The sequence below is a fragment of the Nocardioides sp. R-C-SC26 genome, from assembly GCF_021246465.1.
Classification (GTDB): Bacteria; Actinomycetota; Actinomycetes; order Propionibacteriales; family Nocardioidaceae; genus Nocardioides.
This window is the reverse complement of sequence record NZ_JAHRHK010000017.1, coordinates 1-57,071: the sequence shown is the minus strand read 5'-3', so window position 1 is coordinate 57,071 and position 57,071 is coordinate 1. Positions and strand designations below refer to the sequence as shown.

General features: G+C 69.8%; 55 protein-coding genes (1 of these 55 running past the window's edge). 10 read left to right on the top strand and 45 right to left on the bottom strand.

Annotated elements, in window-relative coordinates:
- A protein-coding gene (locus KSO97_RS14800) for a glycosyltransferase family 4 protein (protein WP_232680197.1) crosses the window boundary here: on the bottom strand, positions 1–59 show its 5' portion. 1,213 nt of this gene lie to the left of the window's left edge; 59 of the gene's 1,272 nt are visible here — the first part of the coding sequence; it begins with the start codon at positions 57–59; its stop codon lies beyond the left edge, outside the window.
- A 245-nt stretch (positions 60–304) separates the two neighbouring features.
- On the opposite strand from KSO97_RS14800, the gene KSO97_RS14795 reads away from it, so the two are divergent.
- On the top strand, positions 305–931 hold the full coding sequence (locus KSO97_RS14795) for a TetR family transcriptional regulator (RefSeq protein WP_232680196.1): 627 nt from the start codon (positions 305–307) through the stop codon (positions 929–931).
- A gap of 237 nt (positions 932–1,168) precedes the next feature.
- On the opposite strand, the gene KSO97_RS14790 is transcribed toward KSO97_RS14795, so the two are convergent.
- Genes KSO97_RS14790 through KSO97_RS14770 form a run of 5 tightly spaced genes read right to left on the bottom strand, consistent with a single transcriptional unit; the run spans position 1,169 to position 4,605 of the window.
- Positions 1,169–1,669 carry a pyridoxamine 5'-phosphate oxidase family protein gene (locus KSO97_RS14790; protein WP_232680195.1) on the bottom strand — a complete coding sequence of 167 codons (501 nt, stop codon included), beginning with the start codon at positions 1,667–1,669 and terminating at the stop codon, positions 1,169–1,171.
- Position 1,670: 1 nt separating this feature from the next.
- On the bottom strand, positions 1,671–2,426 hold the full coding sequence (locus KSO97_RS14785; protein ID WP_232680194.1) for a glucose 1-dehydrogenase: 756 nt from the start codon (positions 2,424–2,426) through the stop codon (positions 1,671–1,673).
- A 13-nt stretch (positions 2,427–2,439) separates the two neighbouring features.
- Positions 2,440–3,339 carry a 3-oxoacyl-ACP reductase gene (locus KSO97_RS14780; protein WP_232680193.1) on the bottom strand — a complete coding sequence of 300 codons (900 nt, stop codon included), beginning with the start codon at positions 3,337–3,339 and terminating at the stop codon, positions 2,440–2,442.
- Positions 3,340–3,345: 6 nt separating this feature from the next.
- Entirely contained in the window at positions 3,346–3,537 is a 192-nt protein-coding gene (locus KSO97_RS14775) for a ferredoxin (RefSeq protein WP_232680192.1), read from the bottom strand.
- 9 nt (positions 3,538–3,546) lie between these two features.
- Positions 3,547–4,605, bottom strand: a complete 1,059-nt coding sequence (locus KSO97_RS14770; RefSeq protein WP_232680191.1) for an NAD(P)/FAD-dependent oxidoreductase — start codon at positions 4,603–4,605, stop codon at positions 3,547–3,549.
- 172 nt (positions 4,606–4,777) lie between these two features.
- Here KSO97_RS14770 and KSO97_RS14765 point away from each other — a divergent pair, with 172 nt between their 5' ends.
- Positions 4,778–5,503 (top strand): potassium channel family protein, encoded by a 726-nt coding sequence (locus KSO97_RS14765; protein ID WP_232680190.1) that lies wholly within the window; start codon positions 4,778–4,780, stop codon positions 5,501–5,503.
- A 31-nt stretch (positions 5,504–5,534) separates the two neighbouring features.
- Here KSO97_RS14765 and KSO97_RS14760 read toward each other — a convergent pair whose 3' ends face one another.
- The 16 genes from KSO97_RS14760 to KSO97_RS14685 form a co-directional block, all read right to left on the bottom strand.
- On the bottom strand, positions 5,535–6,806 hold the full coding sequence (locus tag KSO97_RS14760) for a nitrate/nitrite transporter (RefSeq protein ID WP_232680231.1): 1,272 nt from the start codon (positions 6,804–6,806) through the stop codon (positions 5,535–5,537).
- Between the two features lie 115 nt (positions 6,807–6,921).
- Positions 6,922–9,048 (bottom strand): excinuclease ABC subunit UvrB, encoded by a 2,127-nt coding sequence (uvrB, locus tag KSO97_RS14755; protein WP_232680189.1) that lies wholly within the window; start codon positions 9,046–9,048, stop codon positions 6,922–6,924.
- 82 nt (positions 9,049–9,130) lie between these two features.
- On the bottom strand, positions 9,131–10,507 hold the full coding sequence (locus KSO97_RS14750) for an aldehyde dehydrogenase family protein (protein ID WP_232680188.1): 1,377 nt from the start codon (positions 10,505–10,507) through the stop codon (positions 9,131–9,133).
- A gap of 4 nt (positions 10,508–10,511) precedes the next feature.
- On the bottom strand, positions 10,512–11,114 hold the full coding sequence (locus KSO97_RS14745) for a carboxymuconolactone decarboxylase family protein (RefSeq protein WP_232680187.1): 603 nt from the start codon (positions 11,112–11,114) through the stop codon (positions 10,512–10,514).
- Complete coding sequence (locus KSO97_RS14740; protein WP_232680186.1) at positions 11,111–12,028, bottom strand: SDR family oxidoreductase; 918 nt, start codon at positions 12,026–12,028, stop codon at positions 11,111–11,113. The genes KSO97_RS14745 and KSO97_RS14740 overlap by 4 nt, the downstream gene beginning before the upstream one ends.
- A gap of 45 nt (positions 12,029–12,073) precedes the next feature.
- Positions 12,074–13,339 (bottom strand): phospholipase D-like domain-containing protein, encoded by a 1,266-nt coding sequence (locus tag KSO97_RS14735; RefSeq protein WP_232680185.1) that lies wholly within the window; start codon positions 13,337–13,339, stop codon positions 12,074–12,076.
- A gap of 322 nt (positions 13,340–13,661) precedes the next feature.
- Entirely contained in the window at positions 13,662–14,195 is a 534-nt protein-coding gene (locus KSO97_RS14730; protein ID WP_232680183.1) for a hypothetical protein, read from the bottom strand.
- Entirely contained in the window at positions 14,192–15,292 is a 1,101-nt protein-coding gene (locus KSO97_RS14725) for an MlaD family protein (RefSeq protein WP_232680181.1), read from the bottom strand. Before KSO97_RS14725 ends, KSO97_RS14730 begins: the two co-directional genes overlap by 4 nt.
- Entirely contained in the window at positions 15,289–16,476 is a 1,188-nt protein-coding gene (locus tag KSO97_RS14720; RefSeq protein ID WP_232680179.1) for an MCE family protein, read from the bottom strand. The genes KSO97_RS14725 and KSO97_RS14720 overlap by 4 nt, the downstream gene beginning before the upstream one ends.
- Positions 16,473–17,537, bottom strand: coding sequence for an MCE family protein (locus KSO97_RS14715; protein ID WP_232680230.1), 1,065 nt, complete (start codon positions 17,535–17,537; stop codon positions 16,473–16,475). The genes KSO97_RS14720 and KSO97_RS14715 overlap by 4 nt, the downstream gene beginning before the upstream one ends.
- Positions 17,537–18,520 carry an MCE family protein gene (locus KSO97_RS14710; protein WP_232680177.1) on the bottom strand — a complete coding sequence of 328 codons (984 nt, stop codon included), beginning with the start codon at positions 18,518–18,520 and terminating at the stop codon, positions 17,537–17,539. Before KSO97_RS14710 ends, KSO97_RS14715 begins: the two co-directional genes overlap by 1 nt.
- Positions 18,520–19,527: an MCE family protein gene (locus KSO97_RS14705; protein WP_232680175.1), complete on the bottom strand. Its 1,008-nt coding sequence runs from the start codon at positions 19,525–19,527 to the stop codon at positions 18,520–18,522. Before KSO97_RS14705 ends, KSO97_RS14710 begins: the two co-directional genes overlap by 1 nt.
- Positions 19,524–20,612, bottom strand: coding sequence for an MCE family protein (locus KSO97_RS14700; RefSeq protein WP_232680173.1), 1,089 nt, complete (start codon positions 20,610–20,612; stop codon positions 19,524–19,526). The genes KSO97_RS14705 and KSO97_RS14700 overlap by 4 nt, the downstream gene beginning before the upstream one ends.
- Positions 20,613–20,622: 10 nt before the next feature.
- Complete coding sequence (locus KSO97_RS14695) at positions 20,623–21,462, bottom strand: ABC transporter permease (protein WP_232680171.1); 840 nt, start codon at positions 21,460–21,462, stop codon at positions 20,623–20,625.
- A 205-nt stretch (positions 21,463–21,667) separates the two neighbouring features.
- Entirely contained in the window at positions 21,668–22,495 is an 828-nt protein-coding gene (locus KSO97_RS14690) for an ABC transporter permease (protein ID WP_232680169.1), read from the bottom strand.
- Positions 22,496–22,653: 158 nt separating this feature from the next.
- Positions 22,654–23,664, bottom strand: coding sequence for a DNA-3-methyladenine glycosylase (locus tag KSO97_RS14685; RefSeq protein WP_232680168.1), 1,011 nt, complete (start codon positions 23,662–23,664; stop codon positions 22,654–22,656).
- Between the two features lie 138 nt (positions 23,665–23,802).
- Between KSO97_RS14685 and KSO97_RS14680 the strand changes: the two genes are divergently transcribed.
- Together KSO97_RS14680 and KSO97_RS14675 are read left to right on the top strand one after the other, a co-directional pair.
- Positions 23,803–24,588: an enoyl-CoA hydratase/isomerase family protein gene (locus tag KSO97_RS14680; RefSeq protein WP_232680166.1), complete on the top strand. Its 786-nt coding sequence runs from the start codon at positions 23,803–23,805 to the stop codon at positions 24,586–24,588.
- 113 nt (positions 24,589–24,701) lie between these two features.
- Entirely contained in the window at positions 24,702–25,295 is a 594-nt protein-coding gene (locus tag KSO97_RS14675; protein ID WP_232680164.1) for a TetR/AcrR family transcriptional regulator, read from the top strand.
- 13 nt (positions 25,296–25,308) lie between these two features.
- Here KSO97_RS14675 and KSO97_RS14670 read toward each other — a convergent pair whose 3' ends face one another.
- Positions 25,309–28,569, bottom strand: a complete 3,261-nt coding sequence (locus KSO97_RS14670; RefSeq protein ID WP_232680162.1) for a M36 family metallopeptidase — start codon at positions 28,567–28,569, stop codon at positions 25,309–25,311.
- Between the two features lie 116 nt (positions 28,570–28,685).
- Between KSO97_RS14670 and KSO97_RS14665 the strand changes: the two genes are divergently transcribed.
- Together KSO97_RS14665 and KSO97_RS14660 are read left to right on the top strand one after the other, a co-directional pair.
- Entirely contained in the window at positions 28,686–30,230 is a 1,545-nt protein-coding gene (locus KSO97_RS14665; protein ID WP_308188316.1) for an ATP-dependent DNA ligase, read from the top strand.
- A gap of 66 nt (positions 30,231–30,296) precedes the next feature.
- Positions 30,297–31,007 carry a TetR/AcrR family transcriptional regulator gene (locus KSO97_RS14660; RefSeq protein WP_232680160.1) on the top strand — a complete coding sequence of 237 codons (711 nt, stop codon included), beginning with the start codon at positions 30,297–30,299 and terminating at the stop codon, positions 31,005–31,007.
- Between the two features lie 52 nt (positions 31,008–31,059).
- Here KSO97_RS14660 and fabI read toward each other — a convergent pair whose 3' ends face one another.
- From fabI to KSO97_RS14645, 3 genes are all read right to left on the bottom strand, one after another.
- Complete coding sequence (gene fabI, locus KSO97_RS14655; RefSeq protein ID WP_232680158.1) at positions 31,060–31,833, bottom strand: enoyl-ACP reductase FabI; 774 nt, start codon at positions 31,831–31,833, stop codon at positions 31,060–31,062.
- Positions 31,834–31,860: 27 nt separating this feature from the next.
- Positions 31,861–32,601, bottom strand: a complete 741-nt coding sequence (gene fabG, locus KSO97_RS14650) for a 3-oxoacyl-ACP reductase FabG (protein ID WP_232680155.1) — start codon at positions 32,599–32,601, stop codon at positions 31,861–31,863.
- Between the two features lie 81 nt (positions 32,602–32,682).
- Positions 32,683–32,898, bottom strand: a complete 216-nt coding sequence (locus KSO97_RS14645) for a dodecin (protein WP_232680153.1) — start codon at positions 32,896–32,898, stop codon at positions 32,683–32,685.
- 31 nt (positions 32,899–32,929) lie between these two features.
- Here KSO97_RS14645 and KSO97_RS14640 point away from each other — a divergent pair, with 31 nt between their 5' ends.
- Positions 32,930–33,274: a DUF3099 domain-containing protein gene (locus KSO97_RS14640; protein ID WP_232680152.1), complete on the top strand. Its 345-nt coding sequence runs from the start codon at positions 32,930–32,932 to the stop codon at positions 33,272–33,274.
- Positions 33,271–33,486 carry an acetone carboxylase gene (locus KSO97_RS14635; RefSeq protein ID WP_232680150.1) on the top strand — a complete coding sequence of 72 codons (216 nt, stop codon included), beginning with the start codon at positions 33,271–33,273 and terminating at the stop codon, positions 33,484–33,486. The genes KSO97_RS14640 and KSO97_RS14635 overlap by 4 nt, the downstream gene beginning before the upstream one ends.
- Positions 33,487–33,528: 42 nt before the next feature.
- Here the strand turns inward: KSO97_RS14635 and moaA are convergent, their stop codons facing one another.
- Positions 33,529–34,527, bottom strand: a complete 999-nt coding sequence (gene moaA, locus KSO97_RS14630) for a GTP 3',8-cyclase MoaA (protein WP_232680148.1) — start codon at positions 34,525–34,527, stop codon at positions 33,529–33,531.
- Between the two features lie 64 nt (positions 34,528–34,591).
- On the opposite strand from moaA, the gene KSO97_RS14625 reads away from it, so the two are divergent.
- The gene (locus KSO97_RS14625; protein WP_232680146.1) at positions 34,592–35,467 is read left to right on the top strand and encodes an SURF1 family protein; all 876 of its coding nucleotides are present in this window, start codon (positions 34,592–34,594) and stop codon (positions 35,465–35,467) included.
- 51 nt (positions 35,468–35,518) lie between these two features.
- Here KSO97_RS14625 and KSO97_RS14620 read toward each other — a convergent pair whose 3' ends face one another.
- From KSO97_RS14620 to KSO97_RS14570, 11 genes are all read right to left on the bottom strand, one after another.
- Complete coding sequence (locus KSO97_RS14620) at positions 35,519–36,274, bottom strand: SDR family oxidoreductase (protein WP_232680144.1); 756 nt, start codon at positions 36,272–36,274, stop codon at positions 35,519–35,521.
- Between the two features lie 84 nt (positions 36,275–36,358).
- Positions 36,359–38,953 carry an RNA helicase gene (locus KSO97_RS14615; RefSeq protein WP_232680143.1) on the bottom strand — a complete coding sequence of 865 codons (2,595 nt, stop codon included), beginning with the start codon at positions 38,951–38,953 and terminating at the stop codon, positions 36,359–36,361.
- Entirely contained in the window at positions 38,946–39,911 is a 966-nt protein-coding gene (gene xerD, locus KSO97_RS14610; protein WP_232680141.1) for a site-specific tyrosine recombinase XerD, read from the bottom strand. Before xerD ends, KSO97_RS14615 begins: the two co-directional genes overlap by 8 nt.
- Before the next feature lie 66 nt (positions 39,912–39,977).
- Positions 39,978–41,096 (bottom strand): alanine dehydrogenase, encoded by a 1,119-nt coding sequence (gene ald, locus KSO97_RS14605; protein ID WP_232680139.1) that lies wholly within the window; start codon positions 41,094–41,096, stop codon positions 39,978–39,980.
- Between the two features lie 9 nt (positions 41,097–41,105).
- Positions 41,106–41,720 carry an NUDIX domain-containing protein gene (locus tag KSO97_RS14600; protein ID WP_232680137.1) on the bottom strand — a complete coding sequence of 205 codons (615 nt, stop codon included), beginning with the start codon at positions 41,718–41,720 and terminating at the stop codon, positions 41,106–41,108.
- Between the two features lie 36 nt (positions 41,721–41,756).
- The gene (locus tag KSO97_RS14595) at positions 41,757–43,451 is read right to left on the bottom strand and encodes a CTP synthase (RefSeq protein WP_232680134.1); all 1,695 of its coding nucleotides are present in this window, start codon (positions 43,449–43,451) and stop codon (positions 41,757–41,759) included.
- 26 nt (positions 43,452–43,477) lie between these two features.
- Positions 43,478–45,172, bottom strand: coding sequence for a DNA repair protein RecN (gene recN, locus KSO97_RS14590; protein ID WP_232680133.1), 1,695 nt, complete (start codon positions 45,170–45,172; stop codon positions 43,478–43,480).
- The gene (locus KSO97_RS14585) at positions 45,169–46,134 is read right to left on the bottom strand and encodes an NAD kinase (protein ID WP_232680131.1); all 966 of its coding nucleotides are present in this window, start codon (positions 46,132–46,134) and stop codon (positions 45,169–45,171) included. The genes recN and KSO97_RS14585 overlap by 4 nt, the downstream gene beginning before the upstream one ends.
- Positions 46,131–46,964, bottom strand: coding sequence for a TlyA family RNA methyltransferase (locus KSO97_RS14580; RefSeq protein WP_232680129.1), 834 nt, complete (start codon positions 46,962–46,964; stop codon positions 46,131–46,133). Before KSO97_RS14580 ends, KSO97_RS14585 begins: the two co-directional genes overlap by 4 nt.
- A 5-nt stretch (positions 46,965–46,969) precedes the next feature.
- Positions 46,970–47,209: a hypothetical protein gene (locus tag KSO97_RS14575; RefSeq protein WP_232680127.1), complete on the bottom strand. Its 240-nt coding sequence runs from the start codon at positions 47,207–47,209 to the stop codon at positions 46,970–46,972.
- 11 nt (positions 47,210–47,220) lie between these two features.
- Complete coding sequence (locus KSO97_RS14570) at positions 47,221–48,249, bottom strand: HAD-IIA family hydrolase (protein ID WP_232680125.1); 1,029 nt, start codon at positions 48,247–48,249, stop codon at positions 47,221–47,223.
- Positions 48,250–48,349: 100 nt separating this feature from the next.
- Here KSO97_RS14570 and KSO97_RS14565 point away from each other — a divergent pair, with 100 nt between their 5' ends.
- A complete protein-coding gene (locus KSO97_RS14565) occupies positions 48,350–49,486 on the top strand; it encodes a DUF1015 family protein (protein ID WP_232680123.1) in 1,137 nt (378 codons plus the stop codon).
- Here KSO97_RS14565 and KSO97_RS14560 read toward each other — a convergent pair.
- From KSO97_RS14560 to KSO97_RS14530, 7 genes are all read right to left on the bottom strand, one after another.
- Entirely contained in the window at positions 49,446–49,859 is a 414-nt protein-coding gene (locus tag KSO97_RS14560) for a single-stranded DNA-binding protein (RefSeq protein ID WP_232680121.1), read from the bottom strand. The two genes, KSO97_RS14565 and KSO97_RS14560, sit on opposite strands and share 41 nt — an antisense overlap.
- 186 nt (positions 49,860–50,045) lie before the next feature.
- Complete coding sequence (locus KSO97_RS14555) at positions 50,046–51,326, bottom strand: ABC transporter substrate-binding protein (RefSeq protein ID WP_232680120.1); 1,281 nt, start codon at positions 51,324–51,326, stop codon at positions 50,046–50,048.
- A gap of 25 nt (positions 51,327–51,351) precedes the next feature.
- Positions 51,352–52,407 (bottom strand): branched-chain amino acid ABC transporter permease, encoded by a 1,056-nt coding sequence (locus tag KSO97_RS14550; protein ID WP_232680118.1) that lies wholly within the window; start codon positions 52,405–52,407, stop codon positions 51,352–51,354.
- A gap of 116 nt (positions 52,408–52,523) precedes the next feature.
- Positions 52,524–53,411 (bottom strand): branched-chain amino acid ABC transporter permease, encoded by an 888-nt coding sequence (locus tag KSO97_RS14545; RefSeq protein ID WP_232680116.1) that lies wholly within the window; start codon positions 53,409–53,411, stop codon positions 52,524–52,526.
- Positions 53,408–55,249, bottom strand: a complete 1,842-nt coding sequence (locus tag KSO97_RS14540) for a long-chain fatty acid--CoA ligase (RefSeq protein ID WP_232680114.1) — start codon at positions 55,247–55,249, stop codon at positions 53,408–53,410. The genes KSO97_RS14545 and KSO97_RS14540 overlap by 4 nt, the downstream gene beginning before the upstream one ends.
- Positions 55,246–56,046, bottom strand: coding sequence for an ABC transporter ATP-binding protein (locus tag KSO97_RS14535; protein WP_232680112.1), 801 nt, complete (start codon positions 56,044–56,046; stop codon positions 55,246–55,248). The genes KSO97_RS14540 and KSO97_RS14535 overlap by 4 nt, the downstream gene beginning before the upstream one ends.
- Positions 56,043–56,831, bottom strand: coding sequence for an ABC transporter ATP-binding protein (locus KSO97_RS14530; protein WP_374198510.1), 789 nt, complete (start codon positions 56,829–56,831; stop codon positions 56,043–56,045). The genes KSO97_RS14535 and KSO97_RS14530 overlap by 4 nt, the downstream gene beginning before the upstream one ends.
- Positions 56,832–57,071: the final 240 nt, after the last annotated feature.

Below are 57,071 nucleotides of genomic sequence, written 5' to 3'. Positions count from 1 at the left end.
TAGATGCCCTGCCCGCCGCAGTGCGGCTTGCTGCGGTAGGACAACATCGCGATACGCATGCGGCGAGTACTCCTCGTGGTTCGAATCGGTCTGTGCTGAGACCGCTGGGCTCGTGACGAGTCCAGATGCATCGACATCGACGCCGCACAAACTGGAACGTGTTCCTATTATGGCCCACGCGTTGCTAGCCTAGCGACAAAGCATTCAACAGCTCGGTCTCCCCGGCGCATTCCACCGACGTAGCGCGCCCGATCCGGAAGCCCGCGCGTCCACCGTCTTCCGGCACCATGGGGGTGACCAGACCTTGAGTTCGGCGAGCACGATCACCACCAGCAATGCCACCGCATCGACGTCGGAGGAGGCCGGTTCGGCCGCCCAGCGCGACCGTCGCAAGCGCATCCTCGATGCCACCTTCGCGCTGGCGACCGAGGGCGGATTCGACGCCGTGCAGATGCGGGCGGTCGCGGAGAAGGCGGACGTCGCCCTGGGCACCCTGTACCGCTACTTCCCGTCGAAGGTGCACCTGCTGGTCTCCGCTCTGGCACGCGTGCTGGAGCGCACCGAGACCAACACCCGGGCGCACGAGGTCCCCGGGGACACGTCCGCCGATCGCGTCATCTTCGTCATGAAGCGGATCACGCGCGGCATGCAGGGCGATCCGCGGCTGACCGAGGCACTGACGCGGGCATTCATGTTCGCCGACGCCTCCGTGGCTCAGGAGATCCACGTCGTGGGCACGCACCTGACCTCGATCCTCACCCACGCGATCCGTCCCGACGCCGACGAGGCCACCCCCGAGGACGTCGTCATCGCGCGGGTCATCGGCGACGTCTGGCTCTCCGCACTGGTCGCCTGGGTCACCGGCCGCTCCACCGCCGCCCAGACCGGCTCTCACCTCGAGACGGCGATCGCCCTGCTGCTGCGCGACTGAGCGCACGTCACCCGTCACCCGCCACCGGCACCCGGTGGTCGAGGTCGCCGGTGGTTGAGGAGCGAGCGCCAGCGAGCGTCTCGAAACCCCCGACGGCCAAGGCAGCACCCGGACTCACCGGGTCTCGTGACGGTCGCAGAGCGACCTCCTCGACCACCACCCCGCGGTGGTCGAGCCTGTCGAGACCCAGCGCTCGACCAGCTCGACGACCGGGCTCGGCCCCGGCGACCGGAGCGCTCAGCCGCCGACCGACGGTGCGGTCGTGCCGCCGAGCGGGATCGGGTCGAGCCCGAGCTTGCGGTGGTCCCAGGAGCGCACGCGCTCGACGTCCAGCCGGACGACGACACGGTTCTTCGCCATGATCTCGACGATCGGGCGCAGTTCCTCGGTGTAGGGCGCGTTGTAGCGCTCGAAGATGCGCACGCACACGTCCCACACGACGTCGGGGTCCTCGACGATCGCGGCCGTTCCCTCGAGGGAGACGCCGCGCAGCTCGTCGTAGGTGTGGCCCGCTTCGACCAGCACGCTCATCCGCGGGTCGCGGCGCAGGTTCTGCACCTTCTGCGACTTGCCCTTGGTCTCCAGCCAGATATGGCCGTCGTGCCACGCGTACCACATCGCCACGAGGTGGATCTGGCCCGATGGCCCCGTGCTGGCGCATGTGGAGGAGCGCTGCTCGGTGAGGAACGCATCGACCTCGGCGTCGCTCATCACGATCTGCCCACGCTGGTTGGCCATCTCAGCCTCCGAAGGCGTGGGTCGCGGTGACGCCACCGTCGACGGCCAGCTCCGCGCCGGTCATGTAGCCGGACTCGTCGCTGGCGAGGAAGACGTAGACGGGCGCGATGTCGGAGGGGTGGCCCACCCGCCTGAGCGGCACCTTGGAGGCGCCGAACTCCATCGCGGCGTCACCGCCGTGGACGCGCGTCATCGGGGTGTCGATCATGCCCGGGTGCACCGAGTTGACCCGGATGCCATGACGGCCGAGTTCCATCGCCGCGCACTTGGTCATGCCGCGGATCGCCCACTTGGTCGCCGCATAGGCGGTGCAGCTCGCCATGCCGGCCAGGCCCTCGACCGAGGAGGCGTTGATGATCGAGCCGCCACCGTTCTTTCGCATCCCGCGCGTGACGGCCTGCATCCCGAGGAACGTGCCCATCTGGTTGACCCGCCACAGCAGCTCGACCTCGCTGGGCTCCTGACGCTCGATGTCGCCGAACCTCAGGATCCCGGCGTTGTTGACCAGCACGTTGACCGGCCCGAAGCGCCCGGTGGCGTCCTCGACGACACTCGCCCACGACGCCGCGTCGCTGACGTCGTGCTGGGCGAAGTGGGCTGCGTCACCGAGCTCGTCGGCCAGCGCCTGGCCCTGCTCCTTGGCGACGTCGGCCACCACGACCCGAGCACCCTCGGCGACGAAGGCTCGCGCGATCTCAGCGCCCTGCCCCATCGCACCGCCGGTGACGATCGCGACCTTGTTCTCCAGCCGTCCCATGTCGGCTCCCCCCTCAGACCGTGAGCTTCATGATGGAGTCGGCGGCGAAGCCCTCCGACGGGTCGCGGTCGGCGAACCAAGCGCCGAGTTGCGCGTCGAGGTCCGACGCCGTCCAGACGTCGCCCGCCTTGTCGAAGCGCGGCGCCACGCCGGGGGCGGCGACGGCGGCGATCATGCCGCCGTAGACGACGAAGACCTGCCCGGTGATGGCATCGGCGGCCGGGGCGGCGAGGTAGGCCACCAGCGGCGCGACGTGCTCGGGCGAGTACGGGTCGATCGTCATGCCGGAGGTGTCCTCGCCGAAGACCGCAGCCGTCATCGCCGTGCGGGCGCGCGGGCAGATCGCGTTCGCGCGCACGCCGATCTTGCCCAGGCCACGCGCCGTGGAGAGCGTCAGGGCGGCGATACCGGCCTTGGCCGCGGCGTAGTTCGCCTGGCCCGGGGAGCCCCCGAGGAACGCCTCCGAGGCGGTGTTGACCACGCGACCGTAGATCGGCGCGTCGGCCTCCTTGGACTTCTGTCGCCAGTACGACGCGGCGTTGCGCGAGAGCAGGAAGTGACCACGCAGGTGCACGCGGATGACGGCGTCCCACTCGTCGTCGCTCATGTTGAAGATCATCCGGTCGCGCGTCATGCCGGCGTTGTTCACCACGATGTCGAGGGACCCGAAGCCGTCGACGGCGGCCGCGACCATGGCGTCGGCGGTGCTGCGCTCGGCGACGTCACCCTCGACGATCGCGACCTCTCCCCCGCGGTTCTTGATCTCCTCGGCCGCCTCGTCGGCGGCACCAGGCAGGTCGTTCAGGACGACGCGCGCACCGGCGTCGGCCAGAGCGAGCGCCTCGGCGCGCCCGAGACCGGCACCCGCGCCGGTGACGACGGCGACCTTGCCGTCCAGAGAGGTCGTGCTCACAGGTTCTCAGTCCTCCAGGGTGATGGCGGCTCGCGGGCAGGCCGCGACCGCTCGCTTGACGTCGGCGATGTTCTCCGGCGTGGTCTCCTCGGTCTTGACCACGAGGTAGTCGTCGTCGTCGAGCTCGAACACCTCGGGGGCCATCGCCTCGCAGAGGGCGTTCGACTCGCACAGGTCGAAGTCGACCTTGATCTTCATCGCTGCTCCTTATCCTTCGCTGGAATGGCCGGGGAAGACCTTGGCGCTCGGGTCGATCGCGACCGTCGCGTTGTTGACGGCGGTCGCCGCCTCGCCGAATCCGACGGCAATGAGGCGCACCTTGCCGGGGTACTCGGTGATGTCGCCCGCCGCGAACACGCGCGGCAGGCTGGTCTGCATCGCCGTGTCGACCACGATGTGGCGCTTGTGGACCTCCAGGCCCCACTGCTGGAGAGGGCCGAGGTCGGCGATGAACCCGAGCGCGGCGACCATCGCCTGGCACGGCAGCGTGGTGGTCTCGCCGTCGACGACGACGTCGACCGACTCGAGCACGGGGTCGCCGGCGAGCGACGCGATCTCGGCCTTGGTGATGATCCGAACCGAGGAGTCGCGCACCTGCTGGATGGTGCGCTCGTGAGCACGGAAGGCGTCGCGACGGTGCACGAGCGTGACCGAGGCAGCGACGGGCTCCAGGTGCAGCGCCCAGTCGAAGGCGCTGTCGCCCCCGCCGACGATGACGACATCCTTGCCGGCGTACGGCTGGAAGCTCGGCACGAAGAACTCCAGCCCGCGGCCCTGCCACCCGTCGCCGGCCGGCAGCGGGCGCGGGCTGAACTTGCCGATGCCGGCGGTGATCAGCACCGCTCCGGCGCGCACGACGGTGCCGTCGTCGAGGCCGACCGTGACGCCGTCGTCGTCGCTGGTCAGGGTCGTCGCGGTGCGGTCCAGGAGATAGGTCGGCTTGGCGGTGTTGGCCTGCTCGACGAGGCCGGCGACGAGATCGCGGCCCTTCACCTGCGGGAAGCCGGCGACGTCGAAGATCGCCTTCTCCGGGTACATCGCCGTGATCTGGCCGCCGAGCTCGGGCAGCGAATCCACCACGCCGACCCGATGGCCGCGGAAACCGGCGTAGTAGGCCGCGAAGAGCCCGGTGGGGCCGGCGCCGATGATCAGGACGTCGACCTCGACGTGGCGGCCGGGCGTCGGCGCGGCTGCTGAGCCGGCCGGCGACGGGCTCGACGACTCGGTGGACGACGGGGCGGATGGGCTGGATGGCGGGGTGCTCACGCGCGCGATCCTCCCCGTCTGACGAGCCGTGTCAATGGTCAGCGCGGCGCGGCGTGCGATTCACGCCGGCTCCACCGGGCCGAACGAACTGGAACGTGTTCTAGTTTCGCACGAATGGGTCGGCGGCCACAACGGGCATCGCCGTCCGGTGAGACACCGCTACCGTGAGCCGGTGACGCACGTTCAGGGCCACGCCCAGCCCGATCAGCCGCGCGAGCGACAGGACGACGAGTCGCTGGAATCCGTCGTTCGAGCGGTGCGCAGCCATCCCTCGGCCGTCCTGCTCGCGATCCAGCTGGTGGCCGTACTGGGATACCCGTTCCTCGACGACAGCGTCGTGGGCCGCGCAGGCCTGGGCGTCGTGCAGATGGCGGCGGTGTTCGTAGGCGCCTGGGCCGTCCGACGCACTCCGGCGCTGCCGTGGGTCGCGGTCCTCCTGGGTGCTCCCGCGATGGTCTTCACCATCGCCGAGGCGGTCTTCGACGACACCGGCTGGGTCATCGGTGTCTCGGCTCTCTTCCACGCTCCGTTCTACTTCTTCGTCTCCTATGCGTTGATCCGCTATCTGTTCCACGACGACAAGGTGACCCGCGACGAACTGTTCGCCACCGGCGCCGCGTTCACCGTCGTCGCGTGGGGCTTCGCCTATGTCTACGCGGGCGCTCAGGTGCTCTGGCCCGGCTCGTTCATCGCCGCGAGCGAAGGCACCGTCCGCGACTGGTTCGAGCTGCTCTACCTGTCCTTCACCACCCTGACGAGCGTCGGCCTCTCCGACGTCGTGCCGGTCGAGGGTCACGCCCGTTCGCTGGTGATGGTCGAGCAGGTGGCCGGGGTCTTCTACGTCGCGCTCGTGATCGCTCGCCTCGTCGCGCTCACCGCGCGACGTCCGCAGCGCTGAGCGCGCGAGGGATCGTCCGGGTAGCCGGGCCCTAGCCGCGGATGCCCTCGAGCTCTGCGCGGTCGATGACCGCACGGGCGCGGCGGCGATAGCGCCAGATCTGGGTCAGGCCCAGCGCCCACAACGGATAGTGCACCGCCATCGCCCAGCGGAACGCGTCCGGCTCGTACGAGGTCTGCCCGGTCGGGGTACGCCAGTCGAGCACCACCCCGATCCCGATGACGAGCAGCAGACTGGCCACGAAGCCGGCCTGGTTGATGATGCCGCTCGCGCTCGCCAGGCGCGCGTTGGGATTGGACGTGCGACCGACGTCGAAGCCGATCACCGACGCCGGACCACCGATGCCCACCACGATCACGAGCACGACCAGCAGCGGGAGCGGTGCCCGGCCGGGCCAGAGCAGGACGACCGTCCACGTGACCACGATCGACCAGACGATCACGAGCACCACCGAGGAGCGGTGCCACGGATGCAGTCCGACCAGCCACCCCAGCGCCGGGCCGGCGGCCATCACGGCGATCACCATCAACGTGAGCAGCGCACCCGCCGTGCCAGAACTCAGCCCCTGCCCCTCCACGAAGTAGGGGTAGCCCCAGAGCAGCCCGAGCGTGGTGGCGCTGAACTGGGAGGAGAAGTGGATCCAGAACCCGAGCCGGGTGCCGGGGTGCTGCCAGGAGGCGCCGAGCGTCGAGCGCACCGCCGCGAGGTCGAGGCGGGCACCGCGGATGGTGCGTTCTGCTGGCGAGTCCCGCAGCACGAGCAGGATCGCGACGGCGAGCGCCAGCCCGAGCGACGCCGTCAGCAGGTAGGAACGTGTCCACCCCAGGTGGTGCAGCGACCAGGTCATCGGCAGCGCAGCGATCACCGCGCCCAGTTGCCCCAGCGTGCCCGTCAACTGGGTCATCAGCGGGATCCGACGGCCGGGGAACCACGTCGTCACCAGGCGGAGCACGCAGATGAAGGTCATCGAGTCGCCGATGCCGACGAGCACCCGCGCGGCCAGTGCGGCCGGGTAGGTCTCGGCGAGCGCGAAGCATGCCTGCGCCCCGGCCAGGAACACCGTGCCCACCAGTAGCACGCCGCGCGAACCGAAACGGTCGACCAGCAGCCCGACGGGGATCTGCATCCCGGCATAGACCGCCAGCTGCAGCATCGTGAAGGTCGCCAGTTGGGCCGCGCTGACGCCGAACCGATCGGTCGCCTCGAGCCCGGCGACCGCCAGTGACGACCGGTGGAACACCGCCACCAGGTAGACCGAGAGGCCGACGGCCCAGATCGGCCACGGTGAGCGCCGACCCTCCATCACCCCCCCGAGGCTACGCCTGCCGCGGCCGGCTCCCGTCGGTGGTCGAGGCCGACGGGCGCCATCGCCCACCCGGTGGTCGAGGAGGTCGCTCTGCGACCGTCACGAGACCTCGCTACTTGGTCGCCTCCATCATCGAGCGCAGCTCCTTCTTCAGGTCGCCGATCTCGTCGCGCAGTCGGGCCGCGAGCTCGAACTGCAGCTCGGCGGCGGCCGCCTTCATCTGGTCGGTGAGGTCCTGGATCAGCTGGGCGAGCTCGGCGCTCGGCATGCCGGCGATGCCCGCGGGAAGCTGGCCGGCCGCCTTCTCCCCCAGCGCCGGTGTCGGCGACTTCTTCTTCACCCCACCTGCGCGCCCCTTCGCCTCGGTGCCGGCCCAGGTCTCGAGCAGTGCCTGGGTCGACTCGTCCTCGCGGGCCAGCATCTCGGTGATGTCGGCGATCTTCTTGCGCAGCGGCTGGGGGTCGATGCCGTGCTCGGTGTTGTAGGCGACCTGCGCCTCGCGACGTCGGGTGGTCTCCTCGATCGCGGAGGCCATCGACGGCGTGATCTTGTCCGCGTACATGTGCACCTGGCCCGACACGTTGCGCGCCGCGCGACCGATGGTCTGGATGAGCGACTTGTCCGAGCGGAGGAAGCCCTCCTTGTCGGCGTCCAGGATCGAGACGAGCGAGACCTCCGGGAGGTCGAGACCCTCGCGGAGCAGGTTGATGCCGACCAGGACGTCGTAGAGGCCCAGCCGCAGGTCGCGCAGCAGCTCGATGCGCTTGAGGGTGTCGACCTCGGAGTGCAGGTAGCGGGTGCGGATGCCGGCGTCGAGGAGGTAGTCGGTGAGGTCCTCCGACATCTTCTTGGTCAGCGTGGTGACCAGGACGCGCTCATCGCGCTCGGCCCGTGCTCGGATCTCGTGGATCAGGTCGTCGATCTGCCCCTTGGTCGGCTTCACGACGACCTCAGGGTCGACCAGTCCGGTCGGACGGATGATCTGTTCGACGACGTCGCCGCCGACCTTGTCGAGCTCGTAGTCGCCCGGCGTGGCGGAGAGGTAGATCGTCTGCCCGATCCGCTCGAGGAACTCCTCCCAGCGCAACGGTCGGTTGTCCATCGCACTGGGCAGTCGGAACCCGTGCTCGACCAGGTTGCGCTTGCGCGACATGTCGCCCTCGTACATGCCGCCGATCTGCGGCACGGCGACGTGCGACTCGTCGACGACGAGCACGAAGTCCTCGGGGAAGTAGTCGAGCAGGCAGTTCGGTGCCGAGCCGCGCTCGCGACCGTCGATGTGCATCGAGTAGTTCTCGATGCCGGCGCAGGAGCCGACCTGCCGCATCATCTCGACGTCGTACTCGGTGCGCATCCGCAGCCGTTGCGCCTCCAGCAGCTTGCCCTGCCGCTCGAAGGTGGAGACCTGCTCGATCAGCTCGGCCTCGATGCCGCGGATCGCACGCTCCATCCGCTCGTGGCCGGCGACGTAGTGGCTCGCCGGAAAGATGTAGAGCTCCTCGTCCTCGGTGAGCACCTCGCCGGTGACGGCGTGCAACGTCATCATCCGCTCGATCTCGTCGCCGAAGAACTCGATCCTGACGGCGTGCTCCTCATAGACCGGGAACACCTCGAGGGTGTCGCCGCGCACCCGGAACGTCCCCCGGGTGAAGGACATGTCGTTGCGGGCGTACTGGATCTCTACGAGCCGGCGCAGGATGGAGTCGCGATCGTGCTCCTCCCCCACGCGCAGCCGGATCATCCGGTCGACGTACTCCTGCGGGGTGCCGAGGCCGTAGATGCACGAGACGGTCGCGACGACGATCACATCGCGTCGGGTGAGCAGCGAGTTGGTGGCGGAGTGACGCAGCCGCTCGACCTCCTCGTTGATCGAGGAGTCCTTCTCGATGTAGGTGTCGGTCTGGGGGACGTAGGCCTCGGGCTGGTAGTAGTCGTAGTAGGAGACGAAGTACTCCACTGCGTTCTTGGGGTAGAGCTGCCGCAGCTCGTTGGCGAACTGGGCCGCGAGCGTCTTGTTCGGCTGCAGCACCAGCAGCGGGCGCTGGAGCTGCTCGGCCACCCACGCGACCGTCGCCGTCTTGCCGGTGCCGGTCGCACCGAGCAGCACGACGTCCTGGACGCCGTCCTGGATCCGCCGGGTGATCTCCTTGATCGCCGCAGGCTGGTCCCCGGACGGCGAGTAGTCGGACTCGACGTGGAACGGCGCGACGCGGCGCTCGAGATCGGTGACGGGGCGCATGCCTTCAGCCTAGGTCGGCCCACCGACAGTCCGGTGGCGCCGTGGTCGCAGGGCATCACGGCCGCCGACGGATCGGTTCGGCTCAGTCCAGCGAATGCCGCAGATGCATCGCGAGCCGCGCCGCGAGCCGGCCGCCGGGCGTCGCGAGGAGGAGGTCGACCGGACGCGTCGGCACCGGCAGTCGGCGGCGTGCGGTCGTCGTCCGGGCACGGGCGAAGGTACGCAGACCGTCGTCGCCGGCGAACGGACCGTAGCCGCGGACGCCGATCGCGGCGCGAGGCAGGGCACCGTCGCGAGCCGGCAGCCCGGGGTTGACCGAGACGTCGGCAGCCGACAGCAGCTCGGCGAGTCGGTCACCGTGCCGACGCGACCACACCACGACCTCGGCACCGGGATGGGCCCGCACCCGGTCGACGACGGCGTCGAACGCGGGCGCGCTCTGGACCACCACACCGGGCGTCGCCGACGGGGTAGTGCCCTGGCTCGACGGCACGCCGTGCGCCTCTCCAGGAGCGGCGCCGAGTGCCGGAGTACGAGGGGTGCGACCGCGTGACAGGGCTCGGGCCCAGCGCCCGCGGGCCTGCTCGTCGTGCTGAGCGGCGCCGGTGAGCACCGCCTCGAACTCCTCCCGGACGACGGGCGCGACGAAGACCTCCTGCTCACCGTCTCCGGCGCCGACGAGCACCGACCGTGCCGCCGCCTCGACGTCGCCGTCGGGAGCGATCAGCGTGATCGGCGGCAGTACCGCGACCGTCGTCACCGGCACCATCGCGCGCGCGGCCGCGGTGGCGTACTTCACCGCGCCGACGGGCGGGCCGAGATAGCAGAGCCGATCGAGCGTGGACCCGGCCAGATCGACTCCGGAGAGCTCGTCTCCGGTCGACAGCTGAAGCACCCCTTCGACCCCGGGGCGAACGAACGCCTCCACGACCGCCGAGGCCGTGGCCGTGAGACGTCGCCCGGGATTCAGCACGACGGCGTTGCCTGCGGCGAGTGCACAGGTCACGGCACTGAACGTCGCGTACAGCGACGGTCGTCCGTCGACCACGATGCCGACCACGCCCTCGGCGGCGTAGCCGACCGTGCTAGACACATCCGGGCTCAGCAGCCCACCGCGACGGTGGGTGTCCCCCAGCACGCGCGCGGCGTCGGACTCGACCCACTTGAGATGCTCGACCACACGGACGACGTCGAGCATCGCGTCGTCCAGCTCCACGCCGGTCTCGCGATGGAGCAGACCGGCGATGTCGGCCGAGGCACGCCACAGCCGACCACGCCAGGCGCGCAGCGCCTTCAGCCGAGCACGCGAGTCCGCCGCCGACCAGACCTGGGCCACCTCGTGGCCGATCTCCACCACCGCGCGCACGGCGTCGGCATCGTGCACCTCGAAGTGACCGAGGACGTCGCCGTCGGCCGCCACCGCGTCGAAGTGGCGCGCGCGTCCGGCGGAGATGCTCACGTTCCTACGGTGCCACAGCCGACGACGCGTCGCCGGCACCGGCAGCGCCAGGACGCGCGCGGTCCACCGGCACCCGCAGGGCCCGCAGGGCCGTCGCGAGCATCCGGTAGTGGCCGACCAGGAGCACGATCTCGACGCACCGAGGTTCGTCGAACTCGGCGCGAAGCGCCTGCCAGCCGGCGTCCGAGAGGTCCTCGGTGGCCAAGAGCTCCTCGGCAGCGGTGAGCAGCACCTGATCCCGGCGCGACCACTGCTCCGCCGTCGACCATCGCCCGTCGCGCGGTCCGGTCGCGAGCTCGTCGACCTGGCCGGCGCTCAACCCGGCGCGCCGTCCGAGCCGCGCGTGCTGGGCCCACTCGTACTCAGACTGTGCCAACGCGGCAACACGCAGGATCACGGCCTCGGTCTCGCGGCGGGTCAGTTTGCCGCCGGGCATCATCGAACCGGCGAAGGCCAACCACGTCCAGAAGAGCCGCTGGTTGCGGCCCAAGGTGAGGAAGACCCCGGGCGGCTCGGTCCCCGTCACCCGGCCCGCCAGGCCGGCGAAACCCCGCACCAGCGGCGCACGCCCTGGAGCGACGCGAGCCCCGCGCTCCGCGTCCGTCATCGGACCGCGTTCGACCGCGAGTCAGCCGCGGGCGCGTCCGCCCGCCGCGCGCGCTCCACCTCGGGCAGCACCCGGTTCGCCCCCGTGCTCATGGCACGCATGGCGAGGGTGTAGCCCCACGGCACGTAGCGCTGCAGGAGATGGATCAGCCTGATGTCCGGTGAGGTGTAGACCCAGTACCGGTTGCGCTTCACGCCGTCCCAGATCGAGGAGGCGGCCTGCTCCGGCGTCACGGCGCGCTTGCGGAAGCCGGCTTGCGCCCGCAGGAAGGACCTACTGGCCTTGTCGATGCCGGCGATGTGCACGGTCTCGGTGAGCGGTGTCGCGACGCCGCCGGGGCACACCAGGCTCACCCCGATGCGATAGCGGCGCAGGTCGAACCGGAGCACCTCCGAGACCCCGCGCAGGCCGAACTTGGAGGCGCTGTAGGCGGCGTGCCACGGCATGCCGATGATCCCGGCCGCCGACGACACATTGACCAGGTGCCCTCCCCGTCCGGCCTCGACCATCGGCGGCAGGAAGCACTCGATCACGTGGATCGGCCCCATCAGGTTGACGTCGACCAGTCGCCGCCAGTGCTCGTGCTCGAGGCTGGACACCGTGCCCCAGAAGGCGATGCCCGCGACATTGAGCACGACGTCCATCGCGCCGTGCTCGGCGGTGATGCGCTGCGCGAGGTCGTGCACCGCCTCGTAGTCGGAGAGATCGCACGCGTCGGCCGACGCGACGACGGCTCCGGCGGCGCGCAACCGATCGGCTACCTCGGCCAGGAGCTCGGCCTGGATGTCGGTCAGATGGACGATCGCGCCCTCTGCCGCTGCCTGCTCGGCCACGGCCCGGCCGATCCCACTGGCGGCACCGGTGACCAGCACGCGCTGGCCGCGCAGCTCTCGGATACGACGCACACGGGCCATGGGATCTCCTCGGTGAGAGTGGGGGTGGGAGCAGGGAGCTCGTGGTCAGAGCAGGTGGCGCAGCGGTTTGAGGAAGGCTTCGGTGAACCGTCGATGCAGGTCGCGTGCCTCCCACTCGTGCCGCGTGAGCGGCGAGCAGTTGGACTCGTCGACGGCGAAGATCCGTTCGAGGTTCAGCGCCAGGTCGGGGTCGATCACCTCGACGTTGATCTCGTAGTTCCCGGTCAGGCTCAGGCGGTCGATGTTGGCGGTGCCGACCGTCGACCAGGTGCCGTCGACGGTGGCGGTCTTGGCGTGCACCATCGCCCCCTTGAACCGCAGCACCGAGACGCCCGCGTCGAGCAGCTGGGAGTAGTAGCCACGCGAGATCCAGTCGGCCACGATGTGATTCGACTTCAGAGGCACCAGTAACCGGACGTCGACACCGCGCAGCGCCGCTGCCTTCAAGGCGTCGACGAAGTCCTGGTCGGGGATGAAGTAGGCGGTCGTCATCCAGACGTTGTGGCTGGCCCGGTTGATCGCCTCGATGTACATCGTCCGGATCGGGAACATCCACAGTCGCGGCACGTTGCGCTGGAAGCGGATCTTCGGCTCCCAGGTCGAGTCCGACTCCAACGGCAGCGGGCCTGCGCTCGACCGGAAGAAGCGACGGCGGTTGAGGTTCCAGAAGTCGGAGAAGGCCCGCTTGAGGTCCCACACACCCGGGCCTGTGATCCGCACGTGGGTATCGCGCCACTCGGTCTCGTAGGCGGATCCGATGTTGTACCCGCCGACGAACCCCACCTCGTCGTCGACCACGAGGATCTTGCGGTGGTCGCGGCCGTACCGACGCAGGTCGAAGAAGCGCCACCCGGCCGCATAGACCGGGTAGCGCAGCACCTTCATCGAGGTCGGGAAGCGCTTGAACCGGGGTGAGACGACGAGATTGGCGAAGCCGTCGTAGATGCAGTAGACCTCGACGCCGCGATCGGCCGCGTCGGCCAAGGCGCGCTTGAAGCGCTCCCCCGCCGCGTCGCCCTTCCAGATGTAGGTCTCGAAGAGGATCTGGTGCTGTGCGCCCTCGATCGCCGCGAGCATGTCGGCGTACAGGTCTCGCCCGAACGTGTAGGTGGTGACGGTGCCGTCGCCTACGACGACCGTCGCGGGCGGGGTCGTTGGGAAGGGCTTGGGCTTCTTGCCACGGCGCCGGTAGGAGTCCACCACCGACATCGAGATCGCCAGGACGAACTGCAGACCGACGACGGTCAGCAGAACCCGCCGGAGGACGTTGAGGATCCGTCCAAACTCGCGTGTGGCATGCCGGCGTCTCACGGCGTCAACCTAGCCAATGGCACGCCGAGCACGCGGCGGTGGCATCGTCGAGCCCACCGCGCCGAATCGTCGGGCCGACGACCAAGGCATGCGGAAAGACCCGCTCGAGGCACTACTCCCCAGAAGTGCCGAGCGGGTCCTTCCAACATCGAACTCGGAGCGGTCCGCGATCCCCCCAGATCCGCGGCGTCGTCTCGATCCGATGAGACAACGCTAGGCCGGGGCCCGCCACGCTCGGGCCACGCACGATCCACAATGAGGTAACAGTCCAGGACCTGGTTCACCAGGACGGTGAGGGGTGCGGAATCCACCGTGCTCCGGCTCACGAGAGCAGATCGTTGACGACGACGTCGTCGACGAGCCAACGACCGCCCTCCAGCACCATCTGCACGGTGACGCGCGGCTGGTCGATGCGCGGCTCGTCGTCGTCGGGGGTGGTGACCTCCTGATCCAGGAAGAGCAGCACCTTGACGTGTTCGGCGTCGTCCGCCGTCGCTGCAGAGTCGACCACCGTGCCGGTGGCCGACGCCTGCAGCGTCGTGATCACCTTCTTCGAGTCCACGCTCGCCGCCGCGAAGTTGCGCTGGAAGCTCTCGGTCGCGTCCTCGAAGACCCATCCGAAGTCCTTCTCGACGCTGCGGTGGTCATAGGTCGTCATCGCGACCGCCGCCTCCTGCGCGGCCTGCTCGGCCGCGGCCTCGGCGTCGATCAGGTCGACGGCGGACGAGGCGTCGCCGCCGGATCCGCTGGTCTCATCCGAGCACCCGGACAACAGCGCCATGCCGATCACTGCGACGAGTCCGGCCAGCAGCGAACTCGTCGCGCCGATCCGACGCGTCGTCGGCGTCCGCCTCACCGGGTGACCGGGCCCGGTGCGTGTGCGGCACCTCGCTGCAGGGTGGAGAACGACGCCGGGCAGTGACCCTCGGAGTAGAAGGGGAACTTCTTCGCCACCCGCGGATCCCGACGCACGTCCCGATAGCTGCACCGCGGGTCCTTGTCGAGGATCAGGCTCAGCTGGATGTGACCGTCCTTCACGTGTCGGGCCAGCGTGCCGAGGCCGAGTTCGTAGGACTGCAGGAGTGCGCGCACGTGCGGGTCGTGGAGAGCGAAGATGTCGGTCACGCTGACGCCGGTGCTCAAGAAGTCGGGCAGAACCTCGCGCACGTCGTCGACGAGCGACTGGAGCTCGCTGATCTGACCTGGCGCCCGCTGGAGGAACCGGTCGAGCTCGGGATCGTAGGAGCGCAGGAAGGAGGCGAACTCCCGGGCGTTTCCGGCGAGGGACCGCAGGTCGTCGCCCTGATCCACGGCGATGTCGAGCACCGGGGCAGCATCCTCGAGCAGCGCCTCGGTCTCGGGCCACACACCGTCGAGCTCCTCGAGCAGCAGCCGCCCGTCGTCGACCAGCTGGCCCAGGTCCTTGCCGCTGCCGTCGAGCGCGGTGCTGAGCTCGACGAGCAGCGAGCGCAGCTTGGTGTCGTCGATCTGGCGCAGCACGTCGTTCACGGCGATGACCGTGGAGGCGAGGCTGCGCGGGATGTCGGTGGAGGACGCCTCGACGACGTCGCCGTCGTCGAGGTAGGGGCCCTCCTCCGAGTCGGGCTGGAAGTCCAGGTACTGCTCACCGACCGGCGAGAGGCTGCGCACCACGGCACGGGAGTTCGACGGGATGTCGAGACCACTGGTGAGCTCGGCCACCGCCTCGACTCCGGTCGAACTCAGCCGGATCTCGGAGATCCGACCGGCCTTCACTCCCCGATAGGTCACCGAGGAGCCCTCGAACAGCCCACCGGCACCCGTCAGTTCGACCGTGACCTTGTCGGGGCGCTCGAGCAACGGGCGGTCCAGGACGCCGCTGATGATGTAGGCGATGCAGAGCACCAGCACGAGACCGACCCCGACCGCGCTGAGGATCAGCTTCGAGCGCAGTGCGCCCAGGATCCGTGTCATCGCCGACCTCCCAGGATTCCTGACAGGGCTGAGCCCAGCCGGTCACCGAGCCATCCTCCGGACCCGTCCTTGCGCTGCCTGTCCGCGCCGCGGGAATCCGACGTGTCGTTCTGGGACGCCGCACGGCCACCCGGAAGGCCAGGAAGAGGCGGCAGATCCGGGATCGGGATCGGGATGCCGAGGTTGGCCAGGATGTCGCCCAGGCTCGGCAGCGTGGAGCCCTCGAGCCTGTTGGCGATGGTGATGGCGGCGTAGTCGTTGGGCACGAAGCTCTCCGCGATCGGCCCCAGCGCCGCCAGCTTCTCCAGCGACTCCGGGTACGAACGGCGCTGCTTGCTGAACTCGTCCAGGACCGGGACGGCCTGGTCGAGCACGCGGATCGTGTCATCGCGGATCGCCGCCACGAAGTCGCCGGCGGTGGCCGAGAAGGTCTCCAGCTCACCGAGCAGCTCGGTCAGCTCGGGGGTGTTCTCCCTCAGCACACGAGCCGCCGGAGTGATCTCGCGGACCGCCCGGTCGATGACGTCCTGGCGTTCCCGCAGGGTGCCCGAGACCGATGCGAGCGATCGCAGCGCACGATCGATGTCGGCGCTGGACTCGTTGGCCTCGGTCAGCACGCGGTCCAGACGCTCCAACAGCGACCGGGCGACGTCCTCGCGGCCGCCGAGTGCGGTGTTGAGCTCCTCCGAGATGGTCTGCAGCTGGTCGAGGCCGCCGCCGTTGACGAGCAGCGACGCCTGGGAGAGCGAGTCCTCGACCGTGGGGGCCGTCGAGGTGTCGTCCAACTCGATCACGTCGCCGTCGGCCAAGGGGGCGCCCGCGTCGGGATTCGTCATGTCGACGAACAGCTCCCCCAGCGGGGTGTCGTAGCGCAACCGCGCGGTCACGCCGTCGCGGAGTCCGGCGTCGGACTCGACGACCAGCTCGGCGACTGCGTGGAAGTCCTCTGCCCGCACCGAGCGGACCTTCCCCGAAGCTACGCCGTTCACCTTGACGGTCGCCCCCTGGGCCAGGTTCAGCGCGTCGACGAACTCGGCCTCAACGCTGACGGTGTCGCCACGGACCGTCGTCCCCGGGAGCGGCAGATCTCCCAACGTGGTGCTGCACGCCGAGAGCGCGATCGCCAGAACCGACACCCCGACTCCTGCGCCCGCGACACGGCGATACCTGCTCGGGACCGTCATCGTCGGCCTCCTCGGTCACCGGAGATGTCGCCCGGCTCGGTACCGGACAGCAGCCTGCACAGGTTCAACGGCAGCTGCTCGCACAGCGCGGCGATCTGGTCGCCGCCAGGCAGCAGCACCGAGGGCCATACCCGCACGGGGATCCGCTCTCCGGCACCCGCGAGCGCCAGGTTCTGCAGTGCGAGCGGGAACACCCGGAGGATCTCGGTGAGTCGCTCCTCCTTGTCCAGCATCGTGTCGAGCACGGCGGTGCTGGAGTCGATGACCTCATCGATGTCCCGGCGGTGGTTCAACGCGAACTCCGCGACCGTCTGCACAGCCTTCTCGAGCCCGCGCAGAGCGGCCCGGAAGTTCTCACGCTCGTCGGCGAGCAGGTCGCTGGCCGAGCTGACCTGGCGGACGAACTCGCTCACGGTGTCGCGGTTCTGGGCCAACACGCCGACCAGATCGCCCACCGCGACGATCGTGCCGCTGATCTCCTCGCGGTTGTCCGACACGTCGCCGACAGCGCCGGCCAGATCGGTGATCGCGTCGTGCGCGAGTTGCCCCCGCCCGGCCAGGGCGCCCTCACCTGCGTCGATGATCCGGCGGATGGCGTCGGTGGTCTCCTGCGAGCCGGCGACGCCCGTCGCAAAGGTGTTGATGGCGGCGAGGACCTCGTCGAAGTCCACGGGCGTGCGCGTGCGCTCGACCGGGATCACCGCGTCGTCACCGAGCTCGGGGCCTGACTCGTAGGCCGGTGTGAGCTCGACGTAGCGGTCGGTGGCGACCGATCGAGCGACCACGACGGCGCCGACGTCCTCGGGCAGCGGCTGATCGTCGTCGAGGCGAAGAGTCACCTTGACCTGGGCGCCCTCGGGCTCGATCGCGGTCACGGCACCGATCGGGACGCCGAGCACGCCGACGTCGTTGCCGACGAAGAGGCCCGCGCTGTCGGAGAAGTAGACGGTGACCGTGCGGTCGTCGCCGCCTGGGATGCACGCGGTCGTGAGGGCCACCAGCCCGCTGAGGGAGGCGGCGAGGCCGAGCACGGCCCTGCGACGGGGGGTGCGTTCGCGCATCACGGGCAGTTCCCCAATCGGCAGAGCATGTCGTCGGTCGGGATCACGGGGCCCTTCGCATAGAGGTCGACCCACGGTCCGCTTCCGGTCGCGTTCGCCACATAGCGCACCGCGGGCGCGATGGTGTCGAGTGCGTAGCGCAGGGTGCGGTCCTGGTTGCGCAGGGCCGTCAACGCGCGGTCGATGTCACGCAGAGCGGGACCCATCGCGCGGTCCGCGTCACCGATGAGGCCGTCGACGTTCGCGGTCAGACGCCGGGTCTCGGTGAGCAGGAGGTTGATCGCCTGCCTGCGAGCGGTGATCTCGGCGACGACGAGGTTGGTCGATCGCATCAGACCGACGATGTCGTCGCTGCTCGAGGAGAGCTGGTCGGCGACGTCGCGGGCCGCCTGCAGCAGCTTCGCCGTCTGCTCGGACCGCGCACTCACCAGTTGCGACAGCGAGGCCACGCCTTCCAGGGCGGGACCGACCTCGTCGCCGGCGGCATCGAGGGTGTCGGCGACCTCGGCCAGCGCCTCGGCGAGGGTCTCGGCATCGAGATCCGTCAGCGCGCCGGTGCCGGCCTCGAGAGCGTCCTGGAGGTTGTAGGGCACCGAGGTGCGCTCCACCGGGATGCGGGAGTCGGCGAGTTCGCCGGATCCCTCCGGTTCGACCTGGAGGTAGTGGGTGCCCAGCAAGGTGGCGACCTTCACCTCGGCGCTCGACTCCGAGCCGAGGTCGATGTCGGAGTCGAGGTCGAACGTCACGACCACCGAGCGACCCGAGAGCTCGATGCCGGTGACCTTCCCCTTCGACACCCCGTGCACCTGGACGTCCTCACCGACCCGCAGGCCGGCGGTGTGCTCGAGCTCCGCGGTGTAGGACTTCGCGCCGAAGGAGGCCACCGAGACGAGCACCACTGCGACGCCCAGCAGGAACACGATCCCGAGCGCGACCAACCCGACCTTGAAGGGATCGCGGGCGCTCAACGGCTTGCGGGCCATCAGCTGCACACCTCCGAGTACCGCGGGTTCCCTGCCGGATTGACGATTCGACTGCCGAGGACGAGCAGGAACGAGCAGGGATAGACGTTCAACGCGCTCTCGTAGGAACCGGACCGCCCCAAGGCCTCGAAGACCTGGCCGAAGCCGCGGAGCGCCTGGTTGAGCCGCTGTCGGGAGTCGGAGGCGATCGCCGCCACCTCGCGCAGCTCCCCGAGCGTGGCGACGGTCGGGCGGCGAACCTCGGCCAGGAAGTCCGAGGTCGCCCCGACGAGCTGGCTGACGCCGTCGATCGAATCGCCGATCGACTGTCGATCGCGCGCCAGTCCGTCCATCAGAGCACGCAGTTCCTGGACGGTGGAGGTGATCTCGCCGTCCTGGTCGGAGAGGTTGTCGAGCACCGGGACCAGGTTGTCGATGACGTCGCCGAAGAGGTCGTCTCGCTCGGCCAGGAAGGTGGTCAGCTGGGTCGTCTCCTGCAGGAGCGACTCGACCGTGCCGCCCTCACCCTGGAGGACCTGGACGATTGACGTGGCCAACCGGTTCACGTCGTCGGGCTGGAGCACCTCGAACAGCGGCCGGAACCCGTTGAGGAGCACCGTGAGGTCGAAGCCCGCGTCCGTGCGCTCTGTCGGCAGCGTGGCGCCGGCCTCGAGCTCCGCGCCACGGTCCTCGCCCTGGACGAGCGAGAGGTACCGCTGGCCGAGGAGGTTCTGGTAGCGCATGACCAGGCGCGTGGAGTCCAGCAGGGGCTGCTGGTCGGCGAGCTCGAACGCGACGTCCGCGCCCTCCTCGGTGACCTCGATCCCGGTCACCCTGCCGACGCGCACGCCGGCGACCTTGACGTCGTCGCCGACCCGGAGCCCGCTGACATCGGTGAACTCAGCGCGGAACTCCCGCCCGGAGTCGGGCAGTCCGTTGCGCATGGTGTTCAGCAGCAGCATCGCCAGCAGGAGGCTCACCAGCGCGAAGAGCGCGAACTTGACGGCGATCGAACGCAGCCCGGTCATCGGCGGCTCTCCTGTCGCGCGTAGCCGCGCAGCGTCGCCTGCACGAGCGGGGACGGCGGTCCGTAGTCGGGTCGTTCGGCCTCGGTGTAGAACGGCGGCACGTTGCCCATGAAGTTGGAGTCCGAGCGCAGGAATCCGCGGATGGCGGTGGGCAGCTTGGTCCCGACCGCGATGTTGGTCCGGATGCCCGAGGCCAACCGGTCGCGGTTGTCGTAGAGGATGTCGAGGAGGATCGCGCCGTTGCGCAGGAAGCGCACGACCTTCTGCTCGTTGGCCGAGAGCAGGTCGTCGGTGTCGCGCAGCAGTGTCGTGCTGCCGGTGATCAGCGCCGTGATCGAGGCACGCTGCGCCACGATCGTCTGCATCGTCACCAGCACGTCGTCGGTCGCCGTGAGCAGGTCGGGGGCGATCTCGTCGACGACCTCCAGGTTGTCGGCCAGCGCTCTGAGGTCGCTGCGAACCAGCGGCAGCTCCGGCTCGAGTCGTCCGAGGTAGGTGTCGGCGGTCTCGAGCATCTCACCGAGCGCCCTCCCCCGACCCTCGACGGCGGTCGCGAGCGCGGACACGGCGCGATTCAACTCCGCGGGCCCGAGGGCCGTCACGAGGCGGTCGAGGTCGTCGAGCGCCTGCTGCAGCTCCAGGGTCCCTTGGCTCTGGTCCGCCGGGATCTGCGCGCCGTCCTTCAACGACGTGGTCGAGGCGGTGCCGTTGACGACCAGGTCGACGAACGTCGTTCCGAAGACCGTGGCCGGCAGGATCCGGGCCTCCACGTTGCCGGGGATGCTCTCCAGGTCCTCCGGAGCGATCCTCAGATCCAGACGGACGCCGTTGTCGCCGCCGCGCTGGATGCCGCCCACGCGGCCCACGATGACGCCGGCCACCTTGACGTCCGAGCCGACCCGCAAGGCGCCGCCGGCGTTGCGGACGTCCGCGGTGACCTCGGGGTCGCCGCCGAAGGCGCCGCCGCTGCGCAGGAAGACCAGGGTCAGCAGGACCGCGATCACCACGATGCCCGCGAGTCCTCGGCGGGCCAGGTCGATGCGACGCAACTCCTTGCGCGGCGCGGATCGTCGTCGATTCGCCATCACACCCACCTCAGCCCGAGACCCGGAAGCCTGGATCGCCGCCCCAGAACAGGAGCGTCAGGATCATGTTGAGCACGACGACCGCCACGATGCTGGCGCGGATCGCCGTCCCCGTCGCCTCGCCGACGGCCTGCGGGCCGCCTCCCACCTGCAGGCCGTACCAGCAGTGGATCAACGTGACGACGATGGCGAAGATCAGGATCTTCACGACCGACAGGATGATGTCGCGCAACGCGACGAAGGTGGAGAAGTAGTGGTCGTACTGGCCTGGTGACTGCCCGAAGAGCAGCACCACCGAGCCTTGCGAGGCGAGGTAGGAACCGATCAGGCCGACGAGGTAGAGCGGCAGGATCGCCAGCATGCAGGCGACCACGCGGGTGGCCACCAGGTAGCGCATCGGGCTGACCGCCATCACCTCGAGGGCGTCGACCTCCTCGTGGATCTTCATCGAGCCGAGCTGAGCGGTGAAGCGGCACCCGACCTGGGCCCCGAGCGCCAGGGCGGCGATCAGCGGAGCGAGCTCACGGGTGTTGACGCTCGCGGAGATGAAACCGGTGAGCGGAGCCAGTCCGACGAGCTCGAGGCCGTTGAAGCCCTCGATGCCGAGCGAGGTGCCCGCCGACAGCGAGAGCAGCACCATCACGCCGACGGTGCCGCCGCCGACGATGATCGCGCCGCTGCCCCAGGCGATGTCCTTGAGCTGGCGCAGCATCTCCGAGGGATAGAGCCGCATCGTCGATGGGATGGCGCGCAGCGTGATCCACGCGAACGTCAGGAACGACCCGAACTTCGCGAGGCCGCCCAGCAGGCCGTCGGTGCCGCGCAGGACGGCGTTGCCGATCATGCTCATGCCGGGGTCCCTGCGGGCTTGTTCGCGGAGGAGCGAAGCGGGGGAAGCGAAGAAGGCCGTGGGGTGGATACCGGGGTCCCTGCGGGCTTGTTCGCGGAGGAGCGAAGCGGGGGAAGCGAAGAAGGCCGTGGGGTGGATACCGGGGTCCCTGCGGGCTTGTTCGCGGAGGAGCGAAGCGGGGGAAGCGACGAAGGCCGTGGGGTGTTCATGCGACCCCCTGCGGCACGATCATCACGTAGGCCTGGGTGATCGCGACGTTGGCGAAGGCCAGCAGGATCACGCTCAACACGACCGCCTGGTTCACGGCGTCCGCCACACCCTTGGGACCACCCGAGGCGCTCAGACCCTTGTGCGCCGCCACGATCGTGGCGATGAACCCGAACACGAGCGCCTTGAACTCGGCGAGGAAGAAGTCCGAGGTCTGACTGAAGCTGGTGAAGGCATTGATGAACGTCCCCGCCGACGTCGTGCCGTTGCCGACGTTCATGACGAACGAGGTCAGCATGGCCGTCATCGCGACGATGACCGTGAGCAGGAGCGCGACGACGAGCGCGGCGACGACGCGAGGAGCCACGAGTCGCTGCACCGGATTGATCCCCATCACGCGCAGCGCGTCGATCTCCTCGCGGACCTGACGGGCGCCGAGATCGGAGCAGATCGCCGAACCGACGGCGCCGGCGATCATCAGCGAGGTGACCAGAGGCGCGCCCTGACGCAGCACACCGATGCCGTTGACGGCGCCGGTGAACGAGGTCGCGCCGATCTGGCCCGCGACCGCGCCGATCTGGACCGAGGTGATCACACCGAACGGGATGGCGACCAGGATCGTCGGGAGCAACGAGACCCGGGTCATGAACCACGCCTGGAGCAGGAACTCGCTCCAGGAGAAGCGGCGCGTGGCGATGTCGGTCACGGCGCACTGCGTGGCCTCGGCGGCGAGCATCAGCAGCTTGCCGGTCGTCATCACCGAGCCGCGCGCGCGACCCGAGAGCGACCCCACGGTGGCACGGGCGGAGGCGGAGATCGCGCTCATGCGCGCCTCCTCAAGACGGCCGATCCAGGCGCGCCGAAACAGAATCCCATGAGGCCTCGGTTCAGATGGGGGTGATCCGTGGTCTGTGTCACATGCCGCGACAGGTGTTACAGGTATCACATCGACCGGGGCGCTGGACAGCGTTGCCCGACAAATAGTTACTCGCGCGTAGCATTTGACGCGTGTCCTCCGCCGGGCCGACCTCGCGGAACGACGGTGGCGGGTAGATGGGTGCGCGGGGCCATCCGCGCACCGTGCCGCGGCGGGCCGAGCCTTGCGGCTGCGATCAACAGCTGGATCCTCCCGCGGTGCGGTCGCCACGACTCCAGATGGCGGGCGAGCTCGACGTCGTCGAAGGCCCGACCGGTCAACGCCCAGCCGATGTTCTTCGCCACGTGATAGTCCCCGAAGGAGACGGCGTCCGCGTCACCCCACGCGCGCTGGCGGACCTCGGCGCTGGTCCACTCCCCGATCCCCGGCAGCGACCGCAACGCACGGTCCGCTTCCTCGGGAGGCCGGCTCAGCAGTCGCTCCAGGCTCGGGGCCACCCGCGCGGCGCCGACGATCGTCCGCGACCTCGCCGGATCGATGTGCATGCGCAGCCATTCCCAGGACGGCACCTGCGCGACGACCTCGGCGGTCGGGGGCACCCGGAGCCCCAGCTCGACGGCGTGCAGACCGGGCGCCGTCTCGCCGAAGCGCTGGACGAGCATCCGGTACCCCGCGAACGCCTCCTGGCCGGTCACCTTCTGCTCGATGATCGTCGGGAGCAGCGACTGGAACACCTGGCCGTTACGGCCGAGGCGTAGATGACGGAAGCGCCGCCACAGATCCACGATCAACTCGTGGCGCGGCTCGAACCCGCTGACGTCGTCGCGCTCGCCGAGAAGCTCCGGCACCTGCGCCAGAGCCCAGGCCGCCCCCGCACCCCAGGCGTGGGCCTCGACGGTCGGCGACGCGACGTCCGCTGGCGACGGCGAACGCACCGACGAGAGGAGCCGGAGCGTCGCGGGGCCCTCCGGCGTCTGCAGTCCGCGCCACACCGCGCCGTCGGGCGTGACGCGGAAGGTGGGATCTCCTCGACCGCGGCGGTGCTGATGCGCGATCGCGACCGCCGGGCAGGGCCAGGCCGGGGTCCACACGCGGGACTCCCCGGACGTCGACGGCACCTGGGCACCGTAGCGCCGTCGGCCGACAGCGCTGCCCGTGTGACGACGGGCGAGGCGGGGTGCGGGCGCGCGACCTGGCCCGAGCAGCCCTGGAGGAGCCCGCAGCCGACCACCTAGAACGTGTTCTACTCTGCGCTCATGACGCTTCAGATCGACGACGCCGACCGCGTTCGGACCCTCGTTCTCGACCGCCCCGACGCGCTCAATGCGTTCAATGAGGCGCTCTACGACGCGCTCGCAGAGGCGCTGCTCGCCGCGGCGGCCGACGACGACGTCGCCGTCGTGCTGCTGACCGGATCGGGCCGCGCGTTCAGCGCCGGGACGGACCTCCTGGAGATGCACCAGATCGCGACGGACCCCGACTTCGTGCGCGGAGCCCACGGCTTCCCCGGTCTCATCGACGCCCTCGCGCGGTTCCCCAAGCCGCTGGTCGTGGCGATCAACGGCCTCGGCCTCGGCATCGGGACCACGATCATCGGCTTCGCGGACCTGGCGTTCATGTCGACCTCGGCACGGCTCAAGTGCCCCTTCACCAGCCTGGGCGTGGCGCCCGAGGCGGCGTCCTCGTACCTGATGCCCCTCTTGGTCGGCCACCAGAACGCGGCCTGGATGCTGATGTCGTCGGAATGGATCACCGCGGACCAGGCACGCGCGATGGGCCTGGTCTTCGCTGTCAGCGAGCCCGACCAGCTTCTCGACGACGCGCGTTCGCACGCCGCCAGGCTCGCCGCCAAGCCGATCTCCTCCCTCGTCGCCGTCAAGCGCACCATGACCGAGCCGCGCCGCGAGGCCATCGAGGCCGCTCGCGGGCGCGAGAACGCCGCCTTCGCCGAGTTGATGGGCGGCCCGGCGAACCTCGAGGCACTCGCCGCGTTCGCCGAGGGGCGCGAGGCGGACTTCACCTCGCTACCGCGCGGATGGTGACCTGCGGCCTATAGTGCGCAGATCACGAAGTGTGATCGCGACCAGGCGAGACCCCTTCGCGCCCGGCTGAAACCCCTCGGCCTCACGACGTCGACGAAAGCGATCCCGCTCCCATGGTGACCTCCCCCGCGACCGAGCGACGCGGCCGGCTCGACCGTGAGACCGTCGTGCTCGCGGCCGAGGCGTTGGTCGACCGCGACGGCTACGACGCCCTCTCGATGACGTCGCTCGCCGCCGAGCTCGACAGCCGCGTGTCCTCGCTCTACAACCACGTGGGCGGGCTGGACGACGTCAGGGCCGAGATCCAGACCCGCGCCATGCACCTGATGGGCCGCCAGGTGCAACGGGCGGCCATGGGGCGCACCGGAGCCGACGGCCTGGCAGCGCTCTGCCACGAGCTGCGACGGTTCGCACTGGACTACCCGCGCAGATACGCCGCGATGACCCACCGCGCCATCGAGCCCGACAGCCTGCTCGAGGCCGCGGGCGAGGTCATCGAGGCGGTCGGGGTGATGGTGCGCTCCACCGGCCTCGGAGGTGACCGCGTGATCCCGACCGGAATGGCGATCTTCTCCGCCATCCACGGCTTCGTCTCGCTCGAGGCGATCGGCTACTTCGACGGCATCGACGGGCTCGAGGCCGTCTACGAGCAGGTCGTGCGGGGCGCGGTGACCTCGGCGGTGCTCGAGGTCACCACGCCCCGTTGACGCAGCTACGGCATCATCGCGGTTCGGTGACGGTGATCTGGTAGTCCAGAGCCCCGCCGTAGATGAGGAGCACTCCGCTCGAGACCGCCCCGGGCGGGATCACGACGCTCTCGCCGTCGAGCACGAACCCGCCGCCGGCGATCGCCGCACAGTTCTCGTCGTAGAACCACAGCTGGAACTCCCCGAGCGGCACCTCGGCCTTGATCGTGGCCTGGTGCTGACCGTCGCCGGCGCCCTTCGGAAGGGCGGCGATGTGTGCGTCGACACCGTTGGCGGCCGGTGACCCGTCGCAGCCCCACGACAGTTCGGTCACGCCCGGGCGGTAGGGGTCCAGGCCGAGCAGCGAGCCCTGGAGCGGGTTGCCGAGAGTGACCGAGCCGCCGTAGCTGACCGGCTTGTCCGGCTTCGGCAGGGACGGCGTGAGCTCGGCCGTGGTGCCGAACGCCTGGACCTCCGCGACCACGGCCGACGACGTCACGCTGGCACCCGAGGCGAAGGTGTCGGTGGGGATCACGCGCACGAAGCGAGCTCGCATTGGCTTGCCGAGCTCGTAGGTCTTCAATGCGAGGTCAGGCGCCGTCGGGCGTGGCTTGGCGTAGCGGAACCGCGCGATGCGCACCGTCGTCCAGGTCTTCCCGTCCAGGGAGGTCTGCACCGTGACGTTCTTGGCGGCGGCGAAGCGCGGCACGCCGATCGGCTTGAGCACGCTGACGGCGACCGTCTCGATCGTCGAGGGCTGCTTGAGGGCGATCGTGACCGACTGGTCGGGGCCCTTGTTGTAGGCCCTCGCTCCCGCGGCGGTCTGCCACGAGGTGGCCTCGGTGTCGTCGACCAGGTTGGTCGCGGCGAAGGCCGCCTGCTGGCTGGTCACCTTCACCACTCGAGCCCCCGCCGACGTCGAGAGCAGATTGGGCCGCAGCGCGATCCGCTCCACCTGCGTGGCGCCGGCACGCACCGGAACCGAGATGCGCTGGATGCCGAAGCCCGGCGCCTGGAGGGTCAGGTCGTAACGCCGACCACCGGCGAAGCGAGCCTGCGCGCGACCCTTCTTCGACGTCGTGGCGATGGGAGTCGCGCGGGCCTCGAACAGGCCGCCGAGCACGCGGACACCTGCGACCGGCTTGTCCGTGGTCGCGTTGACGACCTCGAGCGTGAGGGTGCCGTTCGCACGGCGTCCGGGGACGTCGAAACCGGGACGCGGGTCGGTGTCGGTCTCCCCCGTCGTCCGAGCCGAGGCGCCGTAGCCGTGCTCGGCGAAGGCACCCCACACCTGGGGCAGGTAGCGTGAGCCGTAGCGCAGCTGGGCGGCCTTCACGATGGCATCACGCATGTCGAGCATCGACGGCGACGGCGGCGAGATCGGCATCGCATCCATCACCAGGTGCTGGGCGACGTCGGAGGCCTTGACCTGGTTGCCACCGACCGCCTTCAGGATTCGCGTGCGCATCTTCCACAGCACGGCGGTCCAGATCTCGCCGTCGGAGTGCACTTCCGGCCCGCTCATGTCGTAGCCGTAGTCGCCGAAGGTCGCCGGACTCTCGGCGTAGTTCCAGTTGCGGATGCCGCGCTCGGGGTCGCCGACGTAGGCAGCGGTGACGGCGGTGCGGGTCAGGCCGCGACGGAACAGGTCGTTCATCGCGAACCAGTCGCCCCAACCCTCCCCCATCGCCCCGGACTGGGTCGTGCCGAGCGAGCCGAGACCGCCACCACCGACATAGCGGTTGGTGAGGCCGTGGGCGTACTCGTGTTCGATGATCGAGGCGTCGTAGTCGCCGTCGCGCGGGTCGCCCTCGAACGCGTCGTCGACGAACTCCCACAGGTACATGTTGGTGAAGCCCGGGATGCCGTCGGGCAGGGTGAGCATGTTCGCGTTGTTGCGGCCGAGCGGGAGGACGGCGGCGGTGAGATTGAGCGCGCCCGACTGGGCGCCGCCGAAGATCGGGTCGCCCGGCAGGCCCAGGGCCGTGGGGTCGCCGGTGTTGAGGAGCTGGAAGTTGCCGCCGGACTCGGTGAACCCGAACTCGTAGAACTCATCGTGGATCCGGTTGTGGTGATAGAAGAGGTTGGTCGCCGCCGAGTTCGCGTCGGCCTGGTATCCCAACGGCGACCCGTTGCTCTTCGCCCATCCGTCCTCGAAGCCGTAGCGGAACTTCGTGGTCAGCGAGACCGGGCGGTTGTACTGGTCGGCGGCCACCAGCGGCACCGTCCACGCGATGGCCGTGTTGGCGTTGTTGCCGAGCGTGGTGATGCCGGGCAGTCCGATCAGCCCGGTCGGGTCGACCCAGCCGCCGGGCGACTGGTCGGTGGGGCCGAAGCTCTTCACCACGCGGGTGCCGCCCTTGGCAGCGCCCGGGTAGTTCTCGAACACCGTGCCGTCGCTGTCGAACTGCACGAGCGACTTGCGCAGCAGCGGCGCACCGGTGCTCGCATCGATCACGACGGCCCAGGCCTCGTTCAGGTCCTTGATGGCGAGCACCGCGTAGGCGGCGACGGCGCCGTAGGGGGTCGGGAGCGCCACGCGGCGGACGTACTGCAGGGCACCCAGGAGACCGCCGTTGAAGACCTCGTAGCCACCGGCGGTCTCACCCGTGGATCGGACCGCGATGTCGAGGTCGGGCAGCAGTCGGCCGAGCACCGTGGTGAGAGCCTGCGTGGCCGAGAGGTCGAACCCGCCGACCAGACCGGTCTCCCGCACCGAGTCGCCGGCATAGGAGACGACGCGGCCCTCGCGGTCGACCAGGACGGTCATCATGCCGCCGAGTTCGGAGCGCACACCGCCGAACGTCTGGGCGAAGGAGACCACGCGGGCACCGATCCCGGGCAGTTCGTGGTCGCGGACGACGTCCAGCGCTGCGACATCGGCGAGGGTCAGGCCGAACGCGGCGACGTGCGAACGGAGCCACCCTCGCGCGATCGCGACCGGGTCGCCCTTCCGCGGCGCGCTCAGGAAGCCGCCGTCGACGGCGATCATCCGCGGCGTGCCGGCGCGGTTCCACGTCGTCGTCGCACCCACCAGTCGCTCGACGGCACCTCGCTGCGTCGCCGTCGGCGCGACGATCGGCAGCGTGCCCCGGGCGTCGTAAGAGAGGTCGGTCGCCAGGTCGCCCATCGGGGGCACCGCGGTGCGATCCGGAACGAGCGGGCCGAGCAGATCGGCGAGCACCGAGCGCGGAGCGTCGCCGTCGGCGGCGCGGGCGTCGGAGAGCTGGGCGATCGGCATCGCGAGTGCGACGGCGGTCGCGGCGGCGACGAGGGAGAGTCTGGAACGAGTCACGGCTACCTGTCCGGAGTGAGCTGATGGAGTGGCGCCGGCGCCGCTGCGGTCCTCCGAGCGGGTCGACACATCTGCAACGACTCCGCGCTGTCGGAGGTACGCAGTTCAATGGCGGTGTGGTGAATCTCTCCGACCTCGTCGCGACGTCGCAGGACGTCGCGTCCACCCGCGCGCGGACGGCCAAGGTCGCTGCCCTGGCGACGCTGCTGGAGAAGACGGCGCCGGACGCGCTCGAGGTCGTCGTCAGCTACCTCGGCGGCCAGGTCCGCCAGCGTCGCACCGGGGTGGGGTGGCGCAGCCTGGGCGACCTGCCCGCGCCCGCAGAGGTCAGCACGCTCGACGTCGTCGCGGTGGACGCGGCGCTCGAGGAGATCGCGGCGTTCGCCGGCCCCGGATCGCAGGCCGCCCGTACGCAGGCCCTCCACGCGCTCTTCGGATCGGCGACGGCGGCCGAGCAGGCGTGGCTGCGCGGAGCGATCACCGGCGAGCTCCGGCAGGGCGCCTCCGACGCGCTCGTGCAGGAGGCGCTCGCCGTGCGCACCGGACTGCCGGTGGCCGACATCCGCCGCGCAGCGATGCTCGCGGGGTCGACGCGCGCCGTCGCCGGCGCCGCCGTCGCGGGAGGCGCCGCTGCTCTCGCCGCGATCGGGCTCGAGGTCGGCCGTCCGATCCTGCCGATGCTCGCCGCCAGCGCACCGACCGTGGCCGAGGCGCTGGCCAAGCTGGGCGCTTCTCCCGACCATCCGGTGGCGGTCGAGGCGAAGCTCGACGGCATCCGCATCCAGGCCCACCGCCGCGGCGACGACGTCCTGGTCGTGAGTCGCTCTCTCGATGATCTGACCGCGCGCCTGCCTGCCGTGGTCGACGTCGTGCGGTCGCTGCCCGGCGGCGATCTCGTGCTCGACGGCGAAGCGCTACTCACCGACGACGCCGGCCGGGCGCGGCCCTTCCAGGAGACGTCCTCACGCAGTGCCACCCACGGCGAGGTGTCACCCGAGTCGTCCTCCGATCTCGGGTTGCAGCCGTACTTCTTCGACGTCCTGCATCGCGACGGCCGCGACCTGCTCGACGTCTCGGCGGCGGAGCGCGCGGCCGAGCTGGCCGATCTGGTCCCTCCGGCGCATCGCCTCGACCGCGTCGTGACGGGCGAGCCCGCGAGCGCGGAGCAGTTCGTCGAGAACGTGCTGCGTCGCGGCCACGAGGGCGTCGTGGTGAAGGATCTTGCGGCGCCCTACGCCGCGGGGCGCCGCGGATCCGCGTGGGTCAAGGTCAAGCCCGTGCACACCCTCGACCTGGTCGTGCTCGCCGTCGAGTGGGGCTCCGGGCGCCGCCGCGGGTGGCTCTCCAACATCCACCTCGGCGCCCGCGACCCCGGCGGCACTGACGACTTCGTGATGGTCGGCAAGACCTTCAAAGGCATGACCGACGCGATGCTCACCTGGCAGACCGAGCGCTTCCTGGCTCTGGAGACGCACCGCGAGGGTCACGTCGTCCACGTCCGGCCAGAGCAGGTCGTCGAGATCGCCATCGACGGCGTCCAGCGCTCGACGCGCTACGCCGGAGGTGCCGCGCTGCGCTTCGCCCGGGTCGTCGGGTACCGGGAGGACAAGTCCCCTGGCGAGGCGGACACGATCGACGCCGTGCGCGCACTCCTGCACTGACGGAAGTCGAGAGCGTTTGCGTCACACTCTTGCAACTCGGAGTTACACACCACGTACTATCGCGGCATGTCCTCCTCCGCGCCGTCGCCGTCGTCGCAGCCGGCCCCTGAGACCGACGGCCGACGTCGCGCAGCGGCGATCCGTCGACGTGCCCGCGAGGCCGAGATCATCGCCGCCACTCGGGCACTGTTCGACGCACGCGGCGTCCGCGACGCGCAGATCGAGGACATCGCGCGTGCGGTCGGAATCAACCGCGCGATCGTCTACCGGCACTTCACCGGCAAGGAGGAGCTCTTCGCGCTCACGCTGGTGGGCTATCTCGACGAGCTGCGCGACGCGTTGGCGGCGGCCGACGGCGCTCGCACCTCGCCGTCGGACCGGCTCGCCGCGATCGTGGGCGCGTTCGTCGACTACGGCGTCTCGCACCCCGCGTTCGTCGACTGCGCCCAGTCTCTGATGCGCCAGTCCGGGCCTGAACTGCTCGACGAGATCTCCGAGAGCGCCCTGTTCCGCCTCGGTCGCGGCATCTCCTCCTGCCTCAGCATCCTCTCCGCAGCCCTCGAGGACGGCGTGGAGAGCGGAGAGTTCACACCGTCGGCGGACCCGACGTTGATGGCGAACACCCTGTACGCCAGCGGACTCGGCGCGCTGCAGCTCGCGCGCGTCGGCATCCTGGTCAAGGAGGCGGCACCGGGCGTGCCGACGGTCGGCGAGATCTCGCCCGACCAGGTCCGCTCGTACCTGGTCGCCACGGCCCTGGCGGTCGCCGGCCACTGACGCCTCAGGAGCCGCGCTCGCACCAGGGAGTGCCGCACGCGAGGTGTGTCGGTCAGGCACCCATCGCGTGGAAGCCGCCGTCGACGTGCACGATCTCTCCGGTCGTGGCCGGGAAGAAGTCGGAGAGCAGCGCACAGACGGCCTTGGCCGTCGGCACGTGGTCGGCGTTGTCCCAGCCGAGAGGTGACCTGGTCTCCCAGAGCGCCTCCAGGTCCTCGAACCCGGGGATCGCCTTGGCGGCCAGGGTCTTGAGTGGACCGGCCGAGACCAGGTTCACCCGGATCCCGACTGGCCCGAGGTCGCGGGCCAGGTAGCGGGCACACGACTCCAGCCCGGCCTTGGCGACGCCCATCCAGTCGTAGACGGGCCACGCCACGGTGGCATCGAACGTGAGCCCGACGATGCCACTGCCCGGAGCCATCAGGGGGCGGCAGGCCACCGAGAGCGACTTCAGCGAGTACGCCGAGACGTGCACCGCCTGCGCGACGTCGTCCCACGGGCCCTCGAGGAACTTCCCGCCGAGCAGCGTCTCGGGATTGCCGTAGGCGATGGAGTGGACGACGCCGTCCAGGCCGTCGACATGCTCACGGATCGCGTCGGGCAGGGCCGCGAGGTGCGCGGGATCGGTCACGTCCAGCTCCAGTACCGGGGGCTCCACCGGGAGCCGCTTCGCGATACGGCGCGTGATGCCGAGCGCCCGGCCGAAGTTGGAGATGAGCACGGTCGCGCCCTGCTCCTGGGCGACCTTGGCGGTCGCGAACCCGATCGAGCTGTCCATGGTCACGCCCGCGACCAGGATCCGCTTGCCTTCCAACAGTCCTGCCATCGTCTTCTCCCTCGTCTGCCGGTGTGGTCAGTGACCCATGCCCAGGCCGCCGTCGACCGGGATCACGGCCCCGGTGACGTACGCGCCGCCCGGGCCGGCGAGCCAGAGCACCGCGCCGGCGATCTCCGACGGCGTGGCGGTCCTGCCGAGCGGAACCTGGGCACGGATGGTCTCGCGCTGCTCGTCGCTGAGCACTGCGGTCATGTCGGTGTCGACGTATCCGGGGGCGACCACGTTCGCGGTGATGGAGCGGGAACCGAGCTCGCGTGCCAACGATCGGGCCATGCCGATCAGGCCGGACTTCGAGGCGGCGTAGTTGACCTGGCCCGGAGAGCCGAGCAGTCCCACCACGCTGGAGATGAAGATGATGCGCCCGCGGCGCTGGCGGAGCATCGCCTTGGCCGCTCGCTTGGCGAGCCGGAAGGAGCCGGTCAGGTTGGTGTCGATGACGCTCGACCAGTCCTCCTCGCTCATCCGGAGCACCAGGGTGTCTGCGGTGATCCCGGCGTTCGCGACCAGCACCTCGACCGGGCCGAGCTCTGCCTCGATCCTCGCGAACGCGGCGTCGACCTGCCCGGCGTCGGTGATGTCGCAGCGGACGTCGAGCGCTCCCTCGGGAGCTCCACCGGCGCGCGTCGTCACGGCCACGCGGTCGCCCTGGGCGAGGAAGGCCTCGGCGATCCCTCGTCCGATACCGCGGTTGCCGCCGGTCACCAACACCACCCGACCGGTCTCCGGCGCCGCCGTCGTGCTCGTCTGCTCGCTCACGGATGCGACGCTAGAGATTACCCCCAGGTAGACGAAACCGGCCGACCCCGAGGGGGCCGGCCGGCGAGTCCACGGGCGGCCTCAGTCGTCGTCCTCGAGGCGGAAGCCGAGCTTGAGGCCGACCTGGAAGTGCTCGACCTGGCCGTCCTTGATCTGGCCACGCACCTGCGTTACCTCGAACCAGTCCAGGTGGCGGAGGGTCTTGCTGGCTCGCTCGATGCCGTTGCGGATCGCGTGCTCCATGCTGTCCGGCGAGGTACCGACGATCTCGGTGAGGCGGTAGGTGCGGTTCGTCATGCCCCGACTGTAGCGACGTAGACTCGAGATCATGGGCCGCGACCGTAAGCACGACGACGTCGTCCGGATCACGACGGCAGGAACCAACCGCGCCGCCGACATCGGCGCCCGCCAACGTCGCTACCTGCTGTCGATGACGCTGCGCACGCTCTGCTTCGTGGGAGCGATCCTGGCCTCACTCGCCGGGCTCGACTGGCTGTGGCCCTTCCTGATCGGCGGCGCACTCGTGCTGCCCTACGTCGCCGTCGTGATGGCGAACGCGGTGGCTCAGAACTCCGACGGCTTCCGGCTCGATGAGATCGACCACCAGCGTGACGCCCTCTCCGGTCCCGATCTCACGGCAGTCTCCGGGCCGACCGTGCCGCCGTCCCGGTGAGCCCCGACATCTGCTCTGCGAAGGGCTGCAACACCGCCGCAGAGCACCAGCTGCTGTGGAACAACCCGAAGTTGCACACACCCGATCGCCGCAAGGTCTGGCTCGCCTGCGAGGAGCATCGGGAGTCACTCTCGGGATTCCTCGGTGCGCGCCAGTTCCTCAAGGACGTCGTGCCCCACCGACCGGGCGAGAGCGACGAGCCGTCGGCCTGACTCCCAGGCCGATCGACGGTGCGTTCAGGAGGTCGCGATCACTCAGCCGCCGATGGCCGACATCGGACGTGTCGGCTGCAGGAAGCTGGGGTCGTCGATCCCGTGCCCGGCCGCCTTGCCGCGCATGGCTGTCACCCAGCGGCTGGCGAGCTCCTCGTCGTCGGCTCCGGCACGCAGTGCGCTGCGCAGGTCGGACTCCTCGCGCGCGAACAGACAGGTTCGTACCTGGCCGTCGGCGGTGAGCCGAACGCGGTCGCAGTCACCGCAGAAGGGTCGGGTCACCGAGGCGATGACGCCGACCGTCGCCGGGCCGCCGTCGACGAGGAACAGCTCGGCAGGGGCACTGCCGCGCGGCTCGTGGGCCGGCGTGAGGTCGAACCGCTCCTCGAGCGCGGCCAGGATCTCCTCAGCCACGACCATCTCCTCGCGGGCCCACCCATGCTGGGCGTCGAGCGGCATCTGTTCGATGAACCGCAACGAGTAACCGCGCTCCAGGCACCACGCCAGCAGCTCCGGGGCCTGGTCGTCGTTGACGCCGCGCATCAGCACGGCGTTGACCTTGACCGGACCCAGACCCGCCGCGGACGCGGCCGCGAGGCCCGCCACCACGTCGTCCAACCGATCGCGGCGCGTCAGCTCCACGAAGGTGTCCTGACGCACGGTGTCGAGACTGACGTTGACCCGGTTCAGACCGGCGTCCACCAGCGCGCTCGCGACGCGTGCCAAGCCGATGCCGTTGGTCGTGACGGACAACTCGACCTCGGGCGCCGCCCGTCGCACCCGGGCGACGATGTCGACGAAGCCCGGGCGCACCAACGGCTCACCGCCGGTGAACCGCACCTCGGTCACACCAAGGCGTTCGGTGGCCACAGCGACCAGGCGGACCACCTCGTCGTCGCTGAGCTGCTCCTCCCGCGGTAGCCAGGTCAACCCCTCGGCCGGCATGCAGTAGGTGCAGCGCAGATTGCAGCGATCGGTGAGCGAGACCCGGAGGTCGCGCGCCACGCGGCCGTAGCCGTCCGCGAGCGGAATCATCTGCATGTCGCCGAGCCTACGAGGTCGGGCCGCAGATGCCACGCCCTCGGCGCCTCGGTAGATTCACGGGGTGCGCTCCTACCGGTTCCTGCTGAGCCGGCGGTGGCTGGTCTTCGCGGTGATCGTGGCGTTGTTGACCGGTCTCGCCTGGTGGTTGGGCCAGTGGCAGTTCGACCGGCTCGAAGACCGTCAGAGCCGCAACGCCGTGGTCCGAGCCAACGAGACCCACGACCCCGCGCCCGTCGAGGACGTCCTCGCGCCGCCCGGTCAGGGGCTGGACGTCGATCACGAGTGGCGGGTCGTGAACGCGACCGGCCGGTACGACGTCGAGGACACCGTGATCGTGCGCTATCGCACGCGTGACGGGATCGCCGGCGTCGACGTCGTCGTCCCGCTGGTCACCGCGGACGGCACCGCGGTCGTCGTCGATCGGGGCTGGTTGCGTACCGAGAACGCCGGCACCGCCACGGTGGACGACGTGCCCGCACCGCCGAGCGGCACGGTCACCATCACGGGTTGGGCGCGGGTGGACGGCACCGGGGCGAGCACCGAGGTCGAGGAGCAGTCGACCCGTGCGATCAACTCCGCCCGCATCGGGGAGGCCCTCGACCGCACCGTCTACGGGGGGTTCGTCGACCTGCGCTCGGAGGATCCCGAGCCCACCGCGACTCTGGAGCCGCGTCCGTTGCCGGAGCTGAACAACGGCCCGCACTTCTTCTACGGCCTGCAGTGGTGGTTCTTCGGCGTGCTGGCGATCATCGGTTTCGGCTACCTCGCCTACGACGAACGCAAGCGCGGCCCCCGCGGTGAGCGGGCCCGGGCCGGCCGTGTCGTCGCGGGCTCGGCCGCCCAGCCCGGGTCGCCCGCACCGGCCCCGAGAGAGAAGAAGCGCGAGCGGAAGCCGCGCCAGACCAACGTGCCCTCGGAGTACCAGCGCCGCCGCTGACTTGGGGGGCAGGACGACGTCCGTCCTGGGGCAGTCCTGCGGCCTGCTCGATCAGAGTGCGCGGAGCAGGCCGCCGTCGACGGGGAGCATCACGCCGGTCACGTAGGAGGACGCCGGCGCGAGCAGGAACGCGGCGGCTCGGCCGAACTCCTCCGGGGTGCCGTAGCGGCGCAGCGGGATCGTCGCCTCGGCGGCAGCGCGCGCGGCGTCCGGATCGCCGCTCGAGGCGTCGAGCTCGGCGACCCGCTCGGTCGCCACCCGTCCCGGGAGCACGCCATTGACTCGGACACCGCGCGGTCCGAGCTCATCGGCGAGGGTCTTGGCGACCATCCCGAGCCCGGGGCGCAGACCGTTGGAGATGGCCATCTCGGCCAGCGGGGAACGGACGCTGGAGGACAGCACGGCGACCAACGAGCCTCCGTCGTCCAGGCTCTGGCCGATCTCGCGCATCAGCCGCACCGCGCCGAGGAAGACCGACGAGAACGCCGTCGTCCACTGCTCGTCGCTCATCTGCGTCACCGGCCCCTTCGGCGGACCGCCGACCGAGACCAGCGCGCCGTCCACCCGCCCCCAGGTGCTCCGTGCGACTTCGAGCAGTCTCGCGGGTGTCGCGGTGTCGGCGTTGTCCGCGGCGATGCCCCGGGCTTGCTCACCCAGCTCGGTGCACGCGACGTCGACCGACGCGGCGTTGCGTCCCGACACCACCACGCGAGCGCCTTCGCTCACCAGGACGTCGGCGCAGGCACGGCCGAGGCCGCGCGTGCCGCCGGTCACGATGTACACCCGATCACGGAGCCCCAGATCCATGCCGCTCACTCTCCCAGACCGTCTCCCTCGCCGACGACGCCCGGCGGGAGCCTCGATGAGAACAGCCGCTCTCGGCGCGACCTCTTAGTCGGTGAGGCAGCGGAAGGCCCGCGTGGCGATCACCAGCTCGCCGGCGTCGTCGGAGGCATCGAGATCTGCCACCGCCTCGATGACCCAGTCGCGGTCGCCGGCCGGGTCGGCCAGGGTCTGGGTGAGGACCATCAGGCGGCTCGACGTGCCCTCTGGCGCGCCGACCGGCTCGCCGGTGGTGATCTCCGTGCGCAGCAACGCCGGCCCGCGGGCATCGGCATCCGTGCGGACCTCGTCGTGCTGGGCGTAGTAGGCCTCGATCGCGGTGTCCCACGCCGAACGCGTCATGACGACGTCGCGCGGCGGATCGAAGCGGTCGGCCGACTCGCGCTCGAGCCGCATCAGGCCGTCGAGATCATCCCGCGCGACCAGGTCGACCCGGCGCCACATCGCGTTGCGGAGCATGACGGCGAAGGCGCGCTCCTGCCGTGAGATCGGCCGCGGCGCGGCGGGAGCCTCGCGCTCCTGAGCAGCGCGCACGACGGCGTCGGGGTCGCTGAGGGCCTCCCACTCATCGAGCAGCGAGGAGTCGACCTGGCGCACCGTCTCCCCGAGCCACTCCACGAGATCGTCGAGCTCTCCGACGCGGAAGCTCGCGGGCACCGTCTGCCGCAGTGCGCGGTAGGCGTCGGTGAGATAGCGGAGCACGAGGCCTTCGGACCGCGCCAGCTCGTAGCGGCGCACAAAGTCGGTGAACCCCATGCCCTGCTCGTACATGTCCCGCACGACCGACTTGGGGTCCAGCGCATCCTCAGGCAGCCACGGGTGGGAGCCTCGGTAGATCTCGTAGGTGGCCTCGAGGAGCTCCTGGAGCGGTTGCGGCCACCGGATCTCGTCCAACAGGGCCATCCGCTCGTCGTACTCGAGCCCGTCGGCCTTCATCTCCACGATGGCCTCGCCTCGCGCGACGCGCTGCTGGGCGAAGAGGATCTGTCGCGGCGCCTCGAGGGTGGCTTCCACGATCGAGACGACGTCCAGGGCGTGATCGACGGCCTCGCGGTCGAGGACGTCGAACGCCGCCAGCGCGAAGTGCGACAACGGCTGGTTGAGCGCGAAGTCTTCTGGGACGTCGGGCGCGAGCGCGTAGCGCCGGCCGAACCCGTCGACGTCGTCGAAACGAACGACGGTGCCCGACTGCACCAGGCTGCGGGTGAGGCGGAGGGCGCGACGGCTCAGCTTGAGCTGCTGTCGGCGGGGCTCGTGGTTGTCCTGGAGCAGGCGACGCATCACGGGGAACGCGTCCTCCTCCCGCGAGAGGACGTTGACCAGCATCGCGTTGTCGACCTTCATCCGCGAGACCAGCGGCTCGGGGACACCGGCGACCAGCTTGTCGAAGGTGGCCTCGGTCCAGACCACGGTGCCCTCAGGGGGCTTGCGCAGTTGGGCTTTGCTCTTACGTTTGGCCAGCTGCGATGCGCTCATCGCCTCGTTCTTGGCGGCTGCCTTCGCCTTGGCCCGCTCGTTGTCGATCACGTGCTCGGGCGCTTGGACGACGACGTACCCCGCCGTGTCGTACCCCGCTCGACCCGCGCGTCCGGCGATCTGCTGGAACTCGCGCACGCGGATGATCCGCTGCCGCGTGCCGTCGAACTTGGCCAGGCCCGTGAAGAGCACGGTGCGGATCGGCACGTTGATGCCGACGCCGAGGGTGTCGGTGCCGCAGACCACGGTGAGCAGGCCGGCCTGTGCCAACTGCTCCACCAGGCGGCGGTAGCGCGGCAGCATCCCGGCGTGGTGGACCCCGATGCCGCGACGCAGCAGCGGCCCGAGCGTCTTGCCGAAGCCTGCGCCGAACCGCACCCCGGCAAGACGCGCCTTGAGCTCGTCGGAGACCGGCAGCTTCAACTGCGACTTGGAGATGGCGACCGCCTGCTCCACGGCGTCCTTCTGGGTGAAGTGCACGACATAGACCGGTGCCTGGTGGGTGGTGACGATCTCCTCGATGGTGTCGGGCAACGGGTCCAACGACCAGCGGAAGTCCAGTGGCACCGGCCGCTCGGCCTGGTCGACCAGGCCGGTCTCGCGCCCGGTTCGGCGGGTCAGGTCGGCTCGGAGCTCCGTGACGTCGCCCAGGGTCGCCGACATGAGCACGAACTGCGCGCGGGGAAGCTCGAGCAAGGGCACCTGCCACGCCCAGCCGCGGTCGGGCTCGGCGTAGAAGTGGAACTCGTCCATGACGACCAGACCGACGTCGGCGCCGGCGCCCTCACGCAGCGCGATGTTGGCCAGCACCTCCGCGGTGCAACAGATGATCGGCGCATCGGCGTTCACCGCAGCATCGCCGGTGAGCAGACCGACGTCCTCGGGGCCGAACGTCTCGACCAGGTCGAAGAACTTCTCGCTGACCAATGCCTTGATCGGCGCGGTGTAGAACGACACCCGTCCGTCGGCGAGGGCCGCGGTGTGCGCCGCGACCGCCACTAGCGACTTCCCCGATCCCGTCGGCGTCGCCAGCACGACGTTGTTCCCGGCGAGGATCTCCAGGATCGCCTCGTCCTGGTGCGGGTAGAGCTCGACGCCGCGCGCGGCGGCTCGTGCCACGATCTCGTCGTAGACGGCGTCCCAGTCGGGCTCGTGAGCCTCACTCATCGCGTGCCCGGGGGTGCGCGGTGGCGAAGACCTCACGGAGGTTGTCGACCGTGACGAGGGTGTAGATCTGGGTGGTGGTCACCGAGGCGTGTCCCAACAGCTCCTGGACGACGCGCACGTCGGCCCCACCGTCGAGCAGATGGGTCGCGAACGAGTGACGCAGCGTGTGAGGCGACACGTCGGCGCTGACGCCGGCCCGCTCGGCGGTACGCACCAGGATCACCCAGGCCGACTGACGCGACAGCCGCCCACCGCGTGCGTTGAGGAACAGCGCCGGGCCGCCCCGGCCCGCACCGACCAGATCGGGCCGACCGCGGGTCAGATAGGCCTCCAGCGCCTCGTGGGCGTACGAGCCGAGCGGTACCAGCCGTTCCTTGCCGCCCTTGCCGCGTAGGAGCACGGTGCCGCCGCCCGGCGCGCGCTCCGCTCCGGTCTCCCCCGCATCGACGTCGTCGATGTCGAGCCCGACGGCCTCCGAGATGCGCGCCCCCGTGCCGTAGAGCACCTCCAGCAGAGCGCGGTCTCGCAGCGCCAGCGCCGTCCCGGGCTCGCCGGCAGCCTCGAGGATCGCCTCGACGTCACTGAGCGGGAGTGCCTTCGGGAGTCGCTTAGCAGGCGCGGGCGGCTTCACCCCGGCGGCGGGATCGTGGGGCGCCAGACCGTCGGCGAGCGCGAACCGATGGAAGCCGCGGACCGCGACCACCGTGCGTGCTGCGGAGGCTGAGCCGAGCGGTTGGTGTTCGGCGTCGCCCTCACGCAACCGCATCAGGAAGCCGGTGACCGTCGCCTCGCTCACCTCGGCCAGGGCACCCACGCCCTCGGCGTCCAGGTACTCCAGGTAGCGACGGAGATCGCGACGATAGGAGGTCAGCGTGTTGGCGGCCACGCCCTTCTCGACCGTGAGGTGGTCGAGGTAGGTGCGGACGGCGCGCGAGACGTCGTCCGTCGTGGTGGCCATGGGGCCGATCATCGCAGGCGTCGCCGACACGACCGTCGCGGCCCGAGCGGCGACCGTGGCGGGATCTCAGCCGTCGAGCACGGCGTCGAGATCGACGGCGTCGATCCCCACCGCCTGCCCCACGGGCCGGTTGGTCAGCAGGCCCTCGTGGGTGTTGATCCCGAGCGCCAGGCTGCGATCCGCTCGACAGGCCTCGCGCCACCCGCGCTCCGCGAGCGTGACGACGTAGGGCAGCGTGGCGTTGGTGAGCGCGTAGGTCGAGGTGTGTGGCACCGCTCCCGGCATGTTGGCGACGCAGTAGAAGGTCGACCCTTGCACCTGATAGGTCGGCTCGGCGTGCGTCGTGGGCCGGGTGTCCTCGAAGCAGCCGCCCTGGTCGACGGCGATGTCGACCAGCACCGAGCCCGGCTTCATCTGGGCTACCAGCTCGTTCGAGACGAGCTTCGGTGCGGCGGCGCCGGGTATCAGCACCGACCCGATCACCAGGTCTGCTGCCATCACCTGCTGCTCGATCGCGAGCTTGGAGGAGGCCAGGCCGTGAACCCGGTTGTTGTAGCGCCAGAAGGACATGCGCAGCTTGTCGAGATCGGTGTCGAGGAGCGTGACGTCGGCGCCCATCCCCATCGCGATGTTCGCCGCGTTCTGTCCGGCGACCCCGGCCCCGATCACGACGACCTTGGCCTGGTCGACTCCGCCGACACCGCCCAGCAGCACCCCTCGTCCTCCGCGTGCCTTGAGGAGCTCGTGGGCGCCGACCTGCGGGGCGAGACACCCGGCGACCTCGGACATCGGGTACAGCAACGGCAGCGCGCCCGAGGTGAGCTGCACCGTCTCGTAGGCGATCGCCGTCACGCGCGACCGCAACAGTTCCTCGGTGAGCGGCTTGTCGGCGGCCAGATGCAGATAGGTGAAGAGGGTGAGCCCCTCGCGGAGGCGGTGGTACTCCTCGGCGATCGGCTCCTTGACCTTGAGCACCAGGTCGGCCGTGCCCCAGGTCGTGTCGGCATCCGGTGTCATCGTCGCGCCGGCAGCGATGTACTCCTCATCGGGGATGGAGGAACCGACACCGGCCCCGGCTTCGACGAAGACGTCGTGGCCGCGTTCAACGAGTTCGTGCACGCCGATGGGGGTGATCGCCACCCGGTACTCGTTGTTCTTGACTTCCTTGGGGACGCCGACCTTCATCTGGCGACCCTACTGGCGCACGAGGCCCTTCGCTACGGCCAGGAGGACGCACTGCACCACCGGGCCGTCGGCCACCTCGCCCGCCAGTACGGCGGCGTAGAGATCGGCGAACGGCACCCACCCGGTGCTCATGTCCGCCTCCTCGTTCTCCAGCACGAAGTCGCCGCGGGAGCACGGCGAGAGCCCGCGGGCCACGAAGAGGTGATGGATCTCGCTGATGATCCCGGGCGAGGGATAGGTGCTCCCGAGTGCGGTCCAGTCGACCGCCTGCAGCTGGGCCTCCTCGCGCAACTCACGCCGTGCCACGTCCAACGGCGTCTCGTCGGGTCCGGCATCCATCAGGCCGGCGGGGAGCTCGACGAAGCGACGCTGAGCGGCGTGGCGGTACTGCCAGAGGCAGAACACCCGGTCGTCGTCGTCCAGGGCCAGGACGATGACGGCGCCCGGGTGCTCCACAACCAGTCGTTCGTGCTCGAGCGGCGTCCCGTCCGGCGCCTCGACGTCGTCGGCTCGTAGGGCCACCACCCAGTCGTCGCGGTGGATGTCGCGGGTGCTCCTCACCGGCCAGCGCTGGATGACGTCGCGCAGGGGCTCAGGCGCACCGTCGATCTCGACGTCGGTCACGCGTGTCGTCCCGTCGTCGATCCCGCCGGCCAGTGGTCAGTCCTCGTCCGGGTCGCGGCGCAGACCGCTCTCGTCGATCGGGAAACGCAGTTCCTTCTGTCGCTCGATCGCGGCACCCACCAGGCCCGCGAACAGCGGATGCGGGCGCGTGGGCCGCGAGCGCAGCTCCGGGTGCGCTTGCGTCGCGATATAGTAGGGGTGCACCTCGCGGGGAAGTTCAACGAACTCGACGAGCCCCAGGTCGGGATGCGTTCCGGAGAAGACCAGGCCGGCCTCCTCGAGCTGCGGCCGGTAGGCGTCGTTCACCTCGTACCGGTGACGGTGTCGTTCGGAGATCTTGTCCGCGCCGTAGAGCTCGCGGGCCAGCGTCTTCGGCGCGAGGACGGCCTCCTGCAGCCCGAGTCGCATCGTGCCGCCGAGGTCGCCGGCACCTTCGACGAAGGACTTCTGCTCCTCCATGGTCGCGATCACCGGCTCGGGGCACTCGGGATCGAACTCGGTGGAACCCGCCGAGGTGAGTCCGGCCACGTTGCGGGCGTACTCGATCACCATGCACTGCAGTCCCAGACACAGGCCGAGGGTCGGGATGCCGTGGGTGCGCGCGTAGGTGAGCGCACCGAGCTTGCCGTCGAGCCCGCGGATGCCGAATCCGCCCGGCACGCAGATGGCGTCGACGTCGGCCAGTGCGCGGGCCGCGCCCGCCTGGGTCGCGCACTCGTCGCTGGGGACCCACCGGATGTGGGCCTTCGCCTCATGGGCGAAGCCGCCGGCCCGGAGTGCCTCGCCGACGGAGAGGTAGGCATCGGGCAGGTCGATGTACTTGCCGACCAGCGCGATCGTCACCTCCTCCTTCGGATGGTGGACCCGACGCAGCAGGTCGTCCCACACCGTCCAGTCGACGTCGCGGAAGGGCAGGTCGAGGCGTCGGACCACGTAGGCATCGAGGCCCTCGCGGTGCAGCACCTTGGGGATGTCGTAGATCGACGGCGCGTCGGCCGCCGTCACCACGGCCTCCTGGTCGACGTCGCACATCAGCGAGATCTTCTTCTTGATCGAGTCCGGCAGCTCGCGGTCGGAGCGGCAGACCACGGCGTCGGGCTGGATGCCGACCTGACGCAGCGCGGCGACCGAGTGCTGGGTCGGCTTGGTCTTCAGCTCACCCGAAGGGCCGATGTAGGGGACCAGCGAGACGTGGAGGAAGAAGCAGTTGTCCCGGCCGATGTCGTGACGGACCTGGCGCGCAGCCTCCAGGAACGGCAAGGACTCGATGTCGCCGACCGTGCCGCCGATCTCGGTGATGACGACGTCGATCTCCGGGCCGCCCATCGCGAGGATGCGCTCTTTGATCTCGTTGGTGATGTGCGGGATCACCTGGACGGTGTCGCCGAGATAGTCGCCGCGGCGCTCCTTGGCGATGACGCTCGAATAGACCTGTCCGGTCGTGACGTTGGCGATCTGGTTCAGGTCGGTGTCGAGGAAGCGCTCGTAGTGACCGACGTCGAGGTCGGTCTCGGCGCCATCGTCGGTGACGAAGACCTCACCGTGCTGGAACGGATTCATCGTCCCGGGGTCGACGTTGAGGTACGGGTCGAGCTTCTGCATCGTCACGCGGAGTCCACGGCTGCGCAGCAACCGGCCGAGACTCGAGGCGGTCAGCCCCTTGCCGAGCGAGGAGGCCACCCCGCCTGTCACGAATACGTGCTTGGACTGGTCAGATCCCGGTTGCCTCACGGAGTTCCATCCTATCCGAGCTCGGCTCACGATGACAGTGCACGCGCCGGTGAGGCGACCTCGAGCAGTTCGCGCGCGTGGGCGAGCGCGGTGTCGGAATCACTGAGTCCGGCCAGCATCCGCGACAGCTCGCGCTCGCGTTCGGCGTCGTCGAGCACGGACAGTCCGGACGTCGTGACCGAACCGTCGCTGGACTTCTGCACGACCACGTGGCGGTCCGCGTACGCGGCGACCTGCGGCAGGTGCGTGACGACGAGAACCTGCGCGTTCTGCGCGAGCGCGGCCAGGCGGCGTCCGATCTCGACCGCGGCCGCTCCCCCCACCCCCGCGTCGACCTCGTCGAAGACGAACGTCGGCACCGCGTTGGTGCCCGCGAGCGAGACCTCGATGGCGAGCATCACCCGTGACAGCTCACCGCCGGACGCGCCCTTGGCCAACGGCCGCGGCTCGCTCCCGGTGTTCGCGGCGAGGAGGATCGCGACGTCGTCGGCACCGTGGGGTCCCGGTGGTGCCGGCGTCACCTGGAACGTGACGACAGCGTGCGGCATGGCTAGCGAGGTCAGTTCGGCGGTCACCGCCTGCTCGAGCCGAGCCGCGGCGTCCGTGCGAGCCGCGGTGAGCTCGCGTGCGCGCTCATCGCGCTCGGTGGTCAGCTGCGCCACACGCGCGGTCAGCTGCTCGATCTGCTCATCGGTGGAGTCGAGGTCGGCGAGGCGCACCGCCGCGTCGCGGGCCCATGCGAGTACGTCGTCCGCGGTCTCGCCGTACTTGCGTGTCAGCGCCACCAGCGCTGCGCGTCGCTCGGAGACGGCTGCCAGCCGGGTGGGGTCGGTCTCGACACGTGAGGCGTAGGAGGCGACATCGGTCGCGACGTCGCTGACCAGGTAGCTGATCTCGGCGAGCCGGTCAGCCAGCTCACCGGCCTCGGCGTCGTGCTCCCGAACACCGTCGAGGAAGCCGCGGGCAGCCGAGGAGCACGAGAGCGCGTCGGCGCCGCCCTGCTCGCTCGACAGCGCCTCACGAGCCTGCTCGGCCGCCGTGCGCAGGGTGTCGGCGAACCCGAGTCGCGCCTCCTCGGCAGCCAGGTCGACGTCCTCACCCGGCCGCGGGCCGACGGCCTCGATCTCCTCCAGGCCGAACCGGAGCACGTCGGCCTCCCGGGCGCGTTCACGCCCTCGCGAGACGACCTCGTCGAGCTCCCGCGTGGTCTGCTGGAGCTCCGCGTAGACCTTCTCGTAGCCCTCGAGCAGTGCCGCGAGCGGAGCGCCACCGAAGCGATCGAGGCATTCACGCTGGGCGCGCGCCTGGAGCAGTCGATGCTGGTCGGACTGGCCGTGCACCGCGACCAGGGGCTCGGCGATCTGGCCGAGAGCACTGACAGGAACGGCGGCGCCGCCGACGAAGGCACGCGAGCGACCCTCGGCGCTGACGTTCCGGGCGAGCACCACGCGGTCGTCTTCTAGGTCGCCGCCGATCTCCTCCACGGCCGTCGCGAGCGCGGTGTCCGCGGCGGCACGGACCAGCCCCTCGACCCGCGCCTGGCGTGCCCCCGTGCGTACCGCCCCACTGTCGGCCCGTCCTCCGAGGAGAAGACCGAGCGCGGTGACCACCATCGTCTTGCCGGCCCCTGTCTCGCCCGTGATGACCGTCAGACCGGGGCCGAGCTCGAGTGTCGAGGAGTCGATGACACCGAGCGAGCTGATCCTGATCTCCTCGATCATCGCGCCACCTCCCGGGCCTCCGCCGCGGCCCGCGTCGCGTCGTGCTCGTGGAAGCGGCGCTCCCCCGCCCCGCGCCAGCCGCTCACGGGCAGATCGAACTTCGCGACCAGCCGATCGGCGAAGGGCGCGGCATGCAGTCGCGCGAGACGGACCGGATGCGCACCCTTGCGCACCTCGATTCGCGCCCCTGGCGGCAGGTCGACAGTGCGTCGACCGTCGGCCCACAAGACGCCGGAGCCCTCGTTGCGGGCCAGCACCTCGATCGCGATCACCGACGTGGGCGCGATCACCATCGGGCGGGCGAAGAGCGCATGGGCGCTGAGGGGAACGAGGCACAGGGCCTCGACCTGCGGCCACACGATGGGGCCGCCAGCGCTGAAGTTGTAGGCCGTCGAGCCGGTCGGCGTCGCACACACCACGCCGTCGCAGCCCCAGCGCGAGAGCGGCCGGCCATCGACCTCGACGACCACCTCGAGCATCCGCTCGCGCGCGGCCTTCTCCACGCTGACCTCGTTGACGGCGAACGTGTCGGTGACCAGGTCACCGTCGCGGTAGACGCCGACATCGATGGTCAGACGATCCTCCACGGTGTAGTCGCCCCGCACGACCGCGCCGATGGTGTCCTCGATCTGCTCGGGCTCTGCCTCGGCGAGGAAACCGACATGTCCGAGGTTGACGCCGAGCAACGGCGTACGCCACGACCTCGTCACCTCGGCGGCACGCAGGATGCTGCCGTCGCCACCGATGACGATCGTGAGTTCGCAGTCGCGCCCCGCCATCTCCTCGGAGTCGGCCACCTCGACCGAGGCGGTCACGGCGTCGTCGGTCAGCACGGCGGCCTCGCTCTGAAGCATCCGCACCACGACCCCGTGTGCGCTCAGACCGGCGACGAAGTCTGCGGCGACGCGACGCGCCTCGGCGCGACCGGTGTGCGCGAGGAGAAGCACGCGACGTTCCGTCATGGCGCCACCCTCTCATCCGTCGCCGACACGTCGGCGTGAACGGCCGTGGCGATCGATTCGGCGTCGATCCGCGCTTCTCCCCGGCGCAGCCAGAGGAAGAACTCGACGTTCCCCGAAGGGCCGGGCAGCGGGCTGCGGGCGATCCCGACGGCTCCCCAACCGCGACGTTCCGCCGCTCGGGCCACGGCATTGACCGCCTCTGCTCGCAGGGCCGGTTCGCGCACCACGCCGCCCTTGCCGACCCGCTCCTTGCCGACCTCGAACTGGGGTTTGACCATCAACGCCAGATCGCCGTCGGGCTCGGTGACGCCGATCAACGCGTCGAGCACCAACTCGAGCGAGATGAAGGACAGGTCGCCCACCACCAACTGCACCGGTCCGTCGGTGATCTCAGGCGTCAGCTCACGGACGTTCTGTCGGTCGCGCACGATCACCCGCTCGTCGCTGCGTACCGACCACGCCAGCTGCCCGTACCCGACGTCGACAGCGACCACCTGCCGAGCGCCGGCGCGCAGCAGCACGTCGGTGAATCCACCCGTCGAGGCGCCGGCGTCCAGACATCGGCGTCCCGCCACCGTCAGGCCCTGCGGACCGAAGACCTCGAGTGCACCGGCCAGCTTGTGGCCACCGCGGGAGACGTAGTCGGGCCGGTCGGGGTCCTCGAGGACGACGATCGCCACGTCGGTCGTGACCCCCGTCGCCGCCTTGCCGGCCACGGCACCCGAGACCTTGACCCGCCCTGCGGCGACCAGCTCCCCCGCGTGCTCGCGCGACCTGGCAAGGCCGCGTCGCACCAGTTCGGCGTCGAGCCGGAGCCGCCGGACGGCCACGGTGTTCAGGCGTGCTCGGCCGGGCGCTCGTCGAGCGCGCGACGAAGCTCGGTGTGCGCGGTCTCGAACACGGCCACCTGCTCGGCCGGTGCGAGCCCGTCGAGGTCGGCCACCGCGTCGATCACGGCATCGACGCGGTCGATGCCGGTCCGGTCGGGGCGCGGGGCAGCGGGTCGACCGTCCTCGACGTGGCCTTGGAGGTCCTCGCCTTCGTCGACTGCCGGCTGGGCCCAGGGCTCGTCCATAGGTCAGCAGGCTACTCGCCGAGATCGTCGAGGTCGTCGAGGCGTAGGCCCGCGAGATCCGGCGTACGACCAGTTTCGTCATCGTGGCTCCACGCGGCCGCCGCAAGGGCACGGAAGGCATCGACTCGTCCCGCCGGATCTCCCACGGCGTCCAGCACGAGGTGCCCCTCGACGACGCCAGCCCGCCAGCCGCCGCAGGTCCAGACGTCGTCGCGCACGCGCTGGGGCGCCGGGTGTGCGCGAAGGAGGCCACCCAGGTCGGCCGCGAGATAGGTCGGACGCTCGGTCGGCGCCGCCCGCACCAGGTCCACGATCCCGCTGACTCCGGTGAGCACCAGCAGGGTGTCGATGCCCGCGTTGCGCCCTCCCTCGATGTCGGTGTCGAGGCGGTCGCCGACCATGAGCGGTCGTGCCGAGTTCATCCGGGCCACCGTCTCATCGAGCAACGGCCGCTCCGGCTTGCCCGCCACGCGCGGCTGCGCGCCGGCGAAGCGCGCCACGGTGTCGACGAGCACACCGTGACCCGGGGCGGTTCCGAACGGCGTCGGGATCGAGGCGTCGGTGTTCGACGCCACCCACGGCAGGCCGTCACGCACCCGCACCGCTGCCTGCATGATGGCGCTCCACCGGACGTCGGGACCGTAGCCACTGACGAGCGCGACCGCGTCCCCGTCGGCGATCTCGACCGGGCTCAGACCGCGCTCCCGTACCGCCGCGAGGAGTCCGTCGCCACCGAGGACGGCGATCGGGGCGCCGTCCTCGTACTCCGCGGCGAGCAGGCCGGCCGCCGCCTGAGCCGAGGTCACGACGTCCTCGCGGTCGGCCTCGACCCCCAGGCGCCGCAGGTGCTCGGCGACCGTCTCCGGCGTCCGGGCGGCGTTGTTGGTGACGAACGCGAGCCGGAGCGAGGCGGCTCGTGCCTCTTTCAGAAGGTCGGGAGCGCCGGGCACGGCGTCACCGCCGATGTAGACGACTCCGTCGAGGTCGAGCATCGCCACGTCGTAGACGTCGCACAGCCGGCGGTCGCTGGAGATCAACATGCCCCTATCGTCCCTCGCCGGACCGACCTCCTTCACCTGGGTCGGGGGCTGGCCGTGTCGGTTCTGCTGGCGACTCGCCCTCCCCTCGTATCCTGCCCGGATGGACTCCCGGCCAGCCCTGGCACCGCCCGCGCTGGGCGGGCCGCTGCGGCTGACCCCGTTCACGGCGCTCCGCCTGGCGCCGTCACGGGTCGCCGATCCGTCGGCAGGTCGGGCGTTGGCCCGGCCCTATCGGGACGTCGCGGCTCGGTTGCAGCGATGGCAGCGGCGCGGCGCGATGATCCGTGAGCCCGGCCCGGCGCTGTACCTCCACGAGTACACCGCGAGCGGCATCACCGTGCGCGGACTCGTCGGGCTGCTCGACGTCTCCCACCGCGCGGCACCGGGCGAGCCGGGCACGGTCGTGCCGCATGAAGGCATCCACCCCAGTCAAGCCGACGACATCGCCGACCGGATGAACGAGATGGAGCTCAATCCTGCTCCGATCCTGCTCGTCCAACGCTCGCCGGAGGCTCTGCGTGCCGAGTTGGCCGCGGTGCGGGACCAGCCGCCCTCGGCGACGTTCACGGACAGACGCGAGCAGCGCCATCGCCTGTGGTCCATCACCGATCCGGAGACACTCGAGAGACTTGCGGCGCTGCTCTCGGGCACCGACGCCGTCATCGCGGACGGGCACCACCGCTATGCCGCCTACCTGCGCCTGCAGCAACGCAGTCCGGGCGGCGCCCTGGACCACGGACTCGCCATGGTGGTGGACCAGAACGACACGCCCCTCTTCCTCGGCGCCATCCACCGCGTCCTCCACGGGACGTCGGTCGACGACGTTGTCGCGGCGGCCGATGCCCTCGGGCTCTCACGGCGCGAGACGACGCGAGCCGACGCCGTCGCAGCCCTCGCACCCCACACCCTGGTGGCGACCGATACTCATCGGTGGGTCGTGGTGTCGCTCGGCGAAGGCGACCGCCCGGACGTCGATCTCCTGCATCGCTCGCTCATCCCCCAACTGCGGCACGGCCCGACCTCGATCAGCTTCCACCACTCCGTGGGCGACGCCCTCGACGGTGCTGCGCGGGAAGGCCGCGTGGGGGTGCTCTGCGCCGCGCCGGGCTTCGACGAGGTCCACGACTTCGTCGCCGCCGGTCGCCTCTTCCCCGAGAAGGCGACGTCCTTCCAGCCCAAGCCGCCGCCCGGCGTGCTCATGCGTCCCTGGAACGTCGAACGAGCCGAGCAGCGCTGACCTCGACCTCCACACGGGACGCAGCACCCGCGCCGGTCTGGAAGAACCGCCGTCGCAGCGCGCCCTCGACCTCGACGACGTCGCCGACGCGCCATCGGCTCGCCGATCGGCGACAACGTGGTGACCAGGCCGCGCACTCCAGAGCATCCACGCGCTGACGGCCCGGCGTCGTCGCGGGCCGATCGACCGCGAGCCTGAATCCGACCAGGCGATCACCGCTGGGGAGAACCCGCTCGTCGGCGACCGCACTGACGCGCCCCACCAGTCTCACCTCGTTGACCGCCACGTCGGCGGGGTCGTGCGCATTCCTGCCCTGCCCCGGTCCTGCGGGTGACCGTTCCTTGTTCTGCATCTGCTCCGTCGTGGTCGACATCACTTCACCTCCGCGGTCGAGACTGCTCGCCGACGCCGACATCAGGGCGTCCTCGGGGAGGTCTGCCTGTGGAGAGGTGGGAGAACCCTCGCCGAGGGACGATCCCGGGACGACGAGCACAGCCGGACATGCAACGGGGGCGAGCCGGCGTACCGGCTCGCCCCCGTTCGTGCTTCTCGGTGCTCGTTACTTCTGCAGGTAGCACGCCTCCTCGAACTGGTAGCCGGCAGCGGTCGGCCCGGTGAAGAAGTCGACGTCGGGGCCGATGCCGGTGCTCGCGCCCTTCGTCGGGATGCCGAACTGGCTCACCCGTACCGCGGCCTCGTTCGGGTCGCCCGCGTAGTTGCCGGAACCCTCAGGCAGCATGCCCTCGGACTCGACCGTCGTCATCGCCTTCGCGGCAGCGAGCAGCCCCGCCTGGGTCAGGTCGTCGTCGGCGATGGCCTGCTCGAGCACGGCCTTCATGATGTAGCCGCCGCTCCAGCCGAGCGCGTAGTAGTCGTTCGGTGTCTCCGCGCCGTTCGCCTCCCGCATGGCCTCGAACCCGGCGCTGTCGGTGTCCCACAGCGGGAACGACGTCGCCCACAGGTAGGCAGCCTCGAGAGCCGGACCAGCCGGGGAACCGAGAAGCGCGGCATTCCAGGTCGGGATCGAGCCGATGAACTTGCCCTTGAATCCGCTCGCGACGGCCCCACCGACGATCTCGGCCACCTGCGTCGGTCCGGTGGAGATGACGACGAGGTCGGCGCCGGAGTCCAGTACCGCCTTCACGCTGGCGTCCTGGCTCGTCGCGGTCGGGTCGACGGTGATGTCGGTGAACTTCACGCCGCGCTCCTCGGCGGCGATCCTCGCACCGACCATGGCGTCGTCGCCATAGTCGCCGGGGAAGTGCACGGCCGCGACCCCCTTGGCCCCCAGTTCGTCCACCCCGTAGTCGACCGCGTTCATCGCCTCGGCGCAGTAGCTGGTGCCGATCTCCAGGACCCGGTCCTCGAACAGCCAGTTGGAGCCGAGCGTCGCGGGAACGACGAGCAGTTCGTCCGCGTCGGAGTCCGCGAGCATCGCCTCGGTCGCCACGGTGCCGAGCGACTGGGCCATTGCCAGGATGTCGCCCTTGATCTGGGAGTAGGCCTGGGCATGCGTCTCGGGGTTGTACTGGTTGTCCTTGGTGTTCGCCGTGACGTTGACCTCGTAGTCGCCGACACCACCGTTGGCGTTCACGTAGTCCCAGAAGGCCTTGCCACCCGCCGTCAACGGCACACCGACCGGAGCGAACGGCCCGGTCAGGTCGCTGATGACGCCGAGGTAGATGCAGCCCTTGTCCTCGTCGACGGCGTCGGGGCAGGGTTCGCTGGTGACACCGACGGTGGAGCCGTCGGCGGAGGAGTCGCTGTCACGGCCACACCCCGTCAGCACGAGCGTGCTTGCGACTGCACCCACGGCGAGTCGACGGATGGTCTTGTTCATCCAGGTTCCTTTCATCTGCCCCGCCTCAGTAGGAGAACGGGAAACTCTTCCAATAGGTCCTGATTCGCAGCCAGATGCCGAAGAGGCCCCGTGGCTCGAACAACAGGAACGCGATGATGAGCAGGCCGTAGAAGGCGACCTCGACCTCGAAGATGTTCGGATGGTCCGTCGGAGACGACGACACGAACGAGAGGTAGTGCGGCAGCTCGCCGGCGATGCGCGGGAGCATCGCGATGAGCATCGCGCCCATGATCGCTCCCGACACGGTCGCCACTCCCCCGATCAGGACCATCGCGATGAACTGCACCGACAGGAGCAGGCTGAATCGCTCGGGGCCGAAGGTTCCGTTCGCCACGAACAGGAGCGAGCCGCAGACACCGGCGTAGAACGAGGAGATCGTGAACGCGATGAGCTTGTAGCGCGAGAGCTCCACGCCCATGACACCGGCGGCGACGTCGCGATCCCGGATGGCGGCGAAGGCCCGCCCGATCTTGGAACGGGCGATGTTCCGCGCGGCGACGGCCATCACGATGAGCACGACCAGGAAGAACCAGAACAGCTTCTGCTCCTCCGTGTAGGTGCCGTCGCCGGTCAACTCGACGCCGAAGACGACCGGCTCCGGGGCCGGGCGCCCCACCTGCGGTCCGCCGGACAGCTCCCGCCACTCGGCGAACACGTAACCGCCGATGACGACCAGCCCCAGCGTCACCACGGCCAGGTACAGCCCTCGGAGACGAGTCGCCAGCGGCGCCACGATCACCCCGCACAACGCCGCCACGGCCCCGGCGGCGAAGATCCAGAGCGGGACGAACTCGACGCCGAATCCGAGGTAGCGGCCGTCGGGGTCCCCTGCCAGCGCGGCGGCGGTGTAGGCGCCGACGCCGACGAAGAAGGCGTGCCCGAGAGAGACCTGGCCCGCGTATCCGGTCAGGAGGTTGAGACCGATGGCACCGATCGCGAGAACGAGGCCCGCCCCCAGCAACTTGAGCAGGTCGTCCTCGAGCATGAACGGCACGAGCGTGGCCGCCGCGACGAGTGCGAGGACGCCGAGCTGCTTGGGGCGGGTGTTGAGAAACGCCATGTCCTGGCGGTAGTCGGTGAAGAGCTCGGGTCGCCCCCAGAGCCGCCGGGGCCGTCGGGGCCCACGGGCCGGGCCCGTACTCATCGGTGCGCGGTGCCCGGAATGCGTCGAGACGCTCATACTCGCTGGACCTCCTTCGTGCCGAAGAGACCTTGCGGACGCACGAGCAGCACCAGCAGCATCACCACGTACGGAGCCAGGCTCCCGGTGTTGCCGTCCAGCCCCGGGAACCAGTCACGGTGGTAGGACCGCACGACCGACTCCACGACCCCGATCAACAATCCGGCGACGACAGCGCCGCCGAGGGAGTCCAAGCCTCCGAGGATGATCACCGGGAGCGCGGCGAGCGCGATCACCCAGAGGTTCTGATCCAACGGTTGCCCGCCGGAGGCGAAGATGCCGGCCAACGCGGCGAGTACACCGGCGAGCCCCCAGGACACGGCGAAGACCGTTCCCACGTTGACGCCTTGGGCCATCGCCGCCTCCTGGTCCAGCGCGGCCGCGCGAGTCGCGAGACCCAGACGCGTGAAACGGAAGAACCCGATCAGCAGCATGACGACGACGGTCATGGTCACCAGGGCCGCGATGTGGCGGTGCTCGATCTGAACCCCTCCCACCGTGACGGTGTCCAGCCCCCAGGGGTCCCCGATCACGCGGGGATCGACACCGAGGAATGCTCCCGTGACCACACGGACGACGATGTCGACCCCGATCGTGATGATCGCGATCACGAACACCGCCTTGCCGACCATCGGACGAATGACGAGCCGCTCGACGACGAGTGCCACGAGTCCGATCAGCAGTGGCCCGATCACCGCGGCCGCCCAGAAGCCGATCTTCGGAGTCAGATGACTCACCAGCACGGCGCCGGCCATCATGAACGACGGCTGCGCGAAGCTGATGACGTGCGACGACTTGTAGATGATCACGAATCCGAGCGCCAGCAGGACGTAGACCGCCCCTTGTCCTACGCCGTTGCTCACTGCGGTGAGGAGCTCGGTCACGACGCGCCACCTCCGCCGTACATCGCACCGACCAGTTCGCCGTAGGCACGGTCGATCGCGGCGCGCTTGACCTTCTGCGTCGCGGTCAACTCGCCGTCCTCGTGGTCGAGCTCCTTGGGCAGCAACCGGAAGTCCTTGATCTGCTCCACCGGGTTGTGCAGGTCGTTGACCTGCTGCACCACCTGCTGAACGAGGTCGCGCACCTCCGACTTCTCCGACAGATCCCGGTAGGTGGTGAAAGCGAGGCCCTTGCGTTGCGCCCAGTCACCGACGGTGTCCAACTCGATGCCGATGAGCGCTGTCAGGTACTTGCGACCATCGCCGATCACGATGGCCTCCTTGATGAACGGGGACGCCTTCAGCGCGTTCTCGATCTCCGAAGGGGCGATGTTCTTCCCTCCCGAGGTGATGATGATGTCCTTCATCCGGTCGGTGATCGCGAGGTAGGTTCCCTCGACCCAGGCGCCGACGTCGCCGGTGTGCAGCCACCCGTCGCTGTCGACGGTGCGTGCGGTCGCCTCGTCGTCGCGCCAGTAGCCGGCGAAGACCCCGGGATGGCGGGTCAGCACCTCGCCGGTCTCCTCGTCGAGACGCAGCTCGACGCCCGGGAGGGCCTCACCGACCGTTCCCAGCCGGACGCGTCCTGGCCGATTGCCCGTGGCCAGGGCGGCGTTCTCCGTCATCCCGTAGACCTCGTGCACCGGCACGCCGATGCCCATGAAGAACCGAAGCACCTCCGGGGAGACCGGCGCCGCACCACACATGGCGTGGCGCACCCGACGCAGCCCGAGTCGGGTCTGGAGCGCGCGGAAGAACAGCACCCACCCGACCAGATAGACAGCCCGGCTTGCGGGGGTGTGGCTCCCTCCGGTCCGCACCAGGACCTCGCCGATCTTGTCGGCGCGGCGGAGCCAGAACCGTGCGTAGGTGCGCTTGAGTCGCGTGGCGCTGTCGATCTTGATCCGGGTGGTCGCGAGCAGTTTCTCCCAGACCCGTGGCACGGCGAAGAACAGCGTGGGCTGAATCTCTCTCAGGTTCGCCGGCACGGTCTCGATCGACTCGGCGAAGTTCGTCTGAACGCCGGCGCCCGCGTTGAACCAGGTGGTGAAGAACCGCTCTGCGACGTGACACAACGGCAGGTAGGACAGCGTCAGGTCGGTCGGGCCCGGCGCCGGGTCTGCGAACCCGTCGCGCTCCAGGACGGTCTCCAACGCGTAGGCAGCGTTGGCAACGGTGAGCATCGCTCCCTTGGGAGGGCCGGTCGTGCCAGAGGTGTAGACGAGTGTGATGACGTCGTCGTCCTGCGCGGCACGCATACGATCGGCAACGGCTCCGTTCGACGCAGACCGATGGTCGCGACCGATGGCCATGAACTCCTCCCACGACAGCAGCCGCGGATCGTCGTATCGTCCCACGATCCCCCGGGCCTCGCTGTAGACGATGCGTGCCACCTCAGGGCAGCGGTCGCTCACGTCGAGCAGCTTGTCCAGCTGCTCCTGGTCCTCAGCGAAGTGGACCGTGCTGCCGCTGTGCCCGACGAGGTAGGCCACGTCGTTGGCCGGGTTCGTCGGGTACAACCCCACGGTGACACCCCGGACCGCGACGGTCGCCATGTCCAAGACCAGCCACTCGGGCCGGTTCTCCGACTGGATCGAGACGCGGTCGCCGGGTTCGATGCCCAACGAGATCAGAGCGTGTCCCGCACACTCGACGAGGTCCCAGTACTCAGCCCACGAGGTCTCTCGCCACACGCCGAGCGATTTGTGCCGCATCGCGACGTCGTGGGGGTGACTCTGCGCGCGGGCACGCACCATCGAAGCCAGGGTCGACGTCGTCATGACGACACCTCCTCGGACGTGGCCTCCTCGATGACCGCACCGCCGAGGTACGCCGCGACGACGTCCGGATTGCGCTGCACATCTGCTGGAACCCCGGTGGTGATGGGCTTTCCGAAGTCGAGGACCATGACACGGTCAGCGAGATCCATCACCAGGCCCATGTCGTGCTCGACCATGATCATCGGAATCTTCAGCTCGGCGCGAATGTCGTTGATGAAGCGCGCCATGTCCTCGGTCTCCTCCAGGTTCATGCCTGCGACCGGCTCATCCAGCAGGAGGAGTCGAGGCTCCATGGCCAGAGCGCGGCCCAGCTCGACGCGCTTCTGAACGCCGTACGGCAGCATGCCGACCGGCAGCATGCGCCACGCCGCCAGACCGAGGAAGTCGATGATCTCCTCGACGACAGCACGGTGACGAAGCTCTTCCGCGCGGGCCCGCCCGAGCCACGCGATGGCCGCCAACGGCCCGTAGCGCACATGCTGGTGTCGGCCGAGCATCAGGTTGTCGACGACCGTGAGGTTCGCGAACAGCTCGATGTTCTGGAACGTCCGCGCGAGACCACGCTTGGCGATCTGAGCCGGACGTAGCCCGAGCACCGACTCCCCCGCAAGGGACACCGAGCCCTGTTGCGGGCGATAGACGCCAGACAACACATTGAAGATGCTCGTCTTCCCCGCGCCGTTGGGCCCGATGACCGCGAAGAGCTCATGCTCCGCCACGTCGAACGACACCGAGTCCACAGCCGTGACCGAGCCGAATCGCAACGACACATCGCGCACCTCCAGCACCGCGGTCACGACGCCCACCTCTTCCGCCGCCGGTAGTGCTTGATGTCCCGATACGACGTGCGAGATGCATCCTCGGCGCCCAGCCCGAGATAGAACTCCCGGATGTCGGTATCGGCCATCAGCTCCGCTGCCGGGCGGTCCATGACGACTCGGCCCGTCTCGACGACGTAGCCGTGGTCTGCGATCTGCAGCGCCATCGTGGCGTTCTGCTCGACCAGGAGCACGCTGGTTCCCTGGCGATTGATCTCCACGATGATGTCGCGGATCTGCGCCACGACGAGCGGCGCCAGCCCCAGACTCGGCTCGTCGAGCAGCAGATAGGAGGGTCGGGACATGAGCGCCCTCCCGATCGCCAACATCTGCTGCTCGCCACCCGAGAGGTAGCCGGCCTGACCGCCTCGACGTTCGGCGAGCCGCGGGAAGAGGTCGTAGACGTGCTCGAGGTTCTCGCCGAGCGGGCCACGGAACCCGTGGCCGCCGACACGGAGATTCTCCTCGACGCTCAGCTCCTTGAAGACCCGGCGTCCCTCGAGGACGTGCTTCACCCCGCGCCGAGCGACGGTCGAGGCATCGAGATGGTCGATGCGGGCTCCATCGAGCGTCACCGAGCCCTTTCGCACCGATCCGTCGTGAACATCGAGAAGCCCACTCATCGCGCGCAGAAGGGACGACTTACCGGCGCCGTTGGCACCGAGCAGCGCGACGATCGCGCCTGGGGGCACCTCAAGCGACACGCCCCTCAGGGCGAGCACGACCTCCCCGTATACGACCTCGAGATTGTGTACAGCTAGCACGCCATCACCGACACTCGGTTCCCCTCATCTCCGACCCTGTGACTGGCGTCACATAGTGTCGGAGATCGGAACCGATCAGGCTCGCGGCGGTCCTTCGTTACCAAACCGAAATACGAATCTCCAAAGCTCCTGTCACGAACGCGAGCACACCCCGAAGAAAACGTTGCCAAATGCAACAAGAGGGCGACCCTTAACGGGTCGCCCTCTTGCGAATGTTTGTTCGGCGGCGTCCTACTCTCC

What these genes read in the sequence shown, in the direction of transcription:
- ald (WP_232680139.1), bottom strand. Translation starts at nt 41,096, where the DNA reads ATGAAGGTCGGCGTCCCCAAGGAAGTCAAGAACAACGAGTACCGGGTG.
- KSO97_RS14555 (WP_232680120.1), bottom strand. Translation starts at nt 51,326, where the DNA reads ATGAACAAGACCATCCGTCGACTCGCCGTGGGTGCAGTCGCAAGCACG.
- KSO97_RS14540 (WP_232680114.1), bottom strand. Translation starts at nt 55,249, where the DNA reads ATGACGACGTCGACCCTGGCTTCGATGGTGCGTGCCCGCGCGCAGAGT.
- KSO97_RS14740 (WP_232680186.1), bottom strand. Translation starts at nt 12,028, where the DNA reads ATGGCCCGTGTGCGTCGTATCCGAGAGCTGCGCGGCCAGCGCGTGCTG.
- KSO97_RS14645 (WP_232680153.1), bottom strand. Translation starts at nt 32,898, where the DNA reads ATGACGAACCGCACCTACCGCCTCACCGAGATCGTCGGTACCTCGCCG.
- fabI (WP_232680158.1), bottom strand. Translation starts at nt 31,833, where the DNA reads ATGGCAGGACTGTTGGAAGGCAAGCGGATCCTGGTCGCGGGCGTGACC.
- KSO97_RS14585 (WP_232680131.1), bottom strand. Translation starts at nt 46,134, where the DNA reads ATGACGGAACGTCGCGTGCTTCTCCTCGCGCACACCGGTCGCGCCGAG.
- KSO97_RS14745 (WP_232680187.1), bottom strand. Translation starts at nt 11,114, where the DNA reads ATGACGGACGCGGAGCGCGGGGCTCGCGTCGCTCCAGGGCGTGCGCCG.
- KSO97_RS14705 (WP_232680175.1), bottom strand. Translation starts at nt 19,527, where the DNA reads ATGACCGGGCTGCGTTCGATCGCCGTCAAGTTCGCGCTCTTCGCGCTG.
- KSO97_RS14725 (WP_232680181.1), bottom strand. Translation starts at nt 15,292, where the DNA reads ATGACACGGATCCTGGGCGCACTGCGCTCGAAGCTGATCCTCAGCGCG.
- KSO97_RS14660 (WP_232680160.1), top strand. Translation starts at nt 30,297, where the DNA reads ATGTCCTCCTCCGCGCCGTCGCCGTCGTCGCAGCCGGCCCCTGAGACC.
- KSO97_RS14620 (WP_232680144.1), bottom strand. Translation starts at nt 36,274, where the DNA reads ATGGATCTGGGGCTCCGTGATCGGGTGTACATCGTGACCGGCGGCACG.
- KSO97_RS14700 (WP_232680173.1), bottom strand. Translation starts at nt 20,612, where the DNA reads ATGGCGAATCGACGACGATCCGCGCCGCGCAAGGAGTTGCGTCGCATC.
- KSO97_RS14570 (WP_232680125.1), bottom strand. Translation starts at nt 48,249, where the DNA reads ATGTTGATCTCCAGCGACCGCCGGCTGTGCGACGTCTACGACGTGGCG.
- KSO97_RS14690 (WP_232680169.1), bottom strand. Translation starts at nt 22,495, where the DNA reads ATGAGCGCGATCTCCGCCTCCGCCCGTGCCACCGTGGGGTCGCTCTCG.
- moaA (WP_232680148.1), bottom strand. Translation starts at nt 34,527, where the DNA reads ATGCAGATGATTCCGCTCGCGGACGGCTACGGCCGCGTGGCGCGCGAC.
- KSO97_RS14760 (WP_232680231.1), bottom strand. Translation starts at nt 6,806, where the DNA reads ATGGAGGGTCGGCGCTCACCGTGGCCGATCTGGGCCGTCGGCCTCTCG.
- uvrB (WP_232680189.1), bottom strand. Translation starts at nt 9,048, where the DNA reads ATGCGCCCCGTCACCGATCTCGAGCGCCGCGTCGCGCCGTTCCACGTC.
- KSO97_RS14565 (WP_232680123.1), top strand. Translation starts at nt 48,350, where the DNA reads ATGGACTCCCGGCCAGCCCTGGCACCGCCCGCGCTGGGCGGGCCGCTG.
- KSO97_RS14640 (WP_232680152.1), top strand. Translation starts at nt 32,930, where the DNA reads ATGGGCCGCGACCGTAAGCACGACGACGTCGTCCGGATCACGACGGCA.
- KSO97_RS14775 (WP_232680192.1), bottom strand. Translation starts at nt 3,537, where the DNA reads ATGAAGATCAAGGTCGACTTCGACCTGTGCGAGTCGAACGCCCTCTGC.
- KSO97_RS14785 (WP_232680194.1), bottom strand. Translation starts at nt 2,426, where the DNA reads ATGGGACGGCTGGAGAACAAGGTCGCGATCGTCACCGGCGGTGCGATG.
- KSO97_RS14790 (WP_232680195.1), bottom strand. Translation starts at nt 1,669, where the DNA reads ATGGCCAACCAGCGTGGGCAGATCGTGATGAGCGACGCCGAGGTCGAT.
- KSO97_RS14615 (WP_232680143.1), bottom strand. Translation starts at nt 38,953, where the DNA reads ATGAGTGAGGCTCACGAGCCCGACTGGGACGCCGTCTACGACGAGATC.
- KSO97_RS14715 (WP_232680230.1), bottom strand. Translation starts at nt 17,537, where the DNA reads ATGCGCGAACGCACCCCCCGTCGCAGGGCCGTGCTCGGCCTCGCCGCC.
- recN (WP_232680133.1), bottom strand. Translation starts at nt 45,172, where the DNA reads ATGATCGAGGAGATCAGGATCAGCTCGCTCGGTGTCATCGACTCCTCG.
- KSO97_RS14560 (WP_232680121.1), bottom strand. Translation starts at nt 49,859, where the DNA reads ATGTCGACCACGACGGAGCAGATGCAGAACAAGGAACGGTCACCCGCA.
- KSO97_RS14575 (WP_232680127.1), bottom strand. Translation starts at nt 47,209, where the DNA reads ATGGACGAGCCCTGGGCCCAGCCGGCAGTCGACGAAGGCGAGGACCTC.
- KSO97_RS14695 (WP_232680171.1), bottom strand. Translation starts at nt 21,462, where the DNA reads ATGAGCATGATCGGCAACGCCGTCCTGCGCGGCACCGACGGCCTGCTG.
- KSO97_RS14680 (WP_232680166.1), top strand. Translation starts at nt 23,803, where the DNA reads ATGACGCTTCAGATCGACGACGCCGACCGCGTTCGGACCCTCGTTCTC.
- KSO97_RS14710 (WP_232680177.1), bottom strand. Translation starts at nt 18,520, where the DNA reads ATGGCCCGCAAGCCGTTGAGCGCCCGCGATCCCTTCAAGGTCGGGTTG.
- KSO97_RS14675 (WP_232680164.1), top strand. Translation starts at nt 24,702, where the DNA reads ATGGTGACCTCCCCCGCGACCGAGCGACGCGGCCGGCTCGACCGTGAG.
- KSO97_RS14550 (WP_232680118.1), bottom strand. Translation starts at nt 52,407, where the DNA reads ATGGCGTTTCTCAACACCCGCCCCAAGCAGCTCGGCGTCCTCGCACTC.
- KSO97_RS14720 (WP_232680179.1), bottom strand. Translation starts at nt 16,476, where the DNA reads ATGACGGTCCCGAGCAGGTATCGCCGTGTCGCGGGCGCAGGAGTCGGG.
- xerD (WP_232680141.1), bottom strand. Translation starts at nt 39,911, where the DNA reads ATGGCCACCACGACGGACGACGTCTCGCGCGCCGTCCGCACCTACCTC.